This window comes from Treponema sp. OMZ 798 (genome assembly GCF_024181385.1).
In the GTDB taxonomy this organism is placed as follows: Bacteria; Spirochaetota; Spirochaetia; order Treponematales; family Treponemataceae; genus Treponema_B.
Genome location: NZ_CP051305.1, coordinates 1,787,688 through 1,845,358 on the forward strand (window position 1 = coordinate 1,787,688; position 57,671 = coordinate 1,845,358).

44 protein-coding genes, 1 tRNA gene and 1 riboswitch (2 of these 46 cut by a window edge) are annotated in these 57,671 nt (G+C 40.3%); of the genes, 16 read left to right on the top strand and 29 right to left on the bottom strand.

The genetic code is table 11. The features are described from left to right. Both xseA and E4O07_RS08400 read right to left on the bottom strand, forming a co-directional pair. Positions 1-898: the 5' portion of an exodeoxyribonuclease VII large subunit gene (gene xseA / locus E4O07_RS08395; protein ID WP_253685004.1), read on the bottom strand. Its footprint begins 299 nt before the window's first position; the window shows 898 of its 1,197 coding nt (coding positions 1-898); its start codon is at positions 896-898; its stop codon lies off the left edge, out of view. Position 899: 1 nt separating this feature from the next. Next, positions 900-3,305, bottom strand: a complete 2,406-nt coding sequence (locus E4O07_RS08400; RefSeq protein WP_253685005.1) for a Lon protease family protein — start codon at positions 3,303-3,305, stop codon at positions 900-902. A gap of 34 nt (positions 3,306-3,339) precedes the next feature. Between E4O07_RS08400 and E4O07_RS08405 the strand changes: the two genes are divergently transcribed. Continuing rightward, complete coding sequence (locus E4O07_RS08405; protein WP_253685006.1) at positions 3,340-4,440, top strand: hypothetical protein; 1,101 nt, start codon at positions 3,340-3,342, stop codon at positions 4,438-4,440. 56 nt (positions 4,441-4,496) lie between these two features. Beyond that, entirely contained in the window at positions 4,497-4,910 is a 414-nt protein-coding gene (locus E4O07_RS08410; RefSeq protein ID WP_253685007.1) for a bacteriohemerythrin, read from the top strand. A gap of 155 nt (positions 4,911-5,065) precedes the next feature. Here the strand turns inward: E4O07_RS08410 and E4O07_RS08415 are convergent, their stop codons facing one another. From E4O07_RS08415 to uvrA, 5 genes are all read right to left on the bottom strand, one after another. Then, positions 5,066-5,476, bottom strand: a complete 411-nt coding sequence (locus E4O07_RS08415; RefSeq protein ID WP_253685008.1) for a hypothetical protein — start codon at positions 5,474-5,476, stop codon at positions 5,066-5,068. A gap of 136 nt (positions 5,477-5,612) precedes the next feature. After that, complete coding sequence (locus tag E4O07_RS08420; protein WP_253685009.1) at positions 5,613-6,203, bottom strand: hypothetical protein; 591 nt, start codon at positions 6,201-6,203, stop codon at positions 5,613-5,615. 46 nt (positions 6,204-6,249) lie between these two features. Beyond that, the gene (locus tag E4O07_RS08425; RefSeq protein ID WP_253685010.1) at positions 6,250-8,712 is read right to left on the bottom strand and encodes a helix-hairpin-helix domain-containing protein; all 2,463 of its coding nucleotides are present in this window, start codon (positions 8,710-8,712) and stop codon (positions 6,250-6,252) included. A 48-nt stretch (positions 8,713-8,760) separates the two neighbouring features. Further along, positions 8,761-11,928 carry an LPS-assembly protein LptD gene (locus E4O07_RS08430; protein ID WP_253685011.1) on the bottom strand — a complete coding sequence of 1,056 codons (3,168 nt, stop codon included), beginning with the start codon at positions 11,926-11,928 and terminating at the stop codon, positions 8,761-8,763. 9 nt (positions 11,929-11,937) lie between these two features. After that, the gene (gene uvrA / locus E4O07_RS08435; protein ID WP_253685012.1) at positions 11,938-14,802 is read right to left on the bottom strand and encodes an excinuclease ABC subunit UvrA; all 2,865 of its coding nucleotides are present in this window, start codon (positions 14,800-14,802) and stop codon (positions 11,938-11,940) included. A gap of 179 nt (positions 14,803-14,981) precedes the next feature. Between uvrA and E4O07_RS08440 the strand changes: the two genes are divergently transcribed. Further along, positions 14,982-17,075: a methyl-accepting chemotaxis protein gene (locus E4O07_RS08440; RefSeq protein WP_253685013.1), complete on the top strand. Its 2,094-nt coding sequence runs from the start codon at positions 14,982-14,984 to the stop codon at positions 17,073-17,075. Positions 17,076-17,093: 18 nt separating this feature from the next. Here the strand turns inward: E4O07_RS08440 and E4O07_RS08445 are convergent, their stop codons facing one another. Genes E4O07_RS08445 through flgF form a run of 3 tightly spaced genes read right to left on the bottom strand, consistent with a single transcriptional unit; the run spans position 17,094 to position 19,355 of the window. Then, positions 17,094-17,687, bottom strand: coding sequence for a rod-binding protein (locus E4O07_RS08445; protein ID WP_253685014.1), 594 nt, complete (start codon positions 17,685-17,687; stop codon positions 17,094-17,096). A 46-nt stretch (positions 17,688-17,733) separates the two neighbouring features. Beyond that, complete coding sequence (gene flgG, locus E4O07_RS08450; protein WP_253685015.1) at positions 17,734-18,528, bottom strand: flagellar basal-body rod protein FlgG; 795 nt, start codon at positions 18,526-18,528, stop codon at positions 17,734-17,736. Positions 18,529-18,542: 14 nt separating this feature from the next. Beyond that, a complete protein-coding gene (gene flgF, locus E4O07_RS08455; RefSeq protein ID WP_253685016.1) occupies positions 18,543-19,355 on the bottom strand; it encodes a flagellar basal-body rod protein FlgF in 813 nt (270 codons plus the stop codon). A gap of 425 nt (positions 19,356-19,780) precedes the next feature. Between flgF and E4O07_RS08460 the strand changes: the two genes are divergently transcribed. Continuing rightward, positions 19,781-20,641 (top strand): flagellin N-terminal helical domain-containing protein, encoded by an 861-nt coding sequence (locus E4O07_RS08460; protein WP_253688130.1) that lies wholly within the window; start codon positions 19,781-19,783, stop codon positions 20,639-20,641. Between the two features lie 122 nt (positions 20,642-20,763). Further along, positions 20,764-21,450 (top strand): TVP38/TMEM64 family protein, encoded by a 687-nt coding sequence (locus tag E4O07_RS08465; protein WP_253685017.1) that lies wholly within the window; start codon positions 20,764-20,766, stop codon positions 21,448-21,450. Positions 21,451-21,507: 57 nt separating this feature from the next. Here the strand turns inward: E4O07_RS08465 and E4O07_RS08470 are convergent, their stop codons facing one another. From E4O07_RS08470 to E4O07_RS08480, 3 genes are read right to left on the bottom strand one after another with little or no spacing between them, the layout of a single operon-like run. Then, positions 21,508-22,212, bottom strand: a complete 705-nt coding sequence (locus E4O07_RS08470; protein ID WP_253685018.1) for an orotate phosphoribosyltransferase — start codon at positions 22,210-22,212, stop codon at positions 21,508-21,510. A gap of 11 nt (positions 22,213-22,223) precedes the next feature. Continuing rightward, positions 22,224-23,102 (bottom strand): NAD(P)-dependent oxidoreductase, encoded by an 879-nt coding sequence (locus E4O07_RS08475; RefSeq protein ID WP_253685019.1) that lies wholly within the window; start codon positions 23,100-23,102, stop codon positions 22,224-22,226. 24 nt (positions 23,103-23,126) lie between these two features. Continuing rightward, positions 23,127-23,963 carry a formate/nitrite transporter family protein gene (locus tag E4O07_RS08480; RefSeq protein WP_253685020.1) on the bottom strand — a complete coding sequence of 279 codons (837 nt, stop codon included), beginning with the start codon at positions 23,961-23,963 and terminating at the stop codon, positions 23,127-23,129. 109 nt (positions 23,964-24,072) lie between these two features. Next, positions 24,073-24,262: riboswitch (cobalamin riboswitch) on the top strand. 310 nt (positions 24,263-24,572) lie between these two features. Between E4O07_RS08480 and E4O07_RS08485 the strand changes: the two genes are divergently transcribed. After that, positions 24,573-25,814 (top strand): Glu/Leu/Phe/Val family dehydrogenase, encoded by a 1,242-nt coding sequence (locus E4O07_RS08485; RefSeq protein ID WP_253685021.1) that lies wholly within the window; start codon positions 24,573-24,575, stop codon positions 25,812-25,814. On the opposite strand, the gene E4O07_RS08490 is transcribed toward E4O07_RS08485, so the two are convergent. Both E4O07_RS08490 and E4O07_RS08495 read right to left on the bottom strand, forming a co-directional pair. Further along, positions 25,811-27,244, bottom strand: coding sequence for an MGH1-like glycoside hydrolase domain-containing protein (locus tag E4O07_RS08490; RefSeq protein ID WP_253685022.1), 1,434 nt, complete (start codon positions 27,242-27,244; stop codon positions 25,811-25,813). The two genes, E4O07_RS08485 and E4O07_RS08490, sit on opposite strands and share 4 nt — an antisense overlap. A gap of 117 nt (positions 27,245-27,361) precedes the next feature. Then, on the bottom strand, positions 27,362-29,311 hold the full coding sequence (locus E4O07_RS08495) for a hypothetical protein (RefSeq protein WP_253685023.1): 1,950 nt from the start codon (positions 29,309-29,311) through the stop codon (positions 27,362-27,364). A gap of 55 nt (positions 29,312-29,366) precedes the next feature. Here E4O07_RS08495 and E4O07_RS08500 point away from each other — a divergent pair, with 55 nt between their 5' ends. The 4 genes from E4O07_RS08500 to rpmB all read left to right on the top strand — a co-directional run bounded on the left by E4O07_RS08500 (position 29,367) and on the right by rpmB (position 31,946). Next, positions 29,367-30,890: a tetratricopeptide repeat protein gene (locus E4O07_RS08500; RefSeq protein WP_253685024.1), complete on the top strand. Its 1,524-nt coding sequence runs from the start codon at positions 29,367-29,369 to the stop codon at positions 30,888-30,890. A gap of 7 nt (positions 30,891-30,897) precedes the next feature. Continuing rightward, the gene (locus tag E4O07_RS08505; protein WP_253688131.1) at positions 30,898-31,542 is read left to right on the top strand and encodes a 5-formyltetrahydrofolate cyclo-ligase; all 645 of its coding nucleotides are present in this window, start codon (positions 30,898-30,900) and stop codon (positions 31,540-31,542) included. Between the two features lie 80 nt (positions 31,543-31,622). Beyond that, positions 31,623-31,695 (top strand) — tRNA-Asn (locus tag E4O07_RS08510). 59 nt (positions 31,696-31,754) lie between these two features. Next, positions 31,755-31,946: a 50S ribosomal protein L28 gene (gene rpmB, locus E4O07_RS08515; protein WP_002670427.1), complete on the top strand. Its 192-nt coding sequence runs from the start codon at positions 31,755-31,757 to the stop codon at positions 31,944-31,946. Positions 31,947-32,096: 150 nt separating this feature from the next. On the opposite strand, the gene E4O07_RS08520 is transcribed toward rpmB, so the two are convergent. From E4O07_RS08520 to E4O07_RS08555, 8 genes are all read right to left on the bottom strand, one after another. Continuing rightward, entirely contained in the window at positions 32,097-34,040 is a 1,944-nt protein-coding gene (locus tag E4O07_RS08520; RefSeq protein ID WP_253685025.1) for an ABC transporter substrate-binding protein, read from the bottom strand. 81 nt (positions 34,041-34,121) lie between these two features. Then, positions 34,122-35,078, bottom strand: a complete 957-nt coding sequence (locus tag E4O07_RS08525) for an ABC transporter ATP-binding protein (RefSeq protein ID WP_253685026.1) — start codon at positions 35,076-35,078, stop codon at positions 34,122-34,124. After that, complete coding sequence (locus tag E4O07_RS08530) at positions 35,078-36,058, bottom strand: ABC transporter ATP-binding protein (protein ID WP_253685027.1); 981 nt, start codon at positions 36,056-36,058, stop codon at positions 35,078-35,080. The genes E4O07_RS08525 and E4O07_RS08530 overlap by 1 nt, the downstream gene beginning before the upstream one ends. Before the next feature lie 87 nt (positions 36,059-36,145). Beyond that, positions 36,146-38,083, bottom strand: a complete 1,938-nt coding sequence (locus tag E4O07_RS08535) for an extracellular solute-binding protein (protein ID WP_253685028.1) — start codon at positions 38,081-38,083, stop codon at positions 36,146-36,148. Positions 38,084-38,146: 63 nt separating this feature from the next. Beyond that, a complete protein-coding gene (locus tag E4O07_RS08540; protein WP_253685029.1) occupies positions 38,147-39,646 on the bottom strand; it encodes an ABC transporter permease subunit in 1,500 nt (499 codons plus the stop codon). Positions 39,647-39,649: 3 nt separating this feature from the next. After that, a complete protein-coding gene (locus E4O07_RS08545; protein WP_253685030.1) occupies positions 39,650-40,672 on the bottom strand; it encodes an ABC transporter permease subunit in 1,023 nt (340 codons plus the stop codon). Between the two features lie 180 nt (positions 40,673-40,852). Beyond that, positions 40,853-42,628, bottom strand: coding sequence for a dihydroorotate dehydrogenase (locus E4O07_RS08550; RefSeq protein WP_253685031.1), 1,776 nt, complete (start codon positions 42,626-42,628; stop codon positions 40,853-40,855). A 35-nt stretch (positions 42,629-42,663) separates the two neighbouring features. Beyond that, on the bottom strand, positions 42,664-43,635 hold the full coding sequence (locus E4O07_RS08555; RefSeq protein ID WP_253685032.1) for a hypothetical protein: 972 nt from the start codon (positions 43,633-43,635) through the stop codon (positions 42,664-42,666). 136 nt (positions 43,636-43,771) lie between these two features. Here E4O07_RS08555 and asnS point away from each other — a divergent pair, with 136 nt between their 5' ends. Genes asnS through radC form a run of 3 tightly spaced genes read left to right on the top strand, consistent with a single transcriptional unit; the run spans position 43,772 to position 47,382 of the window. Continuing rightward, complete coding sequence (asnS, locus tag E4O07_RS08560; RefSeq protein WP_253685033.1) at positions 43,772-45,193, top strand: asparagine--tRNA ligase; 1,422 nt, start codon at positions 43,772-43,774, stop codon at positions 45,191-45,193. A 27-nt stretch (positions 45,194-45,220) separates the two neighbouring features. Continuing rightward, positions 45,221-46,654 carry a D-alanyl-D-alanine carboxypeptidase family protein gene (locus tag E4O07_RS08565; protein WP_253685034.1) on the top strand — a complete coding sequence of 478 codons (1,434 nt, stop codon included), beginning with the start codon at positions 45,221-45,223 and terminating at the stop codon, positions 46,652-46,654. A 50-nt stretch (positions 46,655-46,704) separates the two neighbouring features. Continuing rightward, positions 46,705-47,382 (top strand): RadC family protein, encoded by a 678-nt coding sequence (radC, locus tag E4O07_RS08570; protein ID WP_253685035.1) that lies wholly within the window; start codon positions 46,705-46,707, stop codon positions 47,380-47,382. 3 nt (positions 47,383-47,385) lie between these two features. Here radC and E4O07_RS08575 read toward each other — a convergent pair whose 3' ends face one another. Then, positions 47,386-48,252, bottom strand: a complete 867-nt coding sequence (locus tag E4O07_RS08575; RefSeq protein ID WP_253685036.1) for a ComFC family protein — start codon at positions 48,250-48,252, stop codon at positions 47,386-47,388. 110 nt (positions 48,253-48,362) lie between these two features. Further along, entirely contained in the window at positions 48,363-50,135 is a 1,773-nt protein-coding gene (gene argS, locus E4O07_RS08580; RefSeq protein ID WP_253685037.1) for an arginine--tRNA ligase, read from the bottom strand. Between the two features lie 105 nt (positions 50,136-50,240). Between argS and efp the strand changes: the two genes are divergently transcribed. Then, positions 50,241-50,804, top strand: coding sequence for an elongation factor P (efp, locus tag E4O07_RS08585; protein WP_253678269.1), 564 nt, complete (start codon positions 50,241-50,243; stop codon positions 50,802-50,804). Positions 50,805-50,867: 63 nt separating this feature from the next. Here the strand turns inward: efp and E4O07_RS08590 are convergent, their stop codons facing one another. Continuing rightward, the gene (locus E4O07_RS08590) at positions 50,868-51,080 is read right to left on the bottom strand and encodes a hypothetical protein (protein WP_253685038.1); all 213 of its coding nucleotides are present in this window, start codon (positions 51,078-51,080) and stop codon (positions 50,868-50,870) included. Positions 51,081-51,136: 56 nt separating this feature from the next. Between E4O07_RS08590 and E4O07_RS08595 the strand changes: the two genes are divergently transcribed. Together E4O07_RS08595 and E4O07_RS08600 are read left to right on the top strand one after the other, a co-directional pair. After that, a complete protein-coding gene (locus E4O07_RS08595) occupies positions 51,137-51,985 on the top strand; it encodes a TatD family hydrolase (protein ID WP_371921916.1) in 849 nt (282 codons plus the stop codon). Positions 51,986-52,017: 32 nt separating this feature from the next. Continuing rightward, positions 52,018-52,815, top strand: a complete 798-nt coding sequence (locus E4O07_RS08600; protein ID WP_253685040.1) for a TIGR00282 family metallophosphoesterase — start codon at positions 52,018-52,020, stop codon at positions 52,813-52,815. A 34-nt stretch (positions 52,816-52,849) separates the two neighbouring features. On the opposite strand, the gene E4O07_RS08605 is transcribed toward E4O07_RS08600, so the two are convergent. The 3 genes in view from E4O07_RS08605 to E4O07_RS08615 are tightly spaced (at most 1 nt apart) and all read right to left on the bottom strand, a layout consistent with a single transcriptional unit that may run on beyond the window. Further along, complete coding sequence (locus E4O07_RS08605) at positions 52,850-56,269, bottom strand: hypothetical protein (protein WP_253685041.1); 3,420 nt, start codon at positions 56,267-56,269, stop codon at positions 52,850-52,852. Further along, on the bottom strand, positions 56,266-57,453 hold the full coding sequence (gene dinB / locus E4O07_RS08610; RefSeq protein WP_253685042.1) for a DNA polymerase IV: 1,188 nt from the start codon (positions 57,451-57,453) through the stop codon (positions 56,266-56,268). Before dinB ends, E4O07_RS08605 begins: the two co-directional genes overlap by 4 nt. A 1-nt stretch (position 57,454) precedes the next feature. Beyond that, positions 57,455-57,671: the final stretch of a hypothetical protein gene (locus E4O07_RS08615; RefSeq protein WP_253685043.1), read on the bottom strand. The gene runs 1,733 nt beyond the window's last position; 217 of the gene's 1,950 nt are visible here — the last part of the coding sequence; its start codon lies off the right edge, out of view; the stop codon is at positions 57,455-57,457.

A 57,671-nucleotide genomic window follows, 5' to 3' on the forward strand; every position in this document is an offset into this window, starting at 1 on the left:
CCAAGGAATCGGGCTTAAAATTATTCAGCATGAGCCTTATCCTTTCAAGGCGGTTTTCGATGTTTTGTGTAAGGTCATCGCGGTTTACGGCTATGGAGTACATTATATCGTTTAAGACGGGAGCGGCCAGCTCTGCGGCTGCGGAGGGAGTTGGAGCCCTCATGTCGGCAGCAAAGTCCGATAAGGCCCAGTCTATTTCGTGGCCTACGGCAGAGATGACCGGCGTTTTGCAGGCCGCTATTGCCCTTACAAGCTCTTCATCCGAAAAGGGAAGAAGGTCTTCCAAAGAGCCTCCGCCCCGCCCTATTATAATGACATCGCCCAAGTTTTTTTCGTCGGCAATTTTTAACTGCCTGATTAGGGCGGGAGCGGCCTCTTCCCCCTGCACTATCGCCGGAAGCACAACTATTCCGATTTTTTCGTTCCGTCTTTTTACCACATTTATAATGTCCCTGACTGCGGCCCCCGTGGGGCTTGTAATTACTGCAATGCGGTTCGGAAAATAAGTCAGGGCTTTTTTCCTTTCGGAATCGAAAAGCCCCTCAGCGGCGAGTTTTTTTTTGCGCTCTTCAAGCATTTTTAAAATATTGCCCTCACCCGCAAGGCTCATTTCTTCGATAATAATCTGATAAGAACCGCGCTGTTCATATACCGAAATTGCTCCTTCCGCTTTTACGGTCATGCCGTCCTTTGGCTCAAAGCTCAAACTGCGGGTCTTTCCCTTAAACATCACGGCCTGAATTGAAGCCTTGTCATCCTTTAAAGTAAAATAGAGGTGGCCGGCCGCCGAGGGGCGGAAGTTTGAAATTTCGCCTTCAATCGAAACATAGCCGAAGCCTCTTTCTAAAAGCTCTTTTATCTGCAAAGTAATTTCATATACGGAATAAGTTTGCACCATCTTAATTTTTCCTCAAAGAAATTTCGTTGACCTTTTTGTAAAACTCTTCAAGCCTTTGAGAAATCATCCAAGTGTACATCTCCTCTTGAAGCCCCGACAAAAGTTTTATTCCTTCATCGATCGTCTTTATTGTCCAAATATTAAACTTACCGTCCTTTACGGCTTCTCTGACTTCCTTGGATAAAAACAAATTGTTTTTATTGCTGAACGGAATCATAACGCCTTGAGTGCCGGTAAAGCCTAAAATTTTACAGGTATTAAAAAAGCCTTCAATCTTTTCGGTGATACCGCCTACCGGCTGAACCATGCCGTGCTGGTTTAAGCTTCCCGTAACGGCTATATCCTGCCTCATCTCAAAGCCTCCGATGGCAGAAATGAGGGCTAAAAATTCGGCGCAAGAAGCGGAGTCTCCGTCGATGTAGCTGTAGGATTGCTCAAAACAAATACTTGCAGAAATTGAAAGAGGAATATCCTTCGAAAATTTTTCCCGCAAAAGAGAGGTTATGATAAGGTGGGCCTTATCGTAGATTTCGCCCGAAAGGCCGGCTTCCCTTTCTATATTGATGATGCCTCCCGTACCCGGGGAAGCTTGGGCCGTAACCGAAACGGGCACACCGAAAGAATGATATCCCCTTTCCTCTACGGCGAGGCCGTTTATTTTTGCAAGCTTGGAGCCCGAAACATCTATTAAAATTTCGCCCAGCTGAACCATCTCTGCAAATTTTTCTTCAGGGAGAGCATGAAGGTAGTGCCTCTTTTCGATTGTGTCGTTTAAGACGGCGGCGCAAATGGCATTTTTTTGTTGCTGCTTTGCATTAAAATCGGCTTCGATAATGAGATCCGAAATTTTAGTAAATTGAGCAGTAAGGAGATGCCGGGAACCTGCAAGCTCTGAAGCATAGGAAATCAGGCGGCTGTATCCCGAATCATCGAAGCTGAGAGCTTTTTTTTCTTTACAAAGGTACTCGGTCAAATGAATCAGGGCAGCTATATTTTTATCGTTCTTTTGCATTACCGAATCAAACTCGGCACAGACCTTAAAGAGCTTATAAAAGTCGGGGTCTTCCTGATACAGGATATCGTAGGTGTATTCTCCCCCAATTATGATTATCTTAAAATTTGCAGGGAGGGCTTCGGGCTTAAAAACACTCGGAGTATGGTTCCCCGAAGGGGGAATCTGTATTTCGATTTTGCCCGACTGCAAAACTCTTTTTAAATAGGACCAAGAGTCGTCTTCTTCAAGCAAGTCGTGAAGCCTTACTATAAGATAGCCGCCGAAGGCCCTGTGGACGGCACCTTCCCTTATGCGCAAATGCCCGTTAATTTCGGGAGCATCCGAATCGGAATGAGACTCGATAGTGCCGAATAAATTCGTAAAGCTGGGAAGATTTTCATTTATTACGTAATTTTTATCTTTATTATTTTCACAAATAAGATTGATAAGGTAGCGCCCGAAAAAGTTTTTCTTTATCCGCGAAGACTTAAATTCCGCGCTGTAGATATTCATTCTGCTGATTAAATCCTCTTCGGCCTTTTTTAAAAATAGGAGAATCTTTTTATTGTCTTCTATTTGTTTGGGGTTGCCGTATTTTGCCGTATAGGAATCGACCAGCTTTCTTAATGGAGCAAGTGCATCTTTAATTATCGGCATAACGGAATCTTTTTGATGTTTTATCAGCTTTTCGTCCATTTCAATCCGCTTATCCCGCAAAAGAGAAAAGAGCTCGGACATTTCATCGAGCGAAGCATAGTATTTTTCGCGCAAGGCTGCAAGCTCTTGTTCGCTGAATTTTTTTCGGGCAGCCTTGGATTGAAGCTCACTAAAAGAAATTTCTTTTCCCTTTATGATGGGAATTAAGTCTAAGGATTGGTTGTTTTCATCCTTTATCTGTAAGACCTTGAAGCCTGTATGCAGCATCTTAGATTCAAATTCCATCAAAAGAAGGTTTTCTTCATTATCTGTTTGGGTAATTATCTTCTTTTGCTCGGCTAAAAAAACTTCCGACTTTAAGAGGGCAAGAGTCTGAGTATGAATATGACCTATAGCTTTTTTTATCTTTTTGCGGAACAGTCTTCCTTCCCCCGCAGGGAAAAAAAGGGCAATGGGCTCAATCGGGCGGCTAAAGTTGTAAGCATAGGCTATATCTTGAATTTTTGCAAAATTTGGTTTATAATTCTGCAAGAGAGATGATATAACGGTTCTTCGGCCTGTTCCGGGCGCACCCATAACAAAAATGTTATAGCCTTCGCCCTCGATACCGAGGCCCAGTTCAATAGCCTTTAGAGCACGGTCTTGACCTACTATGGTTGAGTCGGCTCCGTTATTTTTTAATTCCCTAATCTTCGATTCGGGAAAAGAAAATTCCAGTTCATCGAGGTTTAATTTTTCTGCAGCACCGTCTGTCATGTAAGCTCCTTAAAATTGTACTTGTGAGGATTCTATGTCTGATTTTTTTGTCAGCGAAATACTTGTTTTAATTTTGTTGATTTTACCTTTGATTCGTCCATTCTCAAAAGCTCTTAAAACAGCTGACGCAATCTCAAGTTTATCCCTTGTATCTTTAATAGTCTTAATTCTTTCAATTATCGGCCAAGGCTTAATCTTCTCACTTATTCCCACAGCACTAATAGTTATAATCTGTATTATAACAGAATTTTCAAGATTTGTAATGTTTTTACGGCAAGTTCCTAATAATTTTTACACAATTCCTTCAATTTTGTTAAGAATTTTCGTCCTTGCCCTTCTAGGCGCCTCTTTTTTTGCAGCTTTTTATTTTTCGCCGGAAAGAGAATATCCGGTTTTTGTCTCCCTTGCCGAAAAAGAAAGGATTTCTTTTATTACCGATGAGAAAGAAAAAACAGCAGGGGTTTATTATGAACCGGAACCCTGCCATAACGAAAAAGAAGCTATAATAATCGTTCCGCCTTTCCCAAATGAAGAATATGTCGGAACCTTTGACCGATATCTTTTAAATGAGGGGTATAAGATTGCAAGCCTATCCCTGCCTAAAAAACCGGGGTATAAGTACAAACCGAAAAGTTCCGAAATCTTTTTTTCCGTGTTCGATTCGGTGTTTAAAACAGAAACTGCACAGGCATCGAAAAGCAGCAGCAATAAAGATTTAACCCCTAATCTGTCCGCTATGCTTCGTTTTTTTGGAGATACGGAGCTGTTTTTAATCGGTGAAGGAGCCCAAATTCAAGGCCTTTTAGACTATTACAACAAAAATCCGAATGCCTTTTCAGGCGCCTTTTTTATAATTTCTGAGGACACTCCTCTCCCTAAGGGTCTAAAAGAAGGCACATACACTGTTTTAAACGAAAAGGATTTAAAGTTTTCGGAAAATATAGCCCTCTTTCCTGTTTGCTTTTTTATTCAATCAAAGGAAAGTTTAACAGGCTTAGGCGATATAAGGGGAAACGATATTCTTGCAAGCCTCTTACTCGGCTCTTCAAGAGACTTAGGCCGGCAAGACCGAATAAACACAATAAAGGCCTTTGAAAAATGGCTAAATTTAAGAGCAAGCCGTACAATAAAGTAATTTAAATTTTACTTATAAAAATATAATGCCGATAATTTTTCTTGAGGTGGTTTTTTATGAATGATTTTGTATCATGGGATGCAAGTTATGATTTGAATATTGAACAAGTGGACAAACAGCACAGACACTTAGTTGAGCTTATAAACGATTTATACCGGGCATGTCTAGGCGAAAAAGGAGCCTTAGATGAAACCTTCCGCCATGTAATGAAGAACCTTGTAGATTACGTGATGATTCATTTTAAGGATGAAGAAAAACTAATGGAAGAAATTAACTATCCCGGCATACAAGAACATAAGCAGCACCATGAAGATTTTGTACGGGAAATACTGCATTCCGTAAAAGACTATCAAAACGGAAAACAATTTGTTGCAAATACCTTCGTGCGGTTTTTGCGCGATTGGCTTTTTAACCATATCTTAATTTCAGATAAAGAATGGGCAAAATTTTATTTTGCACATAAAAAATAAAAACTTAAGACTTTATAGCCGATCTATTTTCAAAAAGGCTGATTCTTATAGAGCCTCCACTTCTAATTCGGAAAGTCCTGTAACTTGTTTGTGGATAAATACAAAGTTTTGGGTTCATACTGTTAATCGTCCATAATACTTATCACACATCTTTTTTAGTTCCCTCGTTTTTCTTTATCAATATCCGATGCCCTACCCTGGCTAAAAGCAAAAGCCTTAAAAGCAAATTCTATCTCGCCGGTTACGCTTGCATCTTCAGGAATTATTTTTATTATACAATATTCAGAATACCATTCTCCTCCGCCTTCACGGTTTATAATACCCTCATTAAAGATATATTCTCTATAAGATGAATCATTCTTATGATCTTCAGGGCTTTCGTATATTCTTATCCTAATTTTTCCGGAGACCTTGCCCTTAAACCTTATCTTACACTTATGAAAATATGCATCATATCCCCATAGAATATTGTCATTTATTTCACTTCCATTAATTTTATATACCCGTCTTATAAGATGAGTCCATGGTTCCTCATCTTCCCTCCCCATAAAACATACACATGACATTGTAAAAATACAACTAATAAATATAAAATACTTAATATATTTCATTTCTTCAATTCCTTTTATTTTGCTCCCTTCCAATCGCTATCTGAGGACTTTTATAAAATTATATATCATAATCTTTGTTTTTATATTTTACCTAATCAACTGCCCTATCATAAAAACAAAATAAGATCAAAGTTGTTTTTTTTACTAAAAGCAAAACAACCTCCATACCAATAAAAGCACCTCCGAATAATTTAAGGAGAAAAACAGGTTGTATTATCATACAAGTATATAATATACCAACTATATTATTTAACAATACAGGAAACTGTAAAGTTTTAAAATTAATTTTACAAAATTTACATCCAATGGATTGGTAATAATAATCCATAAAAACTACCATCGTTATAATAGCCGTCAATATAATTTTGGTAATAAATATTGATCTTAATAATATTGATGTTACAGCAGCAAATATAAATAGAAACACAACACAAAATATGTTAATACTTATAGCTATCAATATTTTTAGAGATTCACCTACATTGTTTTCTGTCAATATTAATTTTCGCGATTTGCTTTTTTTAAAGAATAAGATTAAAATCGGTATTGGGAATAAAAATATATCTTTCTTTACTATTACATAACCTAAAAGTAAAAAAATAAATAATGTGAAAGCATATATAAAAATAATTGCCGCTGCTTCAACAATATATTTTTTAATCATAGTTTTATTTTTCATCATATAAAATAACCGCCTAGGCAAATTGCTTTTGGCGGTTTTTTATGATTTACTTCTTACCCTGCAATAAAATTGCAAAGGGATTGTATTTGGTTCCGTCATCATCCTTGCGGGAGCGGGGTTCGCCGACTTTTCTGTCGCCTCGATGGGCAGGAGACCTTTCACCCCTTGCTGCGGGACTTCTTTCTCCTCTTTCGGAAAGTTCCTTGCCTCCCTGCACTGCCGGTGCTCCGGCGGCGGTTTTGACGGTAAGGGTTTTGCCGTCCTTGGTTTTTACGACAAGTTTTTTAACCTCACTCTTTTGCTTTGCTGTAAGACGGGCCTTTCCTTCGGCATTACCTTCCCCGCTTTTTCGGCTCAAAGAAATTCGGCGGCGGTCTTCATCAAGAGAAATGATTTTACACTCTACAATGTCGCCTACCTTTACGGCTTCAAGCGGATCGGAGATATAGGAATCGCTCATTTCGGATATGTGTAAGAGGGCAGTTTCCTTAATGCCTAAATCGACAAAGGCGCCGAAGTCGACCACATTTTTGATTTTACCCTTTACGGTCATTCCGGTTTTTAAGTCTTCAAATTGAAGAACACCCTGCTGCATGATGGGCTTGGGGCAATCTTCACGCGGATCGCGGTTAGGTTTTTTTAATTCTTCGATAATATCGTTTATGGTTTGGTCTCCGATATTGTACTTGGTTTTTATCTCGCTTCGGAGCTCTCCCGATACTTCTTCATTTTTATGAATTACATCATAGATGAGTTTTCCCGTTTCGTAGTTTTCGGGATGAACCCAGGAATTGTCCAATGGGTTGGAGCTTTCAGGGATTTTTAAAAAACCTGCACACTGCTCAAAAGACTTAGGCCCCATTCCGCTTACCTTTTTTAATTGTTCCCTGTCGGTAAAGATTCCTTCGGATTCTCGGCGGGCAACAATCTTTTTTGCAAGGGAGGAGCTTACGCCCGAAACGTATTTTAACAAAGAGGCACTTGCGGTATTTAGGTTTACCCCTACATTGTTTACAACCGAGCCTACAACGGCATCAAGCTCTTCGCTTAATTTTTTTTGGTTTAAGTCGTGCTGGTATAAGCCGACTCCTATGGATTTGGGATCTATTTTTACAAGCTCGGCAAGCGGGTCCTGTAATCTTCTTCCGATAGAAATTGCACCCCTTATCGTCAAGTCCAAATCCGGAAACTCTTCGCGGGCAACATCGCCTGCAGAATAAACGGAAGCTCCGTCTTCATCAACAACCGTAAACAAAACATCGGGACAAGATTCTTTTATAACGGCAGAAACTATTTCCTGCACCTCGTGGGAGCCCGTGCCGTTCCCGACAGCGATGAGCTGCACATTGTATTTTTTAACGGCCTCAAGAACAAGGTACTTAGCCTCGTCTGTCTTATGCTGGTGCATCACAAAGGAGCCGAGGTACTTTCCTGTTTCGTCAAGGGCGGCACACTTAGTACCTGTCCTTATACCGGGGTCAACTCCGAGAACTCTGGTACCCTTGATGGGCCGGGTCATCAAAAGATGTTTTAGGTTTTCGCTGAAAATATTTATACCGTGTTCGTCAGCGGTATCGGCAAGATCGCTTCTTATCTCGCGTAAAACGGCAGGAGCAAGTAAGCGCACAAGACCGTCTGCGATAGCTTCCTTATGGTAATCGTTATTTAATGTGTACTTGTTTTGTAAAAGAGAAATTGCATCTTCAATGCTTACATCTATTTTTACTTCCAAAACCCCTTCCCTCTCTCCGCGGTTAATTGCAAGCACACGGTGGGGTTTAATTTCGTTTAAGTTTTCGGAATAATCCCAGTACATCTGATAAACCGATGTCTTTGCAGCCTCTTCATCTCCTAATCCCTTAACCTCAAATTTTCCTGTCTTTATAAAATAATCGTGAACGGCTTTGCGGTTTTCGGTATCTTGGGAAATCTCTTCGGCAATTATATCGGCGGCACCTTGAAGGGCATCTTCAACAGTGGGAACATTGAGTTCTTCCGTTTCTGCATTTGTAACGACAAAATCCTTAGCCTTTTCTTCAAGAGGAGCGGCTTCAAGTTCCTTCATTAAATCGGCCAAGGCTTGCAAACCTCGTTCGACGGCAAGCATACCGCGGGTTTTCTTTTTCTTTTTAAAGGGAAGCCAAATATCTTCAAGCTCGGTAAGGGTTCCGGCCTTCATTATATTTTCATAAAGAGAGTCGGTCAACTTTCCTGCTGCAAAAATTCCGCGGACAATTTCAAGACGGCGGGTTTCCAAATTTGTATAAGATTTAAACAGGCGGTCTGAATCTCTTACTTGTACCTCATCAAGAGAGCCGTGCATCTCTTTTCTATAACGCGAAATAAAGGGGATTGTACAGCCTTCATTAACCAAACTTATAACTGCAGAAACTTGAGCAAGCTTTATGTTAAGCTCTTCTGCAATACGCTTCATAATATCGACCTCGTTTACACTGAGACCTTCAATAAACTCATTCGTAAATTCCATAATATTGTGAGTATATACCATAAAAAGAAGAAAATCAAGGGCTTAAAATTCGGTATCCGGTTCAGCCCTTTATTTTAATTCTCCGCTCGTTACGGAAAAAACATTGTCTTCTTTTTTTGTCTGCACTTTGACATCTCCTATCGGATTCCATTGCACAAAAAATGTTATAGTAGGCACAAGTTCATAATATTTTTTTACACCACCCGTACGGAGCACCGGCTTTAGCGAATAGGAGAATTTCATTAACCAATCTTTTAAATAGTGAGTTAAATCAAGGTTAAGAGATTTTAATTTAAATCCTGACTGCAATCGTGATCTTTCATCCCAAAAATAAAAAGAAGAAAGCAGATCCTTAAAAACATTTTTTTCACCGGGGATAACAATCGGCAGATTAAGAGAGTCTTGAAAATATCTTGCTATAACATCATTCCGGCTATATGCACTAAAACTTATATCTAAAAACTCGTGTATCTTAAACACAAGGCGGGGTGAAAACGAAAATGAAGAATCCGTTACTCTTATCAAATTAAAGTTAAGAGATGAATTAAATGAAAATTGCAATTTAATTCTATTTTTCCAAGCATACAATTCAATAGGCTGTGATGAGTTGGAAAAATTTATATCCAAAGATCTCGGAATAAATTCTTTATAAGGCAAGGACACCCATCCTACTCCCGAAGTCAATTTATACGGAGTATCATAACTCATTGCATAAACTGCCGACATATATTTCCATGAAAAAGAAGCGGCATATCTGTCACTTCTCTTTCCTTCAATATTATAAACATAGGATTGACTTAGAGAAATATTATAAGGCAACGAAAAATTTAAGCCGATATTAAGCGGATCCCAAAACCATTTTTTTACATTATTTTCTTTTTCAAATAATCTTGTAGAAATATTAAGTTTACCGTAAGGAAAAGCAAAGTTTCCTGTAAAGGAATAGGCTTCCAAAAGCGGGTTTAAATTCATGGATGAGGTAATCAATTGGGTATAATTTTTTAAATTAATTCCAAAACCTGCAGATGCAATATGGGTCTTAATATATTCCTTATCCCATTTTGCCTTGATAGTTTCCCATTCAGGTTTTGCAACAGTTCCCTTAAATTTATTTTGAAGAAGAACTTCCGAAATAGACCATTCTAAAAAAGTCGGTTTAAATAATTCGTTAAAAATAAACGGACTAAATTTTACGCTGTTTGAATTATTTACGCTATAAACATTTAATTTATAATTATTTAATTGGAGCTTATCCTGCTCTGCCTTGTCCTTATGCCATGTGTGTTTTTGATTATTACCGCTAAGTTCAATAGAATTGGATAAATTCAAAAAACCTTGATTATATGAAAGACGGCTGTCGATCTTAGCCTGTCCGTTTAATTTATAATAGGCTGAATAAAAATCATTCCAGTCAATGTCAAAAGGCTTTTTCCAATCCTTATGATTAAAAATTATATCTTGAAAGACGGAACCGTTTAGTTTATAGGTTAAATCATAACTTATTAAATTTAAAAACCGGTTTGTTTTTACACTGTCAATTTTATATACAGGAAAGAGGTCATTGGAAAAGGCCGGAGCTTCGTCTTTTTTTTCCTCATTATTATTTACTTTATCGTTCTTATCCTTGACAGTATCTTCTTCAAAAGGGTTTTTAATGCCTGCTATGTCTTGTGTTTGCTGTCTATTCTTTCTTTGAGATAACATCGATGTTGAAAAAATAGTACCGCCCAAGCCGGCTCTTAATTCCGGTAAAATATTTTTAGGATAGTAAAATAATCTGTCCGGAGCATACAAAGAATCGCTTCCGCTAAGGCTTTCATTTTTCTTTGATTCAAAATTAACCTTCCCTGAAAAAGACTCAAGAGACATATAACTTATCCAAGGCTTCAATACGGAAAAACTAGGATTGATCGAACCGTCAAGCTTCCATGAATAAAAATTTTCACTTGCCTGCCCTTTAGCTTCAGCCAGCTTATCTTTGTTTAAAAAATACTTAAACCAATTCATGTCTTCGCTTCTTCCCATAAAATCGCTCTTAAAAAAAGGATCCGAAATAAACGGAAACAGAATGGAAACATTGAATGGGCTCTTTGTCACGCTCATGTTAAAGTTGAAACTATATCTGAATGGAACTATTTTACCGAAAAGGTTTGCCCTATTGACAGCTTTTTCTTTACCCGGCTCTCCATACAGGGTAAATAAAATACTGTTCCTAGGATACAAGGTATAAGAAAATCCTAAAAGACCGTGAAAATCGGCTTGTTTTATATAACCCTTTTTAGGAATAATTTTTCCGTCGATACCTGCCAAATATCCAAGACCGGAATAGGCATCTGCTATAAGCTTTAGATAGGAGCCGCCCGTATCCGATGCAGGTTCATCCAATTTTTTTAAAAACAAGCCCTCAAGTTTTTGTTTTTTTATAGTATCGCTTTGCATAAAATTTGAAAACGAAGTAGCTTCATCGCTTTTAGGCGCAGGTTTGCGGCCCAAAATATAGGTAGTAGTTTGAACAAAGGCTCCTTCCCTGTTTTTAAAACCGAAGACCGGATGAAAAATCATCTCGTCAGCCGGATAATAAAAAAACGGAAAGTACATGATAGGCACAACACCGACCGACAAAAAACCGTTAAAAAAAGCCATTTCGTTTCCGGGTAAAATCCAAAGACGGCTTGCCCTGATAGACCACAGGGGATATTTTTCCTTGCTTGTCGTAAGCAGGGCATCCTTAAAAGCTATGGCACCGCTTTCATTTCTTCCGGCAAGACCGGTATGAATTCTAAAAGGGTCTTGATTTTTTTTTGCAGGAGCCTGCTCTATGATGCCGTCAACAAAGACACCCTCAAGTTTTTGAATATTAAAAATGAGAGCATCCCCTCTAAAGCTTTCCCCCTCATCGGATCCTATCTTGCGACTGTAAACAACATTACCCATTGCTGTCAAGGTTTCCCGGGTCTTATTGTGAATTATTTTATCTGCTGTGATAGTAGATACGGAATTTTCATCCGTTACCGAAATTGAAACAAAGCCGGTAAAAATAATGAGCTCATCGCTTTTAGGTTTAGAACCTGTATCGGGTAATTCTGTTACAGGGGCAGAAGGCACCTTCACATACTCGGTAAGCTCTGCAGAGTTAATCGTAACCTTTATCGGCTTTTCAGGCTTTTCCTCGGATGCCAAAACATTTACCGAAAAGAGAAAAAGAATAAAGATTACCCCCTGCAAAGCTTTTTTCATTATTCCGTCTTACCTGACTCTTTCAAGCATTTCTTTTATGTAATATCCCGTATAGGATTTTTTTATCTTTGCAACTTCTTCAGGAGTTCCCTCGGCTATGATTTGCCCTCCGTTGGTTCCGCCTTCGGGACCGAGGTCGATAATCTTATCGGCTTGCAGGATAACGTCAAGGTTGTGCTCGATCATAACGACGGTGTTTCCCTGATCAATCAGGCGGTGGATAACCTGCATGAGCTGCTTAACGTCTGCAAAATGTAAGCCCGTTGTCGGCTCGTCCAAGATATAGAGGGTCTTGCCCGTAGAGCGCTTGGCAAGCTCGTTTGCAAGTTTTACACGCTGGGCTTCTCCTCCTGAAAGGGTAAGCGCCGATTGGCCAAGCTTTATATAACCCAAGCCTACCGATAAGAGGGTTTGAAGTTTTCGGGCAATGTGAGGAATGGGAGCAAAGAATTCCGAAGCTTCCTCGATGGTCATATCCAAAACGTCGGCAATGTTTTTGCCCTTATAGCGGACATCGAGGGTTTCCTTGTTAAACCTCTTCCCTCGGCAAACATCGCAGGCTATATAAACATCGGGCAAAAAGTTCATCTCGATTGTGAGGGTTCCGTCCCCCTGACAATGCTCGCACCTTCCGCCCCGCACATTAAATGAAAAGCGGCCGGGCTTATAACCTCTCGCCTTCGATTCGGGAAGGCTTGCAAAGAGATCCCTTATCCCCGTAAAAACTCCTACATAGGTTGCCGGGTTTGAGCGGGGCGTTCTTCCGATGGGGCTTTGATCGATATTGATAACCTTGTCTATGTGTTCAAGGCCGCTCAGTCTTTTATAGGCCCCTTCAGGAAGGGAGGAGCGCATAATCTTGTTTGAAACGGCAGGGTAAAGTACATCGGTCAACAGGGTGGACTTCCCCGAACCCGAAACTCCGGTGATGCAGGTAAAGGCTCCCAGAGGAATTTTTATCGAAACGTCTTTTAGGTTATGCTCACTCACGCCTGAAAGCACCAAGGCCTTTCCGTTGCCCTCACGCCTTTTTTCGGGGATATCCATTTTAAGGGTTCCTGCAAGATATTGACCGGTTAAACTGTTTTTTACCCTCGCTACTTCCTCAGGCGAGCCTTGCGCCGTAATGTTTCCGCCGTGAACGCCTGCCCCGGGGCCTAGGTCTACAATGTAGTCGGCCGTGCGGAGAGTCTGCTCGTCATGTTCTACAACGATGAGGGTGTTCCCCAAATTGCGCAAATATAAAAGAGTGTCGATAAGGCGCTGGTTATCCCTTTGATGAAGTCCTATCGAAGGCTCATCCAAAATATAAAGAACGCCTATCAAGCTTGAACCTATCTGGGTCGCAAGCCTTATGCGCTGAGCTTCCCCTCCCGAAAGGGTTGCGGCCTTTCTTTCGAGGGTCAGGTAATCGAGGCCGACGTTTTTCATAAACTCCAAACGGGCCTTAATTTCTTTTAAGATTTGAAAGGCTATGTGTTCTTCCGTTTCGGAAAGTTTTAGTTTTTCAAAGAAGCTGATAGAATCCCCGACCGAAAGGCAGGTGAGCTCATGAATGTTTTTATTGCCCACCGTTACGGCCAGCACCTCGGGCTTAAGCCTCATCCCTCCGCAGGTTTTGCAGGGTTTTATCGACATAAACTTTTCGTAGTACTCCCTGACAGAGGCCGAGTAGGATTCGTTATACTTCCTATTCATGTCGGCCATTATGCCGGGCCAGGGGCGGTTATAAGAGTACTTGCCTGTTCCGCTTTTGGCCGTGTACGAAAACTGAATCTTCGTGTCGCCCGAGCCCTCCCAAATGATAGTTTGAATTTTTTTGGGGAGCTTGTTTAGAGGCGTATCAAGGGAAAAGCCGTATTGGGCCGCGAGGGCTTCAAAGCGCACCCTGTTCCAATCCGATTCGGGGTTATACGGAACAAAGACGCCCTCATTGAACGAAAGGCCCTTATCGGGGGCTATGAGGTCTTGGTCAAAATGCTGGGTCACTCCGAGGCCGGTACACTCCGGGCAGGCCCCTATCGGGTTATTAAAAGAAAAAAGGCGGGGCTGTAATTCGGGCATCGAAATTCCGCAGTCAGAGCAGGCATTTTTTTGCGAAAAGAAAACCTCGATTACAGGGGAATCCTTGGTGTCCTGCCTTGTAGCAAGAAGGGTTCCGCCCGAACTTTCCAAGGCAGTTTCCACGGATTCGGAAAGGCGTTTTCTTACATCGCCCGACAGTTGAATTCGGTCTACGATTATTTCGATTGTGTGCTTTTTTTGCTTATCGAGCTTTATTCCGTCTTCAAGGTTTACGAGGAGGCCGTCGATGCGGGCACGCACAAAGCCTGCGGCAATCGCATCGCTTACAATCTTTTGGTGTTCTCCCTTTTTTCCCTTTATGATGGGAGCCAGAATCTGAACGCGGGTTCCTTCAGGCCAGGCCATAATGGTGTCTATAATCTGGTCAACCGTCTGCTCCTTAATCTCCTTTCCGCAAGAAGGACAGTGGGCGTGCCCCGTACGGGCAAAAAGGAGGCGGTAGTAGTCGTAAATTTCCGTTACCGTGCCGACCGTGGAGCGGGGGTTACGGTGAGTGGTTTTTTGTTCGATAGAAATAGCGGGAGAAAGCCCCTCAATGTAGTCCACATCGGGCTTATCCATCCTGCCTAAAAACTGCCTGGCATAGGCCGAAAGGGACTCGACATAGCGGCGCTGCCCCTCGGCAAAGATGGTATCAAAGGCGAGCGAGCTTTTGCCCGAACCTGAAAGGCCCGATATAACGATGAGCTTATCGCGAGGAAGCTCCACATCAATGTTTTTTAAGTTATGTTCACGGGCACCCTTTACGATGAGCTTATTTAGGTGTCCGCCATGATTTTGATTATTCATAAGAAGATATTATACAAAAAAAAACGGCTTTTGGGAATAAGGAGAAAATACTGAAAATTCTTAAAAATTTATACTAGTTACCATGTAACTATTAAAACTTGCAATTATTTACATGGAAAGCTTCATACATATTTTTCAATTCACATATTAAACATTACTTTACCTGAGGGAGGAACTACATGAAAAAAAGGTTTTCAATGCGGAATAAGCTATTGATTATATTCGGTACTTTGATTTTTGCGGCAGGTTTTACGCTGGGTGTTTTAGGAGTACGAACAGCCCGAAAAACTGTAACTGAAAAGGTGGAGATTCACCTTAAAGATAAGGCTGCCGATACGGCTGAAATTATTGACGGAAGGGTTACGGCTTTTTTCCAATTTTTGGAAGGGATAGCCCGTATGCCTGTCTTAACCGATAAAACCGTGCCCTATGCAGAAAAAGCTGCAGTATTGGACAAAGAAGCATCTTTTAATAAAAGGTTGGATCAACTCAATTTGTACGACCTTTCAGGAACACGTACTGCAAATGACGGACAAGTTATATCGGTAAAAGACCGTGAATGGTTTAAATCAGCTGCAAGCGGAAAACGTTTTGCTTCAGAACCTCTTTTATCCCGTTCCCTTAACAAATTTGTACTTGTATTTGCTGTTCCTGTATACGATAAAGATCGAACTGTTACAGGTGTATTAAACTGCGCAATCGGAGCCGAACACCTATCCGATGATATTAATGATATTATCGTCGGAGAAACAGGAAACTGTTATATTTTAGGCCGCTCCGGAACAACAATAGCACATAAAGATTTTAATTTGGTAAATTCTCAGGATAATATTTTAAATAATGCAAAAACAAACCCTGAATTGACTTCATTAGCCAAATTTACGCAAAAAGCTTTGGACAGCACAAAAAGTGAAATAGGTTTTTATAAATATGATGGAACAACCTATATAGCATCTTATGCAAAGATGAGTAATACCGACTGGACTGTTGTTATTAGAGCCCCGATGAAACAGTTTATGGGAAGTATTGATACTCTGAGAAACAGAATGCTTTTTATAGGTTTTAGTATCTTAGCGGTAAGCTTAGTTATACTTTTCATTACATCCTATAAAATGATCAAGCCTATAAATGTTGTAGTTTCCGCCCTCAAGGATATTGCCCAAGGTGAAGGAGATTTGACCGTCCGTCTGCCCTTGGTCGGAAATGATGAGGTAACGGATCTATCCGAATACTTCAATCAAACAATCGAAAAAATAGGCTCTTCAATTAAAGTCGTAGGAAAAAACAGTGCCGAGATGACAAACACAGGTTCGGAGCTTGTAAGCAATATGACGGAAACAGCCAGCGCCGTGCATGAGATAAGCGCAAACATTGACGGAGTAAAAAAACAGGCTCTTACACAAGCTGCAAGCGTCAGTGAAACGGCAGCTACCGTAGAACAGATTATCCGGACTATAAAAAATCTTAACGGAAGTATCGAAAATCAGGCAGCAAGCGTTGCAGAATCTTCCTCAGCTATCGAACAGATGGTAGGCAATATCGCCTCAATCACTCAAACTCTGGATAAAACAAATGATGTTATAAAGACACTCGCTTCAGCCACCGCTGACGGAAAGGAAACCGTTGCGGGAGCAAACAGTGTAACTCAACGAATAGCCGAAGAATCGGGCGGGCTTTTGGAAGCCAGCAATGTTATTCAGCATATTGCAAGTCAGACAAACCTATTGGCTATGAATGCGGCCATTGAAGCCGCCCATGCAGGTGAGGCAGGAAAGGGTTTTGCCGTTGTTGCCGACGAAATACGTAAACTTGCAGAAGAATCCAGCACTCAAGGAAAAACTATCACCTCAACCCTAAAAGTACTGTCGGGAGAAATTGAAATGCTTTCGGCTGCTGCAAAGACGGCAGAGGATAAGTTCAATACTATTTTCAACCTATCCGACCAAGTAAAAACAATGAGTCAAAATTTGATGGATGCTATGCGGGAACAAGAAAACGGCAGCAAGGAAGTACTCAGCGCAATCCGTGATATCAATATGGTAACCAATCAGGTAAATGACGGATCTGCTGAAATGCTTAGGGGCGGTGAAAATGTTGCAATCGAAATGCAAAAACTAGATTCACTTACCCGCATTATAACGGACAGCATGAATGAAATGGCCGCCGGCGCAATTCAGATAAGCAATGCCGTACAGGATGTAAGTGAAATTACCCAAAAGAATAAGCGGAACATCGACAGCCTATCGACGGAGGTAGGAAAGTTTAAGGTTTAAGTTAACCGCAAGGGACCGTCATCCCCTTGCTCCGGAAAGTTCCAAATAGATTTGATCGGCGAGGCCGAAGCCGGCGTTTTTAGTCATACTGCGGCCGAGCTCATCATACATCATGTCTTGGTACATCTTTCCTGCAAAGGACTCATCCCCTGCAAGGGTTTTACCCGACAAGGTGCTGCGCATCGAATCAAGCATTATTTTTACAAAGTAGGATTCAAATTCAAGGGCCTGCTCGTAAAGCTTACTCGTTCTGTCAATCGAGTATTTTGAATGAACCGTTTCACCCGACTTTCCGAAGGAGGAAGCCACGCCTTGAACCTCCCTGTGCGTATCGGCCGGAACCGGATTTTCTATCTTCATGGATTTTAAAATATCTCCCGGAAGGCGGGTATCAAAGAGCTGTCCTGTTTTTAGGCCTGAGACGGAAGCGGAGCTTTCTCCCTGAATATTAGAAATAACGGAAGAAGCTCTTTCGGAACCTCTCAAAGATTCAAGCATTTGAGTAAAATTTTGTTGAGATTTTACGGAAGACGGAATTTCTTTTTTATTTATCAAAGAATTTTTTACGTCTTCCCTTCCCGTTTGATTTATTTGTATTTTGTTTACTTCCATCTTCTGCCCTCCCAAGCCTTAACTAAAAATTATTTTTAAGTCAAACTTATCGTTTTAAACTTACTGCAGTGCCGAGCATATTGTCGCTTGTCTGGATAGCCTTTGAATTGAACTCATAAGCTCTTTGGGCAACAATCATGTTTACCATCTCGCTTACGGTTGAAACGTTTGACATTTCCAAAAACTTGTGCTCGGTTCTTCCGAACCCGCTAAAGCCGGGGCGCCCCGGAATAGCTGCACCTGAGGCCGGGGTCTGCCTAAAAAGGTTTGTACCCTCGGCCGAAAGACCTGCATTATTTTGAAAGCGGTAAAGCTCTATCTGACCTACTTCGATCGGATCGTCTATGTCGCCGACCTTAACGGTAACACGGCCGTCTCTGCTGACGGTAATCGTGTTCTCCCTATAACCTTCGGGGAAGATGATTTCGGGCAAAACGCGCAAACCGTTTGAAGTCACAAGCTGGCGGTCTCTATCAATCTTAAAAGAACCGTCCCTTGTGTAAGCATAGGTTCCGTCATATTGAAGAACTCTAAAAAAACCTTCTCCCTGAATTGCAATATCGCTTGTTACTCCGGTGTTCTGTAAGGAACCCTGTTCAAATATTCTTTGGGTGGCGGCAAGCCTTGCACCATGTCCCATCTGAACTCCTACCGGTGTAATTGTGTCTTCGGTAGCAGGGGTTCCTGCCGTCCTTACCGTCTGATAGATGAGGTCTTCAAATTCAGCCCTCTGCTTTTTAAAGCCGCTTGTGTTTACGTTTGCCAAGTTGTTTGCAACCGTGTCGATATTTGCCTGCTGAGTGTTCATGCCTGTTGCGGCTGTCCATAAACTTCTAACCATAATTTACCTCCTATCTATCTTTTAACTGCTTCGTTCCATAGTTTGGCCATCATCGTATCTTCGGCCTGAATGGATTTTTGATTGGCCTCATAGGCCCTGTTTACTTCTATCATCCTAACCATTTCGTTGACTACATTTACATTGGATGCCTCGATAAAGCCCTGCACCACAACGGGACGCGACGGGCCTTCGGCAGCAATGGCCTTACCGGAAAGAGGCGTGTCCAGGTAAAAGCTTGATCCGTTTTTGCTCAAATATCTTTCGTTTTCAAATTCAACTATTTTTAAGCGGTCCAAATAAACGGAATCGCTTTCCGGTTGGGTAATGGGGCGTATATAGATTTGTCCGTCTTGGTTAATCTTATATTCCATATCCTGTAAAAAGATGCGGCCGTTTTCTCCCATAACCGGATAGCCTTCCTTGGTCATAAGATAGCCTTCAACTCCGACCATGAAGTTTCCATTGCGGGTATATTTTTCGCCGTAAGGTGTTTCAACGGCAAAAAAGCCCTGCCCTTCCAAGGCCAAATCGGCCGGAGAGCTTGTCTGCTTTAAGGAGCCTTGCTCAAACTCGGTAAAAATCTCGTTAGTTTCAACACCGAGACCTAACTTTCCTATAATTGGAGCTATGTCTGATGAGCCGAAGGGATTTTTTATAACTCCGTCATCGTTCAGCCTTCTTAAAAGCAATTCGGGAAAAGACTTTTGAACGGAAACATCCCTTTTAAAACTAGTCGTATCCAAGTTAGCCAAATTGTTTGAAATAACATCCAGCTGACGCTGCTGAGCCAGCATTCCGCTCGCCGCAGTATACCAACCTCTTACCATATAACCACCTCTATAAAAACTTTTTGCAAGGATTATAAAATCCTGAAAAAAGTTTTTTCAAGTAGTTTTGCATAGCAAAACTACATACAATATCACGATGTTTTGTGCTTTGCACAAAACTCGTAGATGAACAGAGAGGCTGAATTTCTGCCAAACTGTTCATCATACCTCTTACTATACGATTTTACCTTTTACTATATGATTTTCGGCATACTAAAATTTTCTTTTAGGAAAATATTTATCTAAAAAAAAATCACAACTTTTTTCTTAAGTCTTTTTTTAGTTCTCCGATAAAAGAACTAAGCACAGCTTAAATTTTAATGTGCTTCCGTCTTCTGCGGAACGACAGAGGATCCGGAAATGACATATCGGCAGGGATGCCGCGGGAATTAATAATTGCCGAAAATCACCAAAGGAGTAGGAATATGATCATTAATCACAACATGAGCGCTATGTTTTCACAGAGGACATTGGGACATACCCATTTAATGAACCAAAAAAACATAGAAAAACTTTCTTCAGGTTTACGTATTAACCGAGCGGGCGATGATGCATCCGGTTTGGCCGTATCAGAAAAAATGAGAAGCCAGATTCGCGGTTTGAACCAAGCAAGTGCCAACGCACAAAACGGCATTTCTTTTATTCAAGTTGCGGAAGCCTTCCTTCAGGAAACTACAGATGTTATTCAGAGAATCCGCGAGCTCAGCGTTCAGTCTTCCAACGGTATTTACTCGGCAGAAGACCGCTTGTACATTCAGGTTGAAGTATCTCAGCTCATCGCTGAAGTAGACCGAATCGCAAGCCACGCACAGTTTAACGGTATGAATATGCTTACCGGAAGATTTGCTCAAGAAACCGGAGAAAATACTGTTACTGCTTCTATGTGGTTCCACATCGGTGCCAACATGGATCAGAGAACAAGAGCTTACATTGGAACAATGACAGCTAAGGCTCTCGGCGTTCGCAATGTCGGAGATGAATCGATTATGACTATCGAGACACCCGAAAAAGCTAACCGCGCTATCGGTACCCTTGATGAAGCCATCAAGAAGATCAACAAGCAGAGAGCCGACCTTGGTGCATACCAGAACAGACTCGAACTCACTGTTGTAGGTATCAATATCGCAGCAGAAAACCTCCAAGCCTCCGAATCACGAATCCGTGACGTAGATATGGCTAAGGAGATGGTAGACTATACCAAAAACCAGATTCTCACACAGTCCGGTACAGCAATGCTTGCACAGGCAAATCAGGCAACTCAGAGTGTCATGACCTTGTTAAGGTAAGCTGTAAACAGTTTGACGGAAAAGCGGTTCTAAAAAGAACCGCTTTTTTATTTGTTGTTTATTCTTTTTATTTTTAGTATAATAATAAATCAACTTCAAACTGACTTTATAAAAATTTTAAAATGAAAAAACTAACCGATAAATGGCGAAAAATAATTACTATAGGCTCAATAATTTTTCTTTTTTGTTTGAGTATCTTCCTATATTTTTTTTGGGGCAGGCCTCTTATAAATTTTCTTATGGATGCAGAAAAGGTTCATGCCTATGTTGACTCTCATCCTTTTTCAAGCCGCATATTTTTTACGGCTGCCGTTTTTTTGCAAGTGGTATTTGCGGTGATTCCGGGAGGCCCTTTCGAAATAGGAGCGGGCTATGCTTTTGGAGCTGTAGAGGGAGCCTTAGTATCATTGGCAGGAATAGCAGCCGCAAGTATCTTAATTTTTTTATTTGTAAAAAAATTCGGCAGAGCGGCAATAGAAATTTTCTTTTCTCCCGAAAAAATAGAATCAATAAAAATATTTAAAAACAAAAAAAGGCTCCACCTGATTGTCTTTATCGTTTTTTTAATTCCGGGAACACCTAAGGACTTATTAACCTACATGGCAGGCCTTACACCCATACGCTTAAGCGAATGGCTAATCCTAAGTACCCTCGCCCGTTTTCCTGCTATATTAGCATCAACCATAGCAGGAAAAAGTTTAGCACAAAAAAATACGGGACTTGCAATCACCGTATTTCTTATAGGAAGTATAGCATCCTTTGCAGGGGTTTTAATTTTCAACAAACTCAATAGCCGTAAAAAAGGCTGAGCTCTTTCACGGCTATTTAAGTTTTATTTTAAGCGATTAAAAAATCTTTAAAAAATATCAGACCTTGGGAAAGCCGTGCTTTTCGCCCCAGCCGAAGGGATCAAGTCTCCATTCAGCCAAGCTCTTTTTATTTTCTTCGCTTATATAGTTTTGCTTTACGGCCTCATCCAGCATAATATCGTAGTTTAAAATAGTAGCCGGAATACACGGAGGATTAAGTTCTGCAAAGGCTTTTTCGGCTTCTGCAAATCCGTAAGAAAAAATGGCAAAACAAAAGGGAACCTTTCCGTTTGCATTGCGCACAGCCTCAACGGCCTTTATGGAGCTTCCACCTGTCGAAATTAAATCTTCAACCACAAGGACACCGGCACCCTTATAATCGGGATCGGCTCCCAAGCCCTCAATTTGATTTTTTAAACCGTGATCTTTTCCGCCTGAGCGCACATAGGAAACGCTTTTTTGTAAGAGGTCGCCTAAGCTTACGGAATGAGGGATGCCTGCAGTAGCTGTTCCTGCAAGCCATTCGGGATCGAAGCCGACAGCTTTTAAGAGTTCTGCAAAGGCTTCGGCTATAGCGCGGCGCATTTCAGGCTTGGCCAAAAAGCGGCGGTTGTCGTTATAAATGGGCATCCTATAACCTGATGCCCAAGTAAAGGGGGCATTAGGAGAGAGCTTTAAGGCGCCAAGCTCAAAAGCGGTTTTGGCAAGAAGGGGCCCGTATTTTGTTTGAACCTCTTTGATTTTTTGTTCATCTTTGTGCATTAAATTTTCCTTTAAATGGTTTTATAGTATTCGTAGATGGCCTGCGTTCCTTTTTCGGCATAGCCTTCTTCATTCATCTTGTTAAAGAAATTTTGTGCAAGCTCTAAAACAGGAATGTGAAGTTTTAGCTCTTTTGCAACATTTAAGGTTATATTTAAATCCTTTAAAAAGTGCTTAATGTAAAAGCCGGGAGCAAAATCCTTTTGAAGCATCTTAGGCCCGTTGTTTAAAATCTGCCAGCTTCCGGCAGCTCCGCCTCCGATGGCCGAAAGCATTTTTTGGGGATCAAGGCCTGCGGCTTCCGCATAGCAGACGGCTTCGACCGCACCGAAAAGGTTTGCGGCAACGGCTATTTGGTTTGCCATCTTGGTGTGCTGCCCTGCGCCTGCACCGCCCTGCAATGCCCAAGTTTTTCCCATGCAGGCAAAAAAGGGATCAAGCTCTTTAAAGGCAGCTTCATCTCCTCCGGCCATAATCGAAAGGGTTCCGTTTTTAGCCCCTATGTCTCCGCCCGAAACGGGAGCATCTACCGAAAAACATTCTTTTTTCTTTGCCTCATCATAAATCTTTTTTGCCAAGATCGGGCTTGAAGTCGTCATATCTACAAAGATTGTTCCGGGCTTTGCAGTCTTTAATAAGCCCTTTTCTCCGAAATATGTTTGTTCAACATCTTGCGGATAGCCGACAATGGTAAAGATGATTTTACAGTTGGGAGCAAGACTTGCAGGGTCATCATACCAAAGAGCACCTTTTGAAAGAATCTCTTCGGCGGATTTTTTTGTACGCGTAAAAACGTGCATCTTAGCTCCGGCCGACCTTAATCTTTCGGCCATACTTTTTCCCATAACACCGAGGCCTATAAAGCCTACATCACAATTTTCTACTTTCATAATAAATTCCTTAATTTATAAAATCTATTTTTTCTTATAACAAATCCAATAAAAAGTTCCGACAAAAAAGGCTCCGCCTATTATGTTTCCGAGAGTAACGGGAATTAAATTGTTTACAAAAAAGGCAGTCCAATTTATATTTGCAAGAGCTTCGGCGGAAAGACCTGAGGCAGCCGCATAGGCCGGAACGCTTTTCGCTAAAATACCTGCAGGGATATAGTACATGTTTGCAACACTGTGTTCAAAACCCGAAGTTATAAAAAGCCAAATCGGAAAAAAAGCGGCAAGGAGCTTTCCCGTCATATCCTTAGCCCCGTAACAAAGCCAGACGGCAAGGCAGACTAACCAGTTACACATAATGCCTAAAAAAACAGCCTGTACAAACGAAAGAGAAACCTTCCCGTAAGCGATTTTTACCGTAATCCCGCCCAAAAGGCTTCCGCCGCTTGAAAGCTGTCCGCTTTTTACAATTAAAAAGGCAAGAAAAACAGAGCCGATAAAATTCCCAACATAAACTGCAAGCCAGTTTTTCAGCATTGCCGAAACTTTCACCTTTTTTTCTAAAACGCCGGCAATTATCAGGTTGTTTCCCGTAAAGAGCTCGGCCCCTGCAAGGAGGACAAGCATAAGCCCTACAGGAAAGATAAGGCCTGCAACAAATTTGCCAAGGCCGTAAGTTTCAGGCTTGGCAAAGAGCCCGAAGGCCGCCATATTAGAGCCTTCCGAAGCAAAGGCAATAAAAACACCTGCCAAAAAACCTAAGCAAATCAGCTTCCACACAGGGGTCGAAGCCTTTGCAATCCCTTTTTGCACCGTAACTTCCAAGATCTCGGCCGGATCACAATACATTTTTTCAGACATACACTCACCTCCAATAAGCCGATTATATCATAGAATAGGGTATTTTTCAATTATAAATACAAATTTTGATACCTTGACATCTTCTTTATAAAAGTATACAATCGGTTTAAATAACGGTTTCGGTCTTGGTGCCCCTTTTAGCTAAGGGGTGAAAAGGGAATCAGGTGAAAGTCCTGAGCAGTCCGGCTGACGTAAGTGAGAGAGTTGTTTTTCAAGCATGCCACTGGGATTATCCCGGGAAGGCGAAAATCAATTATGACCTCCGAGCCGTAAGACCTGCCAATGACTATGAGGGTAAAATACAAGTTTTGCCCGTGCTGTACTCTGCTTGGACTCATGAGTCGCAGCAAAATTTATCGTGTTAATCATATTTATTTCCTCTATTGCTCCTTGGGCTGTTAGTGAAGATTTTGTCAAGTTTTCTTCGTTTTGGCCTTGAGTACACCTGATTGATACCCTTGGGTGTACATTTTGAGGAACCCTAAATCCCTTTGCGGACCGAAATCGTTTTTCTTTTTTAAGCTGAAATTCCAATTTTTCCCCCTAAATAACTTTCACAAACAAGGCTTTTAATGTATAATTCCTAATAAACTTTTTAAGAGGAAATTTATGGCGAGTACATACGAAAAACTTTTAAGTACAATAACCGAAGCCGCAAATACGGTGGGTTTGGCAGAGGACGATTATATAACCCTTTTAAACCCCGAAAGAGAAATGCATGTTTCGATACCGGTAAAAATGGATAACGGAAAAATCAGGGTTTTTAACGGATACAGGGTTCAACATTCTACATTAAGAGGCCCTGCAAAGGGGGGAATAAGATTTCATCAAGATGTAAATATCGATGAGGTACGCTCCCTTGCAGCATGGATGACCTTTAAATGTGCCGTTGCCGACATTCCCTATGGCGGCGGAAAAGGAGGCATCTGTGTAGATCCTTCTCATCTTTCCGAAACGGAACTTGAAAAGCTGACAAGGGGCTACACAAGGAGGATTGCTTCTTTTATAGGGCCTAAGACGGATATACCTGCTCCGGATGTCGGAACAAATGCAAGAGTAATGGCCTGGATAGTCGATACCTACAGCAGCTATGCAGGGGATTTCACACCCGCAGTCGTTACAGGAAAACCTCTTCCTCTCGGAGGTTCTAAGGGAAGAGTAGAAGCCACAGGCCGGGGAGTTCTCTTTGCGGCAAGGGAAATTTTAAAAAAACTAAATAAAAACTTAAAAAGCCAAAGTGTAGTCATTCAAGGTCTTGGAAATGTAGGCGGCGTTACGGCAGATCTTTTTTATAAAGACGGAGCGAAGGTAATCGCAGTAAGCGATGTAAGCGGAGCCGTATATAACGAAAAGGGCTTAAACATCCGGCTTATAATGGAACATGTAAAAAAAGGACAGCTTCTTAAATCTTTTGAAGGCGATTTTAAAAGAATAAGCAATGAAGAACTATTGGAGCTTAAAACCGATATCTTGATTCCGGCTGCCCTCGAAAATCAAATTACCGAAAAAAATGCATCAAATATTAAGGCTTCCATAATAATCGAAGCCGCAAACGGCCCCGTAACTCCCGAAGCCGATAGGATTCTCGAAAAAAAGAATATTATAAGTGTGCCCGATGTTCTTGCCAATTCCGGAGGCGTCATAGTCTCATATTTTGAATGGGTACAAAACCTGCAAGGTTTTTATTGGACAGAAGAAGAGGTCAACAGGCGCCTCGAAGATAAGATGATTGAAGCCTTTAGACTGGTATGGGACGTAAAAGAGACCTATAAGGTAAGTATGAGAAAGGCTGCCTATATTAAGGCCTTAAAAGAGCTTGTAGAAACCCAAAAGGCCTTGAATATAATTTAAAGCTTGTCTATCAGCATTGAACACTTGCCTGACGGAATCGGTAGGGTCTTTTTCTTTTCGTTTAAGATGTTTATGGTAAAATAATAAAGCTTTTCGCTTTCCATGTGGATTTCCCAGCCCCTCTGACTCTTGGACGAAAGAATGGTGATCAGGTTCCGTTTAAGGCTTAAATTTTCTATGCCCATTACCTCAAGGTTAGGAACCGTCCAGTTTACCGTCTTACGCGGAAGGCTTATGGAAAGGCCGATAACGTTTTCTATCATTAAACTGATTGTAGAAAGACCTACGCTTACCAGATACTGCTTACGCGGAAAGGCCGGTTTTCCCTTCCACTGGGCAGGGCCTTCCTTGACGGGAGAATAGGCCTCCCATAAAAAGCCTTGTTTTTTTGAATTTCCTGCGGGAGATAGGGTTTCAAGCACATAGTAAAGGTGCCTTATAACGCACTCTCTTGCTATCTCCCAGCGGTTATACTTTTCCAAGCCCTTTACAACAACAAAATTCAAAATAGGGAAGACGCTGCCGCAGGCACCGTTTCCGTTTTCGTCATATTCAGGCTCATCGGCTGCAAGGCTTGGAAAGGGATGATCAACCCCGAAGGTTTTAGGATTGGATAGGTGCTCCACCAAAAGAGCAGCCTTATCCTCGTTGGGAATCTCGGCAAGCATGGGCCAAAAACCTGCAAGGGTCTTTTTCTTTATCTGATTACCCTCAGCATCAAGATCATAATAAAAACCGTCCTCTTCATTCCACATCATGGAGTTGATTCTGGTTTTTATGGTAAAATACATCCTCTTGTATTGAAAATCAATTTCCTTATCGTTTAGTATATCGCCCAAGGCAGACATATAAAGGGCATTTACGGCTAGGGCCGAATTAAAATCGGTTAAAAAAACGGAATCTTTTCGCGGCGTATTAGGCATATTGACTGTCTCAAGAGGACTTTTATAAAGGCCGTTATCCGACTTAAACATTTTTTCGATCCAGTCCATGTACTTGATCAAAACAGGCATAATATCCTTTACACGCTTCTTGTTTCCCGTCTTATGATAAATATTGTACTCAGCCCATGCAAATAAGGGCATACCCAGCCCTTCAGGATTATCCCTCTTTAAAACGGGTTCCTTTGTATCAAAATCATATCTATTGCGTATAGCTCCGTTTTCTTCCTGCCTGTCATAAAAAAAGTCAAGAGCAGAATTCGGTGTATAATTCTTATTTGAATAAACAAAGAAAAAAGAGGAAAATATAGTTTCATATTGATTTAAAAAATTACCGTCCGCTTCGGGATAAATAAAAAAACCCTCGGTACCTTGTTTACCATCGCCTGCTGAATGCCAAAAATCATGAACCAAAGCCCATGTTCTATCGTAAATGTCCACGAAATCTTGATCGTAAAAATGAACGCGCGGAAAATCTCTTTTATTCACCTTAACTCCTTATTTTTTTTGCAAGACACTATATAGTATACCATATTTTTACAAAAAAGGATAGTTTTTTAGCAATATTTATAAAAAAAGTTTTAAGCCGGAAAAAAGACTCCGCTTTTATTCATTATCGGCATCAGAGGTTTCTTCTTTTTCCTCGGCAGAGCCGGAATTTTCACTTGAGGCACCGGCTTCAGTCTTAGCTCCGTCTTCGGTACCCTCTTGGACAGAAGGTTGAACGGGTGCGGGTTCAGGAGGGCGGCCTAAAAAGAGAACTATATCTTCATCATCTTTTTTGTGCTTCATTTTTAACAAAAGAGTACGGGTTCTTTCATCATAAACATAGCCGGAGGAATTATAAATCTCAAATCTAGGGTCGGTTCTAAAATCGATTCCATGGATCTGTATCCTGTAAAAGGGGCGGATCCCCCTTATAATCAGGTAATGGGTATCTCCTGCCTTAGCCGAAATTCTAAAGCTGAATATTTTTGAATCGTTTTTAAGCACGTTTATCCCAAGGGCCGATGTCCAAGCCCAAATACCGGGTTCAGCCTTTAAAGCCAAAGACTCTTCATGGGGATAGCAGGGATTATCCTTAATGGCGGCCGGATATAGCTTTTCAGCATGGAGGATTAAGGCATCATTAGCCATAAGCCCCAACTTCTTTGCCTTATCGCCTTGAATATCAAAGGAGGCCGGTAAACTTGAAGAATTTCCTCCAAGGGAAAAGATAGAAGAATACAGGGCCTGCCCCACAGCCTTCCATGCTCCCTTATCGGGATACGAACTTCCATAACGGATTAAAACGGATGCTGTTTTCAAAGTTTTTTCGGTATCTATGGTCTTTTTATCTGAGGATATAAATATACCCTCGTCAATAGAAATTAAAGAATCTTTTAATACCGCTTCATATTTTTCGGAATCTTCAATAAAAAGATTTTGTTTATTAGGAAAATAAAGAGCATAATCCATTGCAGCTTCCAACAAGCCTGCGGCAAAAAAAGAGTTTAAGTCCTCCTGCTTTGCGTTAGAAGCTATCTTTTCCAAGGCAGGAATTAAATTTGTCCTTGAGTTGTTTATCAAAAACGGAATAATAGAGTCCCTGTCAAATACTGAAATTTCAGCCATTGCTATACTTGATTCAATGCCGGTTAACAGCTTTTTATGGTAAACTGCAAGGCTTTTATCGTTTTGCACAAGGTTATCATAAAAGGTACTTGATATATAGGTTCGCTTTTCTTTAGGCAAAAGAGAAGACGGAGCAGATACAAGAGCTCTTGCATATTCGCCCTTAAAGGCTTTTTCGGCTACATATGCCGTCAAAAGTTCTTCGTTATAATTTTTTGCCGAAATCACACTTACAAAATAATCCAAGGCCTTTTCTCTAAACAATTGCTTGTTTTTTTGGTATTCTTCGTCACTTGCAATAGGGATACGCCTGATAGAATCAAAGTCCAAAGTTTCAGATTGAATATAGGTTTCATAAAAGGCTGTTTTTTTTGAACTTGAAAGAATAAGATGGGGGAGTTCCGATGTATCATCGGAATTTCCAAAGCCGTAGCCGCCTCTAAAAATAAACCTGTCTTTTCCATATCTTAAAAAGATTTGATCATCCTGACGTTCAAGACGGGCTGATTGAGTCAATTTCCAAGGAAAATAAACGGTCTCTATTCCGGACGGCATTGAAACGGAAATTTTTACCGTCTCAACCGTTTCCGAGAGGTATGAGGTAAAATCTATCGAAATATCGTTAGAACAAATAACACTAAAGGAGTCTTCGGTTTTTTTGTACTTTAAAACCTTTAGGCTCATATCTTCGTTATTGCTCGTTTTTGCAGTAATGGGGGTTTGATCTGTAATGTAAAAATCCAACCCGTTCGAGACTATATGGAGAGGTAAAAGAGGAGTTCTGTTTCCGCTTTCATCAACCTCATCCCGGCCGGAAACGGTCATGGCACCTATTGTATAATAAAAAGTCTTCCCAATGGTAAACTGAATAACAAAAATGCCGAAAATAATTAGTATATACAATATGGTTAAGGCAATCATCCTACTTGATTTGTGTTTCATAATGTTATAGTTTATATAAAGTAAGGAATAATTGCAATACTTATAAGGAGTTATTATGAAAATAACCAAGCAAATTTTTGTCTATTTTAGTTTTTTGATCGCTTTCTTCCTCGTTTTTTCGTGTAAGACTACCGAAGAAGCTGTGAAAGAGCCTGTAATTGAAGAAGCAAAAAAAACCGAACCGGAAAAGGCCGAAATCAAAGAAATCAAGCCCATAGTAATAAAACCTGCAACAGCAGAACCCAAAAAAGTTCAGCCTAAAAAAACGGCAAAAAAAAGCAGCTCAAATCCTAGAGACGAATTTACCGATAAGCTTACAGCACTTTTAAAGGATAATGATCTTGACGGTATCTTAAAATTAATAGACGAATCGGATCCTGAACTGACCAAGGATTTTAAGATACAATATCTAAAACTATCAATCCTCATTTCGATGAGAAAAACAAAGGAAGCGGAAACTTTTGCAAATGAACTTTCCAAGGCCTATCCCAATAATACCGACATCCTTTATGCCCAAGTTATGATGGCTCAAGCTGAAAACAATCTGCAAAAAAAAGATCAATATTTGAAAAAAATATTGACCATAAATCCTAAAGATTCAAGAGCCCTAACCGAGCAGGGATTGGATTTTTACTCAGCTAAAAGATACAATGATGCGAGAAGAAAATTTATAGAAGCTTATAAGGCAGATCCTAAATGTACTGAAGCCCTCATAGGTCTAGGCCGCATAAACTATCTTGACGGAAAACTTGAACAGGCAGAATCAAATTTAACGGCAGCCTTGGAGCAGGAACCGAATAATAGTATAGCTCTTGCAGAACTTGCCCGCATAAAATCCGAAACAAATAGAATGTATCAGGCCCTGCAGGATATAAATAAGGCAGCAGAGCTTGAACCAAATAACCCGAGTCATTGGAATGATATAGGTTCCTACAATCTTACAATAGGCCGAAAAGAAGAAGCAAAAAAAGCTTATAGCAAGGTGATAGAACTGACCCCCGATTCCTATGTAGCCTATATCTACCGTGCCGGTATAAACGATGAGCTCGGATATAAGGACGAGGCTCTGGCTGATTACATAAAGGTATGCAATCTTTACCCGCCCTATTACTTTGCATTGGAAGGAGCCGGTATCTTATTTTGGGAAAAAGGAGATTGGCTAAATGCAGGTACGGCTTTTGTAAAAGCCTTAAACAAGTCTCCGGCCTCCTATCAATATGCTCTTTTATATGCAATAAGCCTTTATAAACAAAACAAAAAATTGGATGCCAAAAAATTTATGCAAAACTATCTAAAAACCATTAACCGTACCGAAAAAGAAAACGAGTATTTTTTGTGCCGTCTTTTTATAGATTTTGCAGGCGACAGTGAGTTACTAAATAGGGCTACGGCTGAAGAAGACCTTGTCAAAAAAGGAAGAATGTTTTTTTACCTTGGAGAATTTTACAATCTGACAAAAAAATATACCCTGGCAGAAAAGTGCTATGTTCAGGTAACTTCGATAGAAAATCCGGCCTTTTTTGAATACCGCTTTGCAAAAAAAGCTATGGATGGATTTAACTCAAGCACAGGGAAATAGGCTAAAAATGCTTAAAGAAGACAAGGCTCAAGTGAGAAAACTCATAAAGGAGTATTTTAAAAGCCCGGAAGGAAAGGCTCTCATACAAAAAACAGAAGCGCAGCAAAACAGCAAGGACTATTGTAAGGCCTTTTTAAATAAAATACCTCAATACGTCACAGCTAAAACCGTTTTTGCCTATCATCCCATAAGCGGGGAATTCCCTACATTGGAGCTTTTAAGGCAGGCAGCAGAGGACAAAAAGACTATTGCCCTGCCCCTCGTTTTTGATAAGGACTTGATATTTAAAAAAATGGAATTTGGGAACGGTAAGATAGAACCGGTTGAAATCGGAGCCTTCGGCATTATGGAGCCCTCCAAAGAAGCCTTAACCATTTTTCCTCAAAGCCAAGAGGAAAAAAACTATCCTTTGGAGCTGCCTCTTTTAATCTTGGTTCCCGGAAGGGCTTTTTCAAAAAAGGGAGAGCGGATGGGCAGAGGCGGAGGTTTTTATGACAGATTCTTTGAAAAACTCTTTAAAAGGGTACAAAAAGAAGATGTTTGCCTTGCCGGTCTTTGTTTTTCGGGACAGATTTTAGATAAGATCCCGATGGGAGAATTTGATTATCCCGTAGACCTTGTTTTAACCGAATCCGAAGTTTTTATAAAATAAAAACATAAAAAAATTGCTATTTTCTATTGACATTTTATAAGAAATAGTGTATTATCCAAAGACTTCCTAATTGGAAGCATTCCCCTGTAGCTCAGTAGGCAGAGCAAGTGGCTGTTAACCACTGGGTCCGTGGTTCGAACCCGCGCGGGGGAGCTATTTGAATGACGGCTGACCTTTTGAAGGTCAGCTGATTTTTTAAAGGTAGGTGCGATATGTCAAGAGTATGTGAAATTTGCGGAAAAGGCTCATTATCGGGAAACTCGGTAAGTAAGTCCAAAATTCACACAAAAAGAGTTTGGAAGCCCAATCTAGTGAATGTAAAAACAGAAATCGGCGGCAGAACTCTAACCATTAAAATGTGTTCTCGATGCTTAAAAAGCGATTACGTTACAAAAAAAGTTTAGTTTTTTCTTAATTTACTCCTTTTTATTTACATTTCGAGTTCGCTGAAAAGTGAACTCGATTTTTTTTGCCTAAAAAATTTCAAAAATGATAATTATCCCAAATTAATTATTCCAATATTTTTACTAGTTGTACAGGTAATCATCATACTCCTACTTATACCTGTCACTCAAAGAATAACTGTTATCGGCGAGCATCTTATTTTCTTCCCTAGCCCTCTTACATTCGGCTTCAATATCGGCATCAAACCAAAGGTAGCCGAACATGGGGTCGTATAGGTTGTCCTGATATTTCATATTGAGCCAAGCAGGAAAGCAGATCCACTTCCAGGCCATAACACGGATTGTGTTTTTGTAATAAGAAGGAACCATCAAGGCTGCCTCATCGGCAATCTTTTCGATTTGGCGGTTTACGGCCGCTTTTTCAAAATAAGTAAGGGAATCGTCATTATATTTTTCTAAAAGAGCATCCATTTCGGGGTTGGAATAAGAGAAAAAATTTTCAAAAACCTTTTTATCCGCATATGAAGAATGAAAAAGAGTATAATTATTCGGTATCTGAACCGATGAAAGAGCCCCCCACCAGGCTTGAAAATCGCGAGAAGCTATCTTTTCCGTCATACCGCCCGAATAGTATTTAAAATCCAGCCTTATACCGGCTTTTAAGGCCTGACTATATAAAAAGCCGAAGACCCACCTCTCAGCTTCATCCTTATAAAGAATAACAAAACTCAGCTCCTGTCCCTCATTATTTACCAAAATGCCCGAAGAATTTAAGGATGTATATCCGGCCTCTGCAAAGAGTTCCATGGCCTTTTTAGGATCAAAGGAAGGCTTTTTTATTTCGGTATTATTAAAAACGGCATCCCCCCAGGTCTGACCAGTTCCTAGGGTATGAAGGCGGGTTCTTTGCCCTTCAAAGGCAGTATAAATAAGCCCTTCCATATCCAGAGCATAATACAGTCCCCTTCTAATCCTTACATCATCAAGGGGCTTGGAGGCAGTATTAAAAAAAAGACCTGCCGGACCGTTTACGGGAACATAATAGCCCTTCCACAAATTTACAAAACCTTCCTGTACATTACTGCTGTCTTGAGCCCTTGCCCATTCTGCCGGATTATCCAAGTGAATAATATCGAAGAGACCAAGGGAGAATTTATTAAAGGCAGGCGATTTGCGTCCGACTATTATGCGGTAATAAATTTCGTCGAAGTTGGCTATGCCCTTAAAATGAGGATAGGCATGAGCCCACCAGTTTTCTACCTTAGAAAATTTAAGGCCGTGACTATAATCGTATTCCGTTAGAATATAGGGGCCCGTGGTAGGTTCAACGATGCGGTTATACTCGGCTATCCAATCATCGGGCACCTCGCCCTTATAAAAATGTTTGGCAATGGGTTTAAAATTGCTGCGGTCAATAAGTTCATATTCAGTGTAGGATTGGTCGCCTAAATATTGAACAGCAATACAAAAATCGTTTATTTTCTTTACAAAAAGATTGTTATAATAATAATTTTTAATAGGGTCGAATATTTTTTTCGACTGTAAAAATTTTAAGGCAAATATCCAGTCATCTGCCGTACATGGAACGCCGTCAGACCAGTACATTTTTTCATTAAGCTTATAGTAGACGGTCTTATTTTCCATATCGACGGCCCAATGGGTTGCCGAACAGGGCATAAAATCGAAATTTTCTAAAGAAACCCATAAAAGAGGCATCTGGGTATTAAACATCTTAACCGAATTCTCATCGGCACTAGGCCCTAGGTATCTAAAGGTATTAGGAATATCGTTTAAGTAACCGTAAAACCGGCCGCCTTTTTTTAAGGCCTTGGAAGAATAATCTTTAGGAAAGGAGGTATACCATTTAAGGGATTTATCGAGACCTGAAACGGCAAAATTTTCTACAAGAACGGGGGGGCAAGAAAAATCCGGAGGATTTTTACTTTCCTCGGCTATAATTGCCTCATAGGCATCGCAGGCCGGCTGCTCCAAATATCCTGAAGGAGGAAGGATTTCGTTACATGAAAAAAACAAAAAAACCGTCAAAAAAAAAGCTGTTTTTAGCAGTGATTTAAAATATTTATTATAAGCCATTTTTATCTACCTAAAAAAATACAGGTGTCGGTACACCGGCACCTGTTTTAAGCGAACAAAGCACTCAAGCAAAAAAAATTATTAAACGAGATGGCAAGCACACATGTGTCCGCCGCCGATATCCTTAAGAACAGGCTTTTCCACAGAGCACTTATCAATCTTCTTTGTACAGTTTAGATGGAAGGGACAGCCCGGAGGCAGGTTAATCGGTGAAGGGATTTCACCTGTAAAGGGAATTCGCCTTTGTCTCTTTGACGGATCCGTATCCGGTATGGCCGCTATAAGGGCCTGAGTATAAGGATGAACAGGTTCCGAGTATATTGCAGAAGAGGTAGCAAGTTCCATAATAGAACCCAAATACATAACTGCAATTCTGTCGGACATGTGCCTAACAACGTTTAAGCCGTGAGAAATAAAGATAACCGTCAGCTTTCTTGTTTCCTGCATATCGAGAAGCAGGTTTAAAACCTGAGACTGAACGGAAACGTCCAAGGCGCTTACAGGTTCATCGCAAACTACAATTTTGGGGTCTACAGCCAAGGCGCGGGCAATAGCTATTCTCTGCCTTTGTCCGCCTGAAAATTCGTGCGGATATCTATAGTATGCATCTTCAGGAAGACCTACGTCCTTTAAAAGCTGCAAAACTTTTGCTTTGCGCTCATCTGCAGTCATCTTTGTCTGTATAATTAGAGGTTCTTCGATTACGTAGCCTACATTCATACGGGAATTCATAGACTCTGCAGGATCTTGGAATATCATCTGAACATCGCTTCGTACGTCTTTTAATTTTTTTTCTTTAAGGTAGGTAATATCTCTGCCTCTATATTTTATTACGCCGGAGGTAGGCTTATAAAGACGCATCATAGCTCGGCAAAGGGTACTTTTACCGCAGCCGGTCTCGCCTACCAAACCGAGAGTTTCGCCCTCATAAACCGAAAGGGTTACACCGTTTAAGGCATGAACTACAGCCTTGCTGTACCTGCCTTGCGAAAACTCTTGTACTAAATTTTCAACTTCAAAAATAGGTTCTTTGCTCATTATATTTCCCTCGCTCTAAAACATCGGATTACATGATCCTGTTCAAATTCTTCAAGCTCCGGATTATTGGCTCGGCAATAATCGGTAGCATAACTGCAGCGCTCTGCAAAACGGCAAGTAGCGGGATATGCACGAGGAGCCGGAACGCTTCCTTCAATGTAGGGAAGGCGTGTCTTAGGCTTTGAATCCAGCTTAGGCATTGAAGCAATTAAGCCCCTTGTATAAGGATGCCTCGGATTTTTAAATATGGTCTCTACAGGCCCTGTTTCAACAATTTGACCTGCATACATAACGGCAACATGGTCGCTAACTTCGGCAACAACACCCATATCGTGGGTAATATAAATAACACCCATATTGGTTTTGCGCTGTAATTCCTTGATTAGGGCCAAAATTTGAGCTTGAACGGTTACGTCCAAGGCGGTTGTCGGCTCATCTGCTATAAGAAGTTTAGGATGACCTGCCAGAGCCATGGCGATCATAACTCTCTGTCTCATTCCTCCCGACAGCTGGAAAGGATAGTTATTAAGGCGCTGTTCGGCAGAAGGAATTTCAACATCCTTTAAATATTTAAGAATATGAGCCGGCATTTCTTCTTTTTTAATATCCGGTCTATGAAGTTCCAAAACTTCGCCGACCTGCTTTTTTACCATGTGAACGGGATTTAAAGCCGTCATAGGTTCTTGGAATATCATAGCAATTGAAGAACCCCGAATCTGATACATTTCTTCGATAGGCAAATCAAGCAAATTACGCCCTTCAAATAATATCTTACCCTTCCTTATTTCACCGTAAGGATGCGGCAAAATTCTCATTATAGAAGATGCAGTAACACTCTTACCGCAGCCGGACTCTCCAACCAAGGAAATAGTCTGCCCTGCTTTTATACTAAAATTTATCCTATCCAAAACCTCAACATATCCGGCATCTGTAACAAAACCGGCAGAAAGGTCTTCAACTCTAAGAAGCTCATCACTCATATAATTTCTCCAAAGTTTAATGACAGGCCTTAACCTTCCGGTTAAGAAGGCCAGGACTGCCATATTTTTTATATCCGGTTTACCGGACTATTCAACATACCTTGTACTGTTTTTCCAGATCTTAGGTTCAAAAGCCTTGCCTTCGGCACGGGCCTTTTCAACCTCTTCTTTTACAGCAGGATCAAACCAAGCATAGTTGTAGATGGTATCGCCAAGTACACCCTTAACGAACTTCATGTTACCCCATGAAGGGAACTTAATCCACTTCCATGCAGCTGTTCTGTAAAAGTCGGTGTAATAGTTCGGGATTACAAGAGCTTCTTCGTGAACAAGGCGTTCAATCTTCTTGTTGTTTTCGGCCTTTTCAGAAATAGGAACAGAGTCATCGCTTTCAACAGCAAGGAGGGCTTCCATTTCGGGACTCCAATATCCCCAAATATTGTTGGTATCTTCTTTTTCGGCATTTTCTTTTGACCAGAATTGCCAATAGGTGGGCTGGAGCCTATAAGTCCATCTTAAAGAAACCATGTCATAGTCTTTTGCAAAGACCTTGGGTATCCATCCTTGTTCCATAAGGTTGAGGACAATTTCGACACCGGCTTTTTTAGCCTGCTCTTTTAGGTAAGCAAACTGCTCATTAGTTGAAGCACCGCCATATAAGAGTTCAAAGCTGGCTCTTTTGCCTTCTTTGTTTACACGGATACCGTCGCTTCCAAGCTTATCATAGCCTGCTTCTGCAAGGAGCTCGCCTGCTTTGACAGGATCAAAGTCGGGCTTGCGGATAGTATTGTCGTTAAAGTTGTATCCTGCCCATTCTTGTCCGATACCGATATTGTGATATCGTTTAAATTCGCCCTGCAAGATATTGTCGATCATACCCTGAATGTCAAAGGCATAGTACATGGCTGTTCTAACCTTCTTATCTTTAAAGAAGGGGCTTGTAACGTTCATAAACCAGCCTTGAGTACCCTGTGTCGGAGTAAAGTTTCCGATCCAGCGGTCGATATAGCCGTTTGTTACGTTGGGCTGTGTTGCAGCTTCGTTCCATTCTTTAGCCCTGGTTAAACCGAAAATGTCAAGCTCGCCCTTGTAAAAGTACTCTTTTTCTACATCTGCACCGCCTGTGATAACCTTGATTTCGATATAATCAAAGTTAGCCATGTTTTTAAAATAGGGAAGAGAATCACCCCACCAGTCCTTTACCCTCTTTAAAACAAGAACTTCACCCTTTATTGTTTTTTCTTCATCCAAAACATAGGGTCGGATTGTGGGAGAATACTTCCAGTTAAAGTCAACGTGCCAGTTCTTATAAAGCTGTCCGTTATTGAAGAATTTTTTATTGTAAGCTACAAAGTTGGTATTATCAATAAGCTCATATTTTGTAAGCTTATCCGATTCAAGCCACTTTACTGCAATACAATAATCGTTGATCTTCTTAACTTCAAATTTTGCACCGTACTTATTGTAGAAAGGAGCATCCAAGAGAGGATCATTCCACATCTGCCAAGCCCATACATAGTCATCGGCTGTACAGGGAGTTCCGTCAGACCATTTGATTTCTTCGCGTAATTTGTAGTAAACTGTCTGATTGTCGGCACCGAAGGCCCAGTGAGAACATTCAACGGGATACCAATCCTTTGTTTCATCGGAAGCCCACATTAGGCCGGAAGAAGAATACATATAGTCTCTCTGAGAATGGTTACCCTGAGGTCCGATAAAGCGGTAGTTTTCGGCATATTGGGATTCGGAAAGGTGCAGAGTACCGCCCTTCTTTGTCTGAGGGGAGCCGAAGTCGGGCATGTTTGCAGTAAGCCAAACGACATCTTCGGGCAGGCCTTCAACTTTAAGGTTTTTGTCTTCAATAACCTTAACACTAAAATCGGGAACTTTTTTAGCTTCTTCAGCCAGCAAGTGTTCGTATCTGGCAGAAGGACCCAATTTTGCTAAGTCGCCTTCTTTAGAGCAGCTTGTAAGAACGATAGCAAGTGCAACTAAAATAGTTCCAATCTTTACAAATCTTTTCATAAGATTCCTCCTAAATTTTTATATAATTAGCCTCAGAAAGGACCTAAGGGCCCTCTCTTAGAGCTATTTATAAACAGTATAACGCTTAGGATCAAAGGCTTCTCGTAAACCTTCTCCGATAAACGTAATCAATATAAGAACAAAAACAAAGGCTGTTACAGTCGAGCTTAAGATCCAAGGAGCATCCTTATACATGGAAGTTCCCATACTCAATAATTCTCCCCAACTAGGCGTAGGCGGACGTAAGCCGTATCCAAGATAATCCAAACCTGTTAAAGACGAAATACCGCCTGAGATTGCAAAGGGCAAGGCTGTAATAACTATAACTATGATATTCGGCAAAATATGGAGCATAACTATACGCATAGTACTTGCACCCATTGACTTAGCAGCTAAAACATAATCTCTTTCCCGTTCACGGTAGGTCATAGCTCGGGCTGCCCAAGTCTTACCGGACCAGCCGAATACCAGATAGACAAGCAAGAGCCAGCCGAATGAAAGGTGGAAAATTGAGCCTAAAATCATAACTATATACAAGAAAGGTATTTGTTCCCATATTTCGATAAACCTTTGAAAGAGAGTGTCAAACATTCCTCCGATATATCCCATCAAAATACCGATTGTAATACCTATTAAATAGGTAATAAATACAAACAATAGAGAGAAGGACATACATATGCGGTAGGCGTAGATAAGACGGGCCAAAATATCCCTTCCGATACTGTCAGTACCCAAAAAGTGTTTTGTCTTAAAAGAAGGAGCAAGAGGAGGATACATTTCACCGCTTCGGCCCTTAGCAAATCTAACCCATGTATACTTGCCGTCGGGCTGGGCAATTCCCTTTTCGGTACCTATTTTGTACCATGTATAATCCTTAGGATCTTCAGACTCAATCGAAGATTTTTTATTCCAAGCTATACCCAGATACTTTCTTTTGATGGAAGCAAAGTCCGAAAGGCGGGCCTTGTCGGGATTTTCCGTAAATTTAATCCAGACATATCTTTTGGTGCCGTCTTCATCTTGAGAAACCCTTATGCCGTCAACTTCCGATACATCAATCCATTTATAATCGGATGCATCATCAGAAGGCATTTCGCCGGGCTTGTTTAAGCTCAAGCCCATTACAGGGCAGCCGATATTGCTTAAAGAAAGTGGAGCCGGAGTTGAGTCCGTTTCATAGGGGTTATAAGGAACGGGAGGCATTATAAGCCAGCCGCGTCCCGTTTCTTTTAAGATAGGCTTAATAGCCCTATAATCAAGTTCCAGCTCATTATGCAGCTGTAAACCGAAATCCGTTGCATAAAGAACCTTTGAATATGTCGGGAAATACAACTTTCCGTCAATTTTCATCAATATGGGACGGTTATTTATAAGGAGTTCCGAAAAAAGAGAAATGATGTAAGTTACCAAAATGAACATAAGAGAAATTCTTGCACGCTTAATCTGCTTAAATCTGTGCAAACGCATTTTTGTAAGAGGGCTTAAAGCCATTCTTTCTCTAAACAATTGCCATGAAGCTTTTAATTTACTAAAAAAATCTTTGTTTGTATCTGCCTTAGTCATAATTTACCTTCCAAGTTTAATTCGCGGATCAACAAGTGATACGATAAAGTCGCTTAATATGTTTGACACCATTGAAACAAGGGAGGTTATAACAAGGGTTCCTAAAACAATGGCATAATCTCTTTCTTCCAAGGCCTTAAAACCTAAAAAGCCCATTCCGTTTATATTAAATATCTTTTCGATAAGGAAGGCACCGGCAAAGAAAACACCTAAAATACCGCCCAATCCGGCAGCTACAGGAATCATACTGTTTCTAAAAGCATGTTTCCATAGGGCATCCTTAAAGGTTCTACCCTTTGCGACAGCCGTCTTAACATAGTCGGATGCCATATTTTCCATCAGATAATTTTTGGTGGCTATTGTAAGGGTTGCAAAACTGCCCAAGGTATAAGCAACCATAGGCAAGAACATGTGCATAAAATTATCACCCAATTTACCGAAAAACGAAAGTTCGGCATAGTTTCTGGAGTACAAACCTCCTGAAGGGAAGATATTAAGCCTAAAAGAAAATACGGTGAGGATAATAATGGCAACAACATAGCTGGGTAAAGCATAAGTGATTATTATTATAAATGATGAAATGTTATCAGATACGGTTTTATGCTTAAGGGCCTTGGACATTCCCAAAGGTATACAAACCGAATAGGTTAATATCAGCGAGATAAGGCCGAAACGCAATGAAATAGGAATACGGGAACCGACCATATCTATGACTCTATCTCCGTATTTAGTCGAACGGCCTAAGTCACCTCTAAGCACCTTACCCATCCATTGAACATAAGAAATATACCAGGGTTTATCAAAACCGTAATAGGCTCTAAGCTCTTTTTCAATTTCCGCTTTGAGAGCACTGGCATTTTTTACATCCTTGTTAGTATTCTTACCTTCCAGGCCAAAAATAAGTTGATTTAAGGTCTGCTCGACAGGCCCACCGGGTACGGCACGTGTAATTGCAAAAACAACCAGAGTAATTCCTATGAAGGTAGGAATAATCAATAACGCACGCCTAACGAAATAGTTATTCATTATAAAGCTCCATAAAACCAAGATACTAATATACGACAAATCCTAACCAAATTATACCGGTTTGATTATTATAATATGAGGGAAGGAATGCGCATACTTAGACGTTCGGAATATTATCATAATGTAAAAAAAAAGTCTATAGTTCAAACAATTTTTTACCCTATAAGCCATAATTTTTTATTAATAAAAATCATCAATTTGGTCAAGGCTGACAAAGGTCCCCTTTTTACACGTCAAGATATTTCCGCAAGAACATTCGCCGCAAATGCCTACTCCGCACATTGTGTTCATTTCTAGGGACATAAAAATCTGAGATTTACGCACTCCCATTTTTAAAAGGATTTCGGAAGCCCTCCTCATAAAAATCATAGGCCCGACCAGATAGGCAGAAAAAAACTCAAGTTTACCCATGCTTTCGGCTTTTCCCTGAATCGGAAGGCCGGTATTCTCTTCAATATTGTCTTTTTGAAATTGGTTCAGCACCCTGCCTACTACGCCCTTATCGGCTACTTTTTTATAGGCACCGCATTCAATAAGAATTTTTTCGATACCGTTGGGCTCTCCATTTTTAATTTCTCCTGAAGTTCCTACATAAGACGAAACCGTTGTTCCCTGTTTTTTTAAGCGTTTTGCTAGGGCCGGAAGGACTGCAATACCGGTTCCTCCTGCAATTAAAAGGGCATTTTCGGTCTTGGGAGGCCTTATTCCCTTGCCGTAAAGCCCGCGCATATAGATTGTATCTCCTTCTTTGAGCTCAAAAAGAGCCTCGGTAAAGGGGCCGCGTTTTTTTATGATAAGGCTGATAGGATCGGGTTCAGCAAGCGAAAAGGGCTTTTCTCCAACTCCCGGAATCCACAAAAAGACAAACTGTCCCGCTTCGAATTTACACTTTCCGTTTAGGGTAATTATGACGATATCTTCACTTTCTTTTTCGATTTTTACGATGGTTTTAGCTTCATAGTCCAAGGCCTTTTTTTTGCGTAAAAAAGAGGATGTTTTATCGGTTTCTTTTCCGCGTATGCAGTTTAGAGCATCCGAGGCCAAGGCCTTAAAAAAAGGTTTTAAATCGTCCTGTTCAAGCATACCGCAGGCAGACCCGATTCCGACTACATCGGCTCCGGCCCTGACAAGCCCGGCAGCCTGAGCTCCGGACATAACGCCGCCCATTCCGATTATAGGAATTTCTTCCCCGACAGCCTTCCGTATATCGCTAATACATTCTAAAGCTCTCGGAAACACCCATGAGCCGCTCATACCGCCCTTTCCTCCCAGTTTATTTTGCAAGATTGGCTTGCCTGAATGGGGTTCAATATAAACTTTTGGGCCTACGGTGTTGATGGCCGTGATTCCGTCTGCTCCGGCTTCGATTACGGAGGAAGCTATAGCTCCTATATCTTCAACATTTGGGGTTAATTTTACAAAGATAGGAACAGTACAATCCGGCAGAGCTTTTTTTAAGGCCCTTACGTATCCGCTAGCAATCGCAGGGTCGCAGCCTATGGAGGCGCCGAAACCAGCCGAAGCATGGGGACAAGAAAAGTTAAGCTCAAAGGTGTCGGCTAATTCTTCAAAGCCCTTCACAAGACTGATAAAATCTTCGGGATTTGAGGCCGAAAGAGAAACATTTAAAATTGCGTTAGTCTTCCAAGAGGAGCGGAGCTCTTTAAGTTCTTTTACGGCCTGTTCCATTCCGCAGTTACGAAGACCTACGGAATTCCCGAAGCACCCCAATTCGGGCTCACAAAGGATGGGCTCGCGGTTTCCCGGATTGGGCAGCACCTGAAAGCTCTTTGTAGTAACAAGACCGAAGCCCAGCTCATCGGCACAGTACCTTATCAGATGGGGCTTTGTCGAAAGTACACCCGAAACCGTTGCAAGAACGGGTTCTGCCCTTCCTTCTCTCGCTGCCGTACCTGCATTTTTAATTTTTTGTATTATTTCTGCCTTGTTTTTCATTGAACACTCTCCGTTAATTTTTCCCCATCAGTTTTTTATCTCTTAATATTCATATGAAAGATAATACCAACTTGGTAAAACTTTACATAAGTTTTTTTATCGGTATCGAGAATCCTTGTTTGGTAAAAATCATCATTGCTGCCGCCTTTATAAAGCGGCTTTGTGTGCCACTGAGCCAAAAGAAGGATGTTATAATCTTTTTTTATGTTAAAGTTGATTATGGGGCCGAAGGTGGTATAAATAAGGTCTTCACCCCAAGTCTTTCTATCTAAGTCTTTAGGAGACGCATATAATTTTTTTTCGGTATCGATCTTTAAAGCCGCAAGGTCAAGAAAGATAGGCATCTTATACCCTATTAAATAGGAAGCCTGATATTTCCAGCCGTTACGATTTTGTCCGCTGTCATCTTTATAAATCCAAGAAGTTTCAGGTGATACACCGGTCATGGCATGGTAAAGGGCATATTGATCCATACGGAAAACCACATGACTCCAATCATGAGGGATTACAGCACCCAGATCAAACTGTAAGGCTCCGCCTAATGAGAAAGAGTAAACGGCATTTGTCAAAACAAGGTTTTTTTTATGAGTTTTTCCTGAATCGTTTTCATTAATGCCTATGCCGATAATGTCCTTGGGCTTGACAGGAATATTCCAGCCCGAGCCTACAGTTGCCTCGGTATATAACTCCATAAAAGCAACAGGAACCCAGGTAATTCCCGTAACGGCTCCTAAGCTTACAGGACTAATTTCCGCTCCTATTTTAAAGTTGATATGATTATCTTTCATCAATGGATTATCAAACCTCATTAAAGGAATTTTAAAATTCTGATTTACACCAAGCAAGGCTTGTGGAGGCCATGTTGCTATAAAGTTTATGTTAGTTATATACTCACTGCCTTGATTTTTTTGTTGAGGTATATCTTCATTACCAATACTTGAATCTTGTGCATTAATCGGCAATAAAAACAAAAGAAAAGAAAGAAGGCACAATAAAAAATTCTTCATCAATTAAGCTCCTCAGTTATTGCTCAAGTTAAGTTTATACCGCTTAATTCTATCACATTGCATAATAGGGGTCAAGATAGGCTTAAAGTGCTTTAATGCTTGACAGAATAAAAATTTACCATATAATATATCTATTATGATACATTTAATTAAAGATATTTTAACCTCAGAACCAAAAGGCCAAGCTATCGATGTTTACGGCTGGGTTCGCACAAAGCGGGAAACCAAGAATTTGGTTTTTATCGAGATCAATGACGGCTCTTGTTTTGCCTCCATTCAGGCAGCATTTGACAGGGATAAGGGACTCGATAATAATACGGAAGCTCTCTTAAAGAAAGCCGGCACCGGAGTTTCGGTAAAGGTTTCAGGTAATCTTGTTCCCTCACCGGCTGCGGGACAGAGTGTTGAGCTTCAGGCTAATAATATCCATATTTTCGGTGATGCCGATCAGGAAAAATATCCTTTACAAAAGAAACATCATACCATGGAATTTTTACGGGAGAAAGCTCATTTAAGAGCCCGCACAAATACCTTCGGGGCAGTCGCCCGAATGAGAAGCCAGATGGCCTATGCAATTCACACCTTTTTTCAGGAAAGAGGTTTTCAATATGTGCATACGCCTATTATTACGGGTTCGGATTGCGAGGGTGCCGGCGAGATGTTCCATGTTACCACCTTCGACATAGAAGAAACTGTAAAAAAAGCTCTAAAAGATAAAAAAGATCCCGATTCCTTTAAAATAGATTATTCTCAAGACTTTTTCGGCAAGCAGACCAACCTGACCGTTTCGGGACAGTTGGAGGGAGAAACCTATGCGACGGCCCTTTCGCGCATTTACACATTCGGCCCGACCTTTAGGGCGGAAAACTCGAACACAAGCCGCCACCTTGCAGAGTTCTGGATGGTAGAGCCCGAAATGTCCTTCTTTACGATAAAGGAGAACATGGAGTTGGCGGAAGACTTTATCGTCTACCTTTTAAAATGGGCACTGGAAAAGTGCAGGGAAGATTTGGAATTCTTTGATTCGAGAATCAAAAAAGGGCTTATCGAAATGCTTAAAAATGTCGTAAACACGCCTTTCACCCGTCTTACCTATACCGAAGCTATAGCCGAACTTGAAAAGCACCTTGACCGCTTCGAGTTTAAGCCCTACTGGGGCTGCGATCTCCAAAGCGAACATGAAAGGTTTTTAACCGAAGAAGTATATAAGGGTCCCGTAATCGTTACCGACTATCCCAAGGAGATTAAGTCCTTTTATATGAAGTTAAACGAGGACGGAAAAACGGTAAGGGGCATGGATGTGCTTGTTCCGGGCTTGGGCGAAATCATCGGGGGTTCCGAAAGGGAAGAAAACCTAGATATTTTGCAAGGCAGAATTAAGGAACTGGGATTGAGAGAAGAAGACTATTGGTGGTACCTTGATCTCCGCCGATACGGAACCGTTCCTCATTCGGGATTCGGCCTCGGCTTTGAAAGGCTCCTCCTCTATGTTACGGGTATGGGAAACATAAGGGACGTTATCCCCTTCCCCCGAGCACCTAAATTGGCAGAGTTCTAATTATTTTAATACAAATTAAGCTTTAAAATGAAGCACAGCTCAAAAAGAATTTTAAAATGTATTTTTATCCTCTTTGCGGCTGTGCTTTTTTGTGTTTTAAGCTTTGCAGGTTTCGTTTTTTTTCATGTTTCCGAATTAAAAAAGGCCGAGCCTCTTCAAATTTCTTACGAACAGGTTGAAAGAGCTCTTGATATTTTTTACAAAGAGCATAAATTCAATGCCGAGTTTCCGCCCCTTAATTCCATCGAAAATCTTTTACCCGTTCAAAAACCGCCTTCTGCAGCTGCGGTAAAACCGGCCGATATCGAATTACCTCAAATCGATGCGGAAGCCTATATTCTTATTCATGCAAAAACAGGAACAATTTTGGCGGAACACAATGCAGAAAAACAAATTCCTCCGGCCTCCCTTACAAAGCTGGTAACGATTTATACCATGCTGCAAAATCCCGAATTTCAAAATTTGAAAAAGAGGGTCAGTCCGCCTAAGGAGGCCTGGGCCGTTTTTTTACCTCGCGGGGCTGCATGGATGGGCTTGGGAGAAAATCAAACTTTGACCGTAGAAGAATTGATAAGAGGAATGACCGTTTGTTCCGGGAATGATGCAGCCCTTGCCGCAGCCATCCTTACTGAAGGAAGCCTTAAAAAGTTTACGCTTAAAATGAACGAGGCCGTCAAAAAGATGGGTTTAAAATCCACCTGCTTTGAGGACTCTTCGGGCTTAAGCGAAAAGAACCAAACCACTGCCAAGGACTTTGCCCTATTTTCTCTTCATTATTTAAAACGCTATCCCGAAAACCTAAAAAAATTTCATTCGCTAAATGAGATAAGCTATCCCCAAAAGCACAATATTCTTATCAAAAAAAATTCCTCAGGCTTAAAACAGTTTCAAATTACAAAGCCTGCTACCAATACTCTTTTAAAAAAACTGGAAGGCTGTGACGGCTTAAAAACAGGCTTTATTTACGAGTCGGGTTTTAATATTTCGCTTACAGCTCAAAAAAACGGTGAGCGTTTTATTGCGGTTATCTTGGGCGGCCATTGGAAAAACTTAAAAGAAGGAATCTCCACAAGAGAGCAAAATTCGATTAAGCTTATGAACTTTGCATTCGATAATTTTGCAAGCTTCGATATAAAGGAGTACAACAAAATCGAAAAAACCGTAAAGGTACTTGGCTCAAACCTAAACGCAAAAAATTCCGCAATTATTCCCGTCCCTGCAAATTTGGATTTTTCGCAAGATTATCTTACCGTGTTTAAAAACGATGAGAGGCATATAGAAAGAGTCATCAATCTACCCGAAACAATAAAGGCTCCTATTTCTGCAGGCCGGCAAATCGGTTCTATGGAATACCGTATCAAAGATTCGGGCCTGATCCTAAAAACCATACCCCTGCTCTGCCCTATCGATATAAAAGATGGCTCATCTTTTAGAAAATTTATAGACGGTTTTTTTAGATAATTTTTGTAAAAGAATAGTAAATATTTCAAATAATACATACAACATAATTGATGATAGGCTATAAAAATTTATCCGTTACGGACAAACCCGATATGAGGGAAAGGCTTTTAGAGTACGGGCCTCAGAATTTAAGCGACTCTGATTTGGTGGCCATTCTTTTACGCACAGGCATTAAGGATAAACCCGTAAAAGAATTGGCCGAGGACATTATTCTCCACATCGACAGGGCAAGGCCTGAAAAAATTGAGGGCTATCTGCGCTCTATCCGCGGGATGGGAGATTCAAAGATTTCAACGGTTCTTGCTGCCATGGAATTGGGAAGGAGGTATTACGACAATAAGAACCGAACGATTTCGCACCCGACCGATGTTGTTCCGCTCTTGCAGCACTATGCAGGGAGGGACAGGGAGCATTTTATCTGCGTTTCCTTAAACGGAGCAAACGAAATTATTGCAACCCGTGTTGTAAGTGTCGGTACAATAAACAGAACGATTGTGCATCCGCGTGAGGTTTATTCCGATCCGCTAAAGGACAGGGCGGCTGCAATAATTGCAGCCCATAATCATCCTTCGGGAAATTTGGAACCTTCAAGTGAAGATATGGAGCTGACACACCGCATCTACGAGGCAGGAAAAATTTTAGGCATCAAGCTTTTGGATCACATAATCTTGGTGCCCAACGGAAATTTTTTCAGTTTTGTGCAAAGCGGCATGAGATTGGATATGTAAGCTCTAATCGAAAAAGAGGCAGAGCCCGATTACTTCTTTGCAGCCTCCTTCTTTTAAGGCCGCAGCACAAAAGTTAAGGGTTGCTCCCGTGGTCATAACATCGTCCAAGATGATGAGCTTTTCGGGCAAGGCGGGTTTTAAATCCTTGGATTGTAAAAGCCGCTTTTTTTGTTTTAAAAAAATCTTTCCTTTTAGGTTGCTTGCCCGTTTTTCGCGGGAAAGGCTTTTTTGGGAAGCCCCGTCCTTCCGCTTTAAGCAGCGGAGAATAGGAAGATTATACAAATGTTCCAAATAGACGGAGAGATCTTCTATTTGATCCCAGCCCTTGTTTTTAATCTTTTTAGGACGGGGCGGAACCGGCACCATAGGAATGTTTTGAAGCTCAAGACTCCCTTCAATAAAGGCAGCAAGGGCAGAAGCATAAATTTCTGCAAAGCCTCTCATGTTTTGATTTTTCCACAAGCGTAAAAGCTCGCCGCCCCTGCCCTTGTAAGGATAGAGGGTGTAAACCCTTTTTACAAAATCGGATTGAAGAGAAAGCAGCTTTGCACTACCCTCTTTTTTTTCAGTTTCTTGCTCATTCGTTTTTTCTCCTGCCCCTTCTTCATTTTTTTCCCGTAATTTAGCCCTGCAATTTGTGCAAAGCTCCTTTTCGGAAATTAAAATCTTTCCGCAAGAAGAGCAAAACTTTTCCGGGTATTTAAGCCGGAACAAAACAGGCTCGGTAATTTCTTTTTGCAAACACTTACCGCAAAGCGGAATACCGGTTCCCGTTTCTTCCCCGCAAAAGAAACAAACCTGAGGACAAATTATACGGGCATAAATATTCCTCAGAAAAGTCAACGCCTCTAATTTAAATCTTTTTATCATGATAATACTTCTCCTTCCTATAAGTATTATCTTAATTTTATGAGTCTTTTAGTATATTTTAAAAATTCTTAAAAAAAAATTAAACGGAGTATTTACTTTTTACGGAACGTCTACATTACTTCCATAAAGGGAATGAGCACGAGGTTCATTGCGTTTTGAAGCACTATCTTTGTTGCCCTTGCCAATTCCATTCTTGTATAAGAAAGATCTGCCGTTTCTCCTGAAAGAATCGGGCAATCGCGGTAGAAGCGGCTGAAGGCTTTTGAAAGTTCGTAAAGATAGGAAGTAAGAGCCGTCGGATCCTTTTTTAAGGCAGCCCGTTCAACCTGTTCGGGGAAGTCCTCCAAGGTTTTTAAAAGAGCCCATTCGGATTCGTGGGTCAAAAGGGAAGCATCCGGTTTTCCGTTCTTTAATTTTTCTTTGCCCTCGTCAGTTTCTGCCTTTCTTAATATGGAAGAAATTCGGGCTCCCATGTATTGAAGATAGGGGCCTGTGTTTCCGGTAAAGGAAAGAGATTCCTTAGGATTAAAGAGCATATCTTTTTTGGGACTTACCTGTAATAGAAAATAATGCAGAGCGCCTACTGCAATCTTTTCGGCAGCCGCTGAAGCAGCTCCCACTTCCTTTTCTCTTCCGTTTTCTTCGATTTTTTTTAGAGCCTCATCTTGAAGAGAGTTGATAAGGTCATCGGCATCCACTACCGTACCCTCGCGGCTTTTCATTTTTCCCTCAGGCAGGTTTACCATTCCGTAAGAAAGGTGGTATAGGTCGCGAGCCCATTCAAAACCGAGTTGTTTTAAAACATAGAAAAGAACTTGAAAATGATACTCCTGCTCATTTCCTACAACATAGATCATTTGGTTAAAGGGCCAGTCCTTGTGGCGGGAAATTGCAGTTCCTATATCCTGTGTCATGTAAAGAGAAGTGCCGTCGCTCCTCAGCAATACTTTTTTGTCGAGCTTGATGGGAGCAAGGTCAACCCAAACGGAGCCGTCTTCTTCCTTATAAAAAACTCCACGCTCCAAACCTTTTAAAATCTGATCTTTTCCTTTTAGGTAAGTTTCGCTTTCATAATAAAGCTTATCGAAGGAGATGCCGGTTCTCTTATAGGTTTCCTGAATGCCGCCTATAGCCCAGCCGTTCATCATCTTCCAAAGATTGATGAGTTCCGAATTCTTTCCGGCCTCCCAATCCAAAAGCATCTGCTTCGCCTCGGCCTCGGCCTTTTCAGGATTTTGCTCACTGTATTTATGGAAGGCGACATACATATCGCCTACAAAGCGGTCTGACTTTATATTTTCGCTTTCAGGAGTTTTTCCTTCGCCGAATTTTTGGTAGGCTATCATGGACTTACAGATATGAACGCCCCGATCGTTTATAATGTTTACCTTAAAAACATCTGCCCCGCAAAATTTTAAAATACGCGAAATACTTTCACCCAGAGCATCGTTACGGAGGTGCCCCAAGTGGAGGGGCTTATTCGTATTCGGGCTTGAAAACTCAATCATAATTCTCTTGCCTGAAAGAGAAGAAGTTTTCCCGTAGTTTTCTTTTTGACTTAGAACCTTGTCCAAAACATTCGAGGCCACGTCTCCCTTGTCAAAAAAGACGTTTAAATATGGTCCTACAGCCTTAGGCGTTCCGTATTTTTTTATTGTCTCGTTTTCCAAAAGACGGGCACAGACATCTGAAGCAATCTTAGCCGGAGCCGTTTTAAAGCTCTTTGCAAAGCTAAAAAGAGGAAAGGCCGCATCCCCCATCTCAGGGTTGGGAGGAGTTTCTATATTTATATTTTCGGGTAAAATCTTATCGCAATTTTCGGGAGCAATCCCGTTTAAGGCATCGGCAATGATTTTTTGCCATGTAGTTTTAATATCTTCCATAATAGACGGATTATACCGTATTTTTTGAAAGTTTTCAATCGGGTTCTGCTTGCATAAAAATGCCAAAAATGCTAGAATTACCCACAATTTTTAATGAGGTGAAATATGATTAGAGGCGGAGACATAGCTAAGGGCACGGTTTTGCTCAATAAGGGTACTCCCTATTTGGTTGTTGAACGGGAATTTGTAAACCCCGGAAAGGGAGCGGCCTTTGCCCGTGTTAAAATGAAGAATTTAAGAGACGGCTCTGTTTTGATGCAGACAATCAAAACGGCAGACACAGTTGAAGATGCAGTAGTAGATACCCACAAATGTCAGTATCAGTACAAGGACGGAGATCTGTTTATGTTCATGGATACGGAGAGTTTTGAATCCATTTCCGTACCTGCCGAGACAGTAGGAGACAAGGAGCACTATCTAAGAGAGGGAGATGAGTACGATATTCTTATATGGGAAAATGAACCTATCGATGTAAGGATTCCCACAAAGATGATCTTCATTGTTGAGCAAAGCGAAAACTATATAAAGGGAGATACCGTTTCGGGAGCAACAAAGCCCATCGTTACTGAAACAGGCCTTGTAGTAAGAGTTCCGCTTTTTATTAAGCAGGGCGAAAAAATTCTCGTAAATACCGAAACAAACGAATATCAGGAAAGAGTTAATAACTAACCCTTACAGAAAAGGACGGTAGTTAAGAGGCTTCCCCTTAATTACCGTCTTATTAAATGAAGCTTAAGCTACTACGGAAGCTGATTCTGAAAGCTCGTGAATGTAGCCGGTGCGGACGCACATATCAAAAAGATCTTTTTCTATAAAATCTTCACTTACCTTTTGATAGCCTTCCTTATCCATACAAATACGCAGGATGTATCCGGCATCGGTTTCTTGTAAAATCGTACAATATGAGGCATCGCCTTGAGTAGTTTTTATCGAATATAATTTCATACTTTCCCTCCGTATAGTAATATTTTCGGTATACAAAATAAGACCTTTAGGATATAATGATTTCCATGTATACCGATGCCCATGTCCATATTTTAGACACAATCGAAGAATTAGATTCTCAAAATATAGAAAACCCGATTTTTAAAACCTTTGATAAGGAAATATTTTTTTGTGCTTCTGCAAATGAAGCAGGCCGTTTTGAGGTTCAAGAAAAACTATGCAGGGAAAATACAGGGAATTTTATCCTTTCTTTCGGAGTGCATCCTCAATGCCCGATAGAAAACGAAATCCCCTATTTAGAAAAACTTATAAGCTCAAAAAAAATAGCGGCAATAGGAGAATGCGGTTTCGATCTATTCAATGAGCACTATAAAAGCGCCTTGGAAGAGCAAAAAAAAGTATGGAAGGTACAATTGGAGCTTGCCTTAAAATCGGGACTCCCAATAGTCGTACACTGCCGAAAAGGTTTACACCTCATATTCGACGATGTAAAGACTATAAAAAAAATAAATGCGGTTATCTTTCACGGATGGGCAGGTTCTGTAAACGAAGCAAGGTCGCTTTTAAAAAAAGGCGTAAATGCCTATTTTTGTATCGGTAAGGGCCTGTTACGCGGACAAAAAACACAAATTGAAACGGCAGCAAATTTAGAAGAAAATAGAATCTTAACCGAAACGGATGCACCATACATGAGATTAAAAGAAGAAAAATTTTCACTTCCTACAGATATAAAAAAAGTATTTTCCGAGCTTGCAGAAATACGGGCTGAGTCAGCAGGTTTTTTAAACTATGATGAGCAAAATTACAAAAATTATACGGAAGATTTAAAGGTTTCCATCTTTGAAAATTTTAAAAAAGCATACAGTATCGATTTTAAACGTAATGTCAACGTTAAAGGTAATTGATTTTTTTTTAATCTTATTTTAAAATAAGCCATATGAAACAATTTATAAGAATTTTTATGGGCGGAGATGTTTGCGGAAACTTAGGTCTTGAAACCTTGCAAAAACATTTGCCCTTTATAATAGAAAAAGAAAAAATAGATTTTTGTGTGGTAAACGGAGAAAACACGGCCCACGGTGTAGGCATAAAAGAAGATCAAACTGAGGCTTTTTTTAATGCAGGCGTAGACGTTATAACCGGCGGAAACCACACGCTTGAAAGATTCGAAATCCGGATGAACTTCGGTAAGGATAAAAGGGTTTTACGGCCTCACAATTTTCCCCTGGCTCAAGGGTCCGGGCTCGCCCTTATCGAAAAAAACGGAATAAAATACAGCGTTATAAATCTTCAAGGAAGGGAAAACATGAGGGCTATCGACTGCCCCTTTCAAACTATAGATTCTCTTTTTTCATCGCAAAGCGATGACGATTTATCCGAGTCGATTAATATCATAGACTTCCATGCAGAGTCCACAATGGAAAAAGAGGCTCTCGCATTCTATGTTGACGGGCGTGTCTCGCTTTTTGCAGGGACTCATACTCACACCCAAACGGCAGATGAAAGAATTTTACCGAACGGTACAGCCTATATTACCGACCTCGGAATGATAGGCGCAAAAGAATCCGTAATAGGCGGCAGTCCCTTTACGGCAATAACAAGAACAAAGAGTCAGGTACCCCAGCGTGTAGAGGTTCTTGAAGACGGGCTTGCAATATTTTGCGGCTTAGTTGCAGAAATAGATATCGAAACAAAAAAAGCCGTTTCAGTAAAAAGAATTCAAATCAGCGCATAGAACATTATAGACGATTAAACAAATGCCGGGATTTTTAAAAATCCACCTTTCCCGAAATACCTGCATTTACGTTAAGCAAAAAAGAATTTGACGTTGTAGAGGCCCCTTCCAATTCTGCAAATATTTTGATTTCTCCATGGGAGCCTATCTTTGTTGACTGCGAGTGTTTAAATGAAAGCTTATAATTAAGTTTTTTTAAGCTCTTATTTTGTGAAAGCTCTATCGAAAGTTTTTCCTCCCGGCTGTCGGACAGAGGTATTTTTGAAAAGCTTTCTATTATTACGCGAGGAAGAGATGTTCCGCCCTTATACGAAAACATTAGGCTGAATTTTTCTTTCCATTCATCGGTTGAAAGTTTTGAGTTTTCTATTTTTGAAGCCGTATATAAAAATTCGTTTTCAAAGCCAAGCTTATTATTTGAGTTAAAGAAAAAATAAAGGCCATGGTTTGAATTAAAGTTAAATTTAAAAAAGTTTTTTCCAAACGAAAAACCGAATTTATAGAACCTGTTTAATTCATCTTGATCATAAAAATCAAACCAATCAAAATAACCGTATTTACCCGAAATATTTAAAGTCGTGTACTTAAATGAAAAATCAAGTCCGTATATATTGCTTTGCCCGGAATTTAATTGGGCGGATTGTACTAATCTGGATACGGCCGTACCGAATTCCAGCGGCGTATATAAATCCTTAATGGTTCCGCTTATCAAGCGTGAAAGGTTAAATCCGTAAGAATTAAAAAAAGTATAGTACACTTCATTGTTATTGGTTTGAATTTCTTTGACTATTTTTTGGTCAAACATGTCATAAAAAAAAGGTATAGAAAAAAGCCAATATTGACCTCCCAATCCCGTAAATAAAAATTTTAGATCCGAAGCATAAGAGTCTTGCTTTTCAGCTTCGGTTCCAATCTTTTCTTTTGTAATTTTTCTTTTAACAATCGGAGAAAAAAATATTTTTCCCGTATTAAAGGGTACGGAAATTTCAAAGCCGGTTTCATCAAGGGACTTTACTTTTCCCTTATTTTGAAAAAGCGTTTTTGAAAATGCATCAAAGTTGATTCCCGACAATTGAATACCGTCTTTATCTTTTTCATTCGGAAAATAATTGAATAAAAAAGTCATCCCTCCTGTTCTATCCTCAGCATTTTTTTCACCCTTTGAATACATATCGATTAAGCTTTTTGTCCATGCCGAATTGTAAGAAGCTGAGGCCGGATTTAAAAGAGTTTTATACTTTTGACTTATAAAAAAATTAATTTGACTGTATATAATTCCAAAATCCGCTTCCGGAATTGCAGGAGATATGGATGTAAGTATCTTTTGAGAAGTATAATCTTTGTTGTAGTCAACTGATGTCAGATAATTAATGTTTACATATTTTTCAAAATTAATCTTACCTTCTCTTCTTAATATATTATCATGTATATTTACAAAAAAATCTTCGGATAAGTAAACAAAATAAATAGGCATTATAACCGAATGTCCGTAACTTTCAATCATCTTTGAATTATCCGAGAAAAAATTATTTTTTAAAGACAAAAGACCGGCAAATTTAATTTTCCATATATCGATAGCTGCATTTGTTTTAGTATGAGCATTACCTATTCTTTTATCAATTTTTATATTCTCTTCAAAATAAAATTTCGGATTCGAAAAAACGGGGATAGAATTTTTTGAATAAAGAGGGCCGTCCAAGCTGTAATTAAAATAAGATTTATTTTGAAAAGAGTAAGCTTGTTCTTTTGCACTTAGTTTACGGTCAACACCCGCCTCAAATCCGAAAACGGATCCGGTTTTTATAGTTTGATTTTTATAATTCAAACCTGTCGAAAGCTTATAGGTATCTATCGGATTAAATTTTTGCTTTGTAATTTCCCAGTCACCCGAACCCGCAAAAAACATATCCAGCCCGGAAACCGGTCTCCAGTGAGCTCCGCCTGCAAAGCGTACAAGCCCGGAGTCGGAATAAGTTAGGGCTTCCTTCCATTGGATTTCGATAATATCATTTGAAAGTACAGGCTCATGTATCGTTAAATTATGATTTGACTCATTATAATCAAAATCGAATATCCGTATTTTATTTTTAAAAACACGTATACTTCCGGGAATTGCCGTATCGGGTAAAATAAAGCCGGGAGAAGGGAGGTAATTTTTACAAAATATTTGTAAACTTAAGTCCGATTCATCCGAGTTACCGGGAAGATATATTTTAGAGTCAGTTTTACGAAAAGGAAACATTTGCTCAATTATACTAAAATCATAGCCTTGGGAGGGATTCAGAACCTGAATAAATTTTAATTTTTGAAAATCTCCTAAAAAACTGCCGGCTGATTCAACTGAAGCTTCAAAGTTTAAAACCTCACTTTGCGTATGGGTATCAACAATACTCAAAGAAGAGTTTGAAGATTCCGGGGCCTCATAACGTGAAGCAATCTCAAAGGGAGAAAAATTATTTTTCTTTAATACCAATAAATCTTTTCCAAAAACATTTTCTTTATACCATGAAACATCAGGATGAATAGAAGCAATTATTTCGTTTATCGCCGGAATGGAACCTAAGACTGAAAAATAATCTGTAACATTCCCCAAATGCTTATTTGCCGGATTATTCGGGTCACCGGGATTGGCCTCCAAATCAAAATAATTTAAGGCAACCCCTTCAGGATAAGATTTTTTTAAGGATAAAGTTTTTAAGCGGGGATCTACCGCAAATTCATCGGGACTCAAAGGTCTCCATTGCCCTCCTGCAAAATCCTTTACAAAGACCAAGACAGGTTTTCCATATAGATTATCTACAGGTATATAAAAATGCCTCGCTTTTTGCCAAGCGTTAATCGAAATTTTATTTTCTATAATTTCCGTATTACCGTAATACGTTTTTGAATTGTATTCGGAGCTTTCATATCTGAGCACCGTATCGCCACTCCAATTCTCTCCTGCAAAGGTTCCCATAATACCGGGACTTATAAACTTACCGCCCCCGGTATCTATGTACCCATAATTAAGAGGAAATTTTATATTACTGTTCCCTGCCCGTATATGTTTGATAGGAGATTCTTCCTTTCCAAAATAACCGAAAGCCAAAGTACTTTTTTTATAGTCATCCTTATAAAGAGTTTCAAAATAAAATTCATTATTCAGTAAAAGCAATAAGGCTAAATTAGCCTTTTGTTTAAACACCCCCTGAAAAGAATTTACCTTTGCATAACCGTCAAAAAATTCAAAAGATGAAAGGCCTAAAAATTCCATATCCCAAAATCCGTCCAAAAAAAGAACGGTATTTTCTTCATCAAAATTTTTAAAATATTGCCCGGCCTTGTTTTCTCCGGTCCTCTTCTTGATTAAATCAATACCGAAATCTACATCCGGGTTTTCATCATTTTCAAAACCATGTGCAAAGCTTAACAAAAAAACACAGAATACAATTGAAACACTAACTATTTTTTTCATTCAAGGCCATCCTTATCTTTTTTTAAAAGGCGCGCAGGTTTTAAAATATTCTTTCCTTTTTTTTTTGTAAGAGCATACATAGTTTCTTCAATCTTTCTTTTTTTTATATTCTTTTCGCTGTAAAATAATTCGGTTTGTGCTTCAGGTCCATCGGATTCAACATTCATAATGCACAATCCCAAAAGTCTTATTGGAGTTTTATTATCGAATTTTTTATAAAAAAGTTCTTTAGCACGCTCAAACAAATCCTGAGTGTCATTGACAACAGCTCCTGTAGATTGAACGGAAACGGTAGTAAAATCATTATAGCGTATTTTAACTGAAACGGTTTTTCCTTTTACCTTCTCATCAAATATTCTATACATAAGCTCGGATGCCAGATAAAACATAACATCATCTATCTCTATATGAGAAAATAAATCATGCTCAAAGGTCCGCTCCGTACTTATAGAATGAGATTTGGCATCATCGCTAAAAACATCGTAAAGCTCTCCTCGTACAGCCTGATATAAAAAACTGCCGGATGCATTCCCTAAAATACTTTGTAAAAGATGCTCGCTTGAGTTAAATATTTGAGGTACGGTAGTCAAGCCTGCAGCAATAAGCCTTTCTCTCGTTTTTCCTCCTACACCCCATACATCCTTTAATGGGAGACTTTTCATAAAATCAATTTCTTCACCGGCAGGCACAATAAAAAGTCCGTCAGGCTTTGAGCGCCCTGAAGCTATCTTTGCAATATATTTATTTTGAGCACAACCTACCGAAACAGTTAATCCGGTTTTTTCCTTTATAGTTTTTTTTAATAAGAGTGCGGAATTTTTAGGAATACCGAATATTTTTTCCATGCCGGTCATATTTAAAAATGCTTCATCTACTGAAATTTGTTTTACTTCCGGAGTAAAATCCTTAAAAACAGCCATAACCTCTTTTGATTTTTCGTGATATCGATCCATTCGGCCTCTTAAAAATATACCGCCCGGACAAAGTTTTTTAGCCTGCAAAATAGGCATAGCGGAATGAACACCGAATTTTCTCGCTTCATAGGAACAAGTTGATACGACACCTCTTTCCGATTGACCGCCGACAATTACGGGTTTACCTCTATACTCAGGATTATCAAGCTGCTCAACGGAAGCAAAAAAGGCATCTATATCAACATGAAAAAAAACTTTTTCTGCCGTCATCCTAAGACTCCGTTTTAGGTATCAAATCGAATTCTTTTATAACATGAAAAATCATTTTTTTATTCTTTAAATTATCGTTTAAAAATTCAAAGTTAGGATTTAAGGGATTGTCATAAAACCATGCAAGTATTTTTACATGTAAGACGGCATTTTTTTCTCCCGAAAATTTTATAGAAAAAGGTTCCGTTAAATTGATAGGCGAAATAAATTCCGCTTTT

What these genes read in the sequence shown, in the direction of transcription:
- E4O07_RS08400 (WP_253685005.1), bottom strand. Translation starts at nt 3,305, where the DNA reads ATGACAGACGGTGCTGCAGAAAAATTAAACCTCGATGAACTGGAATTT.
- E4O07_RS08405 (WP_253685006.1), top strand. Translation starts at nt 3,340, where the DNA reads ATGTCTGATTTTTTTGTCAGCGAAATACTTGTTTTAATTTTGTTGATT.
- E4O07_RS08410 (WP_253685007.1), top strand. Translation starts at nt 4,497, where the DNA reads ATGAATGATTTTGTATCATGGGATGCAAGTTATGATTTGAATATTGAA.
- E4O07_RS08415 (WP_253685008.1), bottom strand. Translation starts at nt 5,476, where the DNA reads ATGTCATGTGTATGTTTTATGGGGAGGGAAGATGAGGAACCATGGACT.
- E4O07_RS08420 (WP_253685009.1), bottom strand. Translation starts at nt 6,203, where the DNA reads ATGATGAAAAATAAAACTATGATTAAAAAATATATTGTTGAAGCAGCG.
- E4O07_RS08425 (WP_253685010.1), bottom strand. Translation starts at nt 8,712, where the DNA reads ATGGTATATACTCACAATATTATGGAATTTACGAATGAGTTTATTGAA.
- E4O07_RS08430 (WP_253685011.1), bottom strand. Translation starts at nt 11,928, where the DNA reads ATGAAAAAAGCTTTGCAGGGGGTAATCTTTATTCTTTTTCTCTTTTCG.
- uvrA (WP_253685012.1), bottom strand. Translation starts at nt 14,802, where the DNA reads ATGAATAATCAAAATCATGGCGGACACCTAAATAAGCTCATCGTAAAG.
- E4O07_RS08440 (WP_253685013.1), top strand. Translation starts at nt 14,982, where the DNA reads ATGAAAAAAAGGTTTTCAATGCGGAATAAGCTATTGATTATATTCGGT.
- E4O07_RS08445 (WP_253685014.1), bottom strand. Translation starts at nt 17,687, where the DNA reads ATGGAAGTAAACAAAATACAAATAAATCAAACGGGAAGGGAAGACGTA.
- flgG (WP_253685015.1), bottom strand. Translation starts at nt 18,528, where the DNA reads ATGGTTAGAAGTTTATGGACAGCCGCAACAGGCATGAACACTCAGCAG.
- flgF (WP_253685016.1), bottom strand. Translation starts at nt 19,355, where the DNA reads ATGGTAAGAGGTTGGTATACTGCGGCGAGCGGAATGCTGGCTCAGCAG.
- E4O07_RS08460 (WP_253688130.1), top strand. Translation starts at nt 19,781, where the DNA reads ATGATCATTAATCACAACATGAGCGCTATGTTTTCACAGAGGACATTG.
- E4O07_RS08465 (WP_253685017.1), top strand. Translation starts at nt 20,764, where the DNA reads ATGAAAAAACTAACCGATAAATGGCGAAAAATAATTACTATAGGCTCA.
- E4O07_RS08470 (WP_253685018.1), bottom strand. Translation starts at nt 22,212, where the DNA reads ATGCACAAAGATGAACAAAAAATCAAAGAGGTTCAAACAAAATACGGG.
- E4O07_RS08475 (WP_253685019.1), bottom strand. Translation starts at nt 23,102, where the DNA reads ATGAAAGTAGAAAATTGTGATGTAGGCTTTATAGGCCTCGGTGTTATG.
- E4O07_RS08480 (WP_253685020.1), bottom strand. Translation starts at nt 23,963, where the DNA reads ATGTCTGAAAAAATGTATTGTGATCCGGCCGAGATCTTGGAAGTTACG.
- E4O07_RS08485 (WP_253685021.1), top strand. Translation starts at nt 24,573, where the DNA reads ATGGCGAGTACATACGAAAAACTTTTAAGTACAATAACCGAAGCCGCA.
- E4O07_RS08495 (WP_253685023.1), bottom strand. Translation starts at nt 29,311, where the DNA reads ATGAAACACAAATCAAGTAGGATGATTGCCTTAACCATATTGTATATA.
- E4O07_RS08500 (WP_253685024.1), top strand. Translation starts at nt 29,367, where the DNA reads ATGAAAATAACCAAGCAAATTTTTGTCTATTTTAGTTTTTTGATCGCT.
- E4O07_RS08505 (WP_253688131.1), top strand. Translation starts at nt 30,898, where the DNA reads ATGCTTAAAGAAGACAAGGCTCAAGTGAGAAAACTCATAAAGGAGTAT.
- rpmB (WP_002670427.1), top strand. Translation starts at nt 31,755, where the DNA reads ATGTCAAGAGTATGTGAAATTTGCGGAAAAGGCTCATTATCGGGAAAC.
- E4O07_RS08520 (WP_253685025.1), bottom strand. Translation starts at nt 34,040, where the DNA reads ATGGCTTATAATAAATATTTTAAATCACTGCTAAAAACAGCTTTTTTT.
- E4O07_RS08525 (WP_253685026.1), bottom strand. Translation starts at nt 35,078, where the DNA reads ATGAGCAAAGAACCTATTTTTGAAGTTGAAAATTTAGTACAAGAGTTT.
- E4O07_RS08530 (WP_253685027.1), bottom strand. Translation starts at nt 36,058, where the DNA reads ATGAGTGATGAGCTTCTTAGAGTTGAAGACCTTTCTGCCGGTTTTGTT.
- E4O07_RS08535 (WP_253685028.1), bottom strand. Translation starts at nt 38,083, where the DNA reads ATGAAAAGATTTGTAAAGATTGGAACTATTTTAGTTGCACTTGCTATC.
- E4O07_RS08540 (WP_253685029.1), bottom strand. Translation starts at nt 39,646, where the DNA reads ATGACTAAGGCAGATACAAACAAAGATTTTTTTAGTAAATTAAAAGCT.
- E4O07_RS08545 (WP_253685030.1), bottom strand. Translation starts at nt 40,672, where the DNA reads ATGAATAACTATTTCGTTAGGCGTGCGTTATTGATTATTCCTACCTTC.
- E4O07_RS08550 (WP_253685031.1), bottom strand. Translation starts at nt 42,628, where the DNA reads ATGAAAAACAAGGCAGAAATAATACAAAAAATTAAAAATGCAGGTACG.
- E4O07_RS08555 (WP_253685032.1), bottom strand. Translation starts at nt 43,635, where the DNA reads ATGAAGAATTTTTTATTGTGCCTTCTTTCTTTTCTTTTGTTTTTATTG.
- asnS (WP_253685033.1), top strand. Translation starts at nt 43,772, where the DNA reads ATGATACATTTAATTAAAGATATTTTAACCTCAGAACCAAAAGGCCAA.
- E4O07_RS08565 (WP_253685034.1), top strand. Translation starts at nt 45,221, where the DNA reads ATGAAGCACAGCTCAAAAAGAATTTTAAAATGTATTTTTATCCTCTTT.
- radC (WP_253685035.1), top strand. Translation starts at nt 46,705, where the DNA reads ATGATAGGCTATAAAAATTTATCCGTTACGGACAAACCCGATATGAGG.
- E4O07_RS08575 (WP_253685036.1), bottom strand. Translation starts at nt 48,252, where the DNA reads ATGATAAAAAGATTTAAATTAGAGGCGTTGACTTTTCTGAGGAATATT.
- argS (WP_253685037.1), bottom strand. Translation starts at nt 50,135, where the DNA reads ATGGAAGATATTAAAACTACATGGCAAAAAATCATTGCCGATGCCTTA.
- efp (WP_253678269.1), top strand. Translation starts at nt 50,241, where the DNA reads ATGATTAGAGGCGGAGACATAGCTAAGGGCACGGTTTTGCTCAATAAG.
- E4O07_RS08590 (WP_253685038.1), bottom strand. Translation starts at nt 51,080, where the DNA reads ATGAAATTATATTCGATAAAAACTACTCAAGGCGATGCCTCATATTGT.
- E4O07_RS08595 (WP_371921916.1), top strand. Translation starts at nt 51,137, where the DNA reads ATGATTTCCATGTATACCGATGCCCATGTCCATATTTTAGACACAATC.
- E4O07_RS08600 (WP_253685040.1), top strand. Translation starts at nt 52,018, where the DNA reads ATGAAACAATTTATAAGAATTTTTATGGGCGGAGATGTTTGCGGAAAC.
- E4O07_RS08605 (WP_253685041.1), bottom strand. Translation starts at nt 56,269, where the DNA reads ATGAAAAAAATAGTTAGTGTTTCAATTGTATTCTGTGTTTTTTTGTTA.
- dinB (WP_253685042.1), bottom strand. Translation starts at nt 57,453, where the DNA reads ATGACGGCAGAAAAAGTTTTTTTTCATGTTGATATAGATGCCTTTTTT.